The following is a 57671-nucleotide window of genomic DNA, read 5'->3' as shown; positions in this document are numbered from 1 at the left end:
CTGTCGATGATTTGCTGGAAGAGGGCTTTCAGGAGCGCGGGCGCAAAGCCATCCGCCTCTTCTCGCGGGCCATCGCGCAAGACCCCACCAGTGCAAAAGCCTATTGGCGTCGGGGGGACGAGTATTACCGCTTAAAAAAGTATCCCCTCGCCTTGGCTGATTTAAACAAGTCCTTGCAAGTAGACTCCACCTTTAGCTACGGACAGGTCACTTCCGACCGCGGGCAGGCGCACGAAATGATGGGCGATTACGCGGCCGCCATTCGCGATTTTACCCGGGCCATCGGGTACGCGGCCACAGACCCCGACGGGCCGCAAGGGTTGGAAGCGTACTATTATCATCGGGGCAGAACCAAACTCAAGGGCCGCGACACCACTTCCGCGCTCATTGACTTGGACAGCGCCTTGCGCCACTATCCGAAACATTATGACGCCCGAACGCTCCGCGCCCGGGTGTATTGCCGGCAAGGCCAGTACCAAGCGGCGTTGGCGGAGTACGCCTACCTGTTTGAGAAAGCCTACCCCGGGCTAGACTTTCGAGTGGAGCCCGAATCCGCAGCGGACTTTTACTACCGCGGCCGGGCGAAGCAGCAGGTCGGCGATAGCACTTGGCGTCGTGATTTAGCTATTGCCAAGCGATTTAGATACTATCCGGGCAAGTCCATTTACCACAAGGGGGGCACGGAGTACTAGCAAGGAAATAGATGACTTCGTACAGCGCAATTTGTACGCTTCTCTGCTGCTGATGCCCTTCATTCTGGGTTGTGCACACCAGTCGTCTTTCCTGGAGAACCAGAACGGCTAAAGTTTAGCCAAACGGTGATTATTAAGATTCGATAAACCATCGTTCCCCGCTTCCGCCTGGCTAGGCATCGCCCCCTGCGGGCCCAGCGGCGCGGCGGCCGGGGCCTAGGCTAGACGCCAGGGGGCGACGGAAGCGCCCGCCAGTACGTGACGTTGCCGGACTGTGGCCCGCCCCAATGGGGTTCGTTCCGAAAATGGGTAAAGGTGACGACCACAGGTTCTGCCCGACCTTCCACAGCCAGCAGGATAAGCTGGTTCTCCTGGGGAAGCCGTGCCTCCGGGCCAATCGGAACCCAGAAGGGTTCAGCAAGCAACCGGGGCATGGCTTCGCGGGCGGCGACCAGGAAGCGGGCGTCGGCCCCTGCCGTTTCTTCGTCCGAGCCGTCCAGGGTGCAGACGGTTGGGCCCGCGTCGCCGGGCCCGAGGGAGGCAATGCGCAGCAGCAGGTCCGGCCCGATGCCGGCCTTCCACGGCCCCGGCGACGCGTTTTCGGTGGCCTTGCGCCACTTCCTGGCTTTGAATTGGGTAATGCTCATGGGGGTAGGTGCGGGGAATGGCGGCGTGGCAAGGGCATAGGCGGCCGATTTGGCGGCGGGGCGGCAGGCCCCAGGCGAACGCCGGTGCGAGCAGGCGTTGCGTCAGGAAGGTAAGCAACGCGTCGGTGCCGTTGATGGGCTAGCGGTTCTTGCACCAGTCGCAAGGGAGGAGCACTTCGGGAGCCTGACCACGCGAGTGTGCCATAAGATAGAAGCGGCCAGCAGTACCGGTTCACGAAAACGGTAGCAATGTAAACGCGCTCCGTTTGATAAAACGAGCTTTTCACGTGGAGCGTGGCCCCTGAAGAGCGCGCGCCACCCGCACCGCCCCTAGGGCCGACCGGGCGCTGGTGGGTCGTTGCGCGGCACTACTACAGCCACGTTGTACAGCAACTGCCAGTTGCCCTCAGCGTCCGCGACCAGGGAGTTGTAGGATAAAAAATGGTTTTCCGCGCTTTCCAGCCGCAGCTTGACCATGGCCAAGCCGCCACTTACATCGACGTGCTCAATGGTCATGAGGCGGGGTACGCCGCCGAAAATGCCGGCCTCCACGTTTGCCAGGTACTGATGGCGGCTCAGGAGCGTGACTCCGGCGGTCCCGAGGAACCCGTGGCTGGCCACTTGAAAGTCGGGGTGAAACACCTGGTCCAAGAGGCCGGTGTCGCGGTGGTCACCCCCTCGAACGAAATTGGTGATGACGGCGATGATTTTTTCGACGTTGGTCTTGGCAAGGGGTGCAGGCATGGGGTGGTTGAGTGAAAGACGTTCCGAATAGGGCAAAACAGGACCGGCGCAGCTGCCGCGTTGAGCCACGCGAGCAGCGAGCAGCGAGCAGCGAGCAGCGAGCAGCGGGAAGAAACCAAGTCATGACGAGCCCAATTTAGGCCTTGATTGGTTTGTCCACTCACGTTTAGCAAAAGGGTCGTGGCTGTTGCAGAACTCCCTACCGGGCGCTCCGAGAGGAGGGTTATCCCTCAGTAATGGGCTGAAATGCGTGTAGGGCAGGCTTTCTGTTTACTATTTTGCCTGCGCAACCGCTTCCGGGCGCCAAGCACAGAGTTCTGCAACAACCACGGTCCGAGTAGCGAGTAGCAAAGGAGCGTGCATGCGTACATGGCGAATACCTAGTACTGGAACGCCTGCTGCAATTTCGTCGTGAGCTCGGCGCTGTCTGCATACAGAGTGCGTAACTCCTGATATAGGGCGACGTGTTTATCGGGCAGAAGCACCCGCTCTAAGGTTTCCAAGGCGGCAATCGAGGCGCCGCCGCGTTCGGCAAAGTGGACGTAGGCGATGAGCGTGGGTTGTAGCTGCTGCACGCAGTCGTCCTCCCAATAATCGACCACGCTCCATAGTATCCGCTCCATCCAATCTCCGTCGCGTGGGTCGGTCTGAAACACGTGTTGAATGGCAGGAATCGCGGCGGTGCCCATGGCCCGTACTACCTCCGCCACATCAGGGAATGCCGGCCAGTTGGAGTCTTGCAAATGCCCCAGCAGTGTCTCCGCATGGGGGATGAGTCGTTCCAGCGGCAGCGCGCGCAAGACAATGCCTGCTTGCCAACTCTTAATGTATTTGCCCGAAGCCAGTTCCGCAACGTGCGCATCGGAGAGGGCTTCGCCCCGTTGCAAGGCAAGCAGTAGTTGCGGGGCTGGCTGCCAAAAATCAATCGTTCTAAGCCAGTCATCGAGCGCGAGTAGGGAGTGCATAGCGACTCAAGTTACGGCTAGGCCTACTCAACGAATGCATCATGCCACCACGCACACCTTCGAAGCTCAGTAAAAGGGTCGATGATGCAGAGCGTGCCCAGGGGGCGCTGGTCGGACAGGCGCAGCAGGGACCCGGCGTAGAAGCGCAGCTCGTTGCCTTCGGCGACGTGCAGGGCCATAGAGCAGCATACCCGGCCTGCAAGGAGAGCTACTATGCCAAGCAGCTGTTGGGACCCCGTGAAGATGCGCATGGGGTAAAACGCCGAGGCGGCGTGGCACGTTATACCCCGAAACTCCCGTATAACTCCTTCCCATGCCGGCCCTCCTTGGCACCCTGCGCACTGGCACCAGCGGCATCGTAGTGCCCGGCCCGAAGGCCACCTTTCCAGAGGCCTACCAGGCCACGAGCCGCCTCACCTACTATGCTACCCTGTTTAACTCGGTGGAGATTAACAGCACCTTCTACCGCATCCCCCAGCCCAAAACGTTTGCGGCATGGGCCGCGGAAACCGGCCCGGCGTTTGACTTTACCATCAAGCTGTGGCGCGATATTACGCACACCAAAACGCTGGCCGATGACCTTTCCGGCATTGCCTGCTTTATGGATGCAGCACGGGAGTTGGGCACTAAAAAAGGGTGCCTGCTCATTCAGTTCCCGCCCAGCAACACCATTCGCCAGCTAAAGGCGGTCAGTGCCCTATTGACTGCGCTTGCAGCGGCAGACCCCGCCCACGAGTGGCGCAAAGCGGTGGAGTTTCGCCACCCCAGCTGGTATGAAGATGATGCTTTTGATATGCTGGACCGCCACGGCGCCAGCCTGGTGCTGCACGACAAAGGCCCCGCCCGAAACGGTCAACTCAACGAGGGCGCAGACTTTGTTTACATGCGCTTCCACGGCCCCAAGGGTAACTACCGGGAGTCCTACGAGCACGATTTTCTGCACGACCAGGCCGAGCAGATACACGACTACCTCCAAGAGGGGAAAGACGTGTATGCCTACTTCAACAATACCATGGGCGCCGCTTTTGAAAACGCCCAAGACCTGTACCGGCTGGTCGCGGAGCGGGCGTGAGCCGTACGACGCGCGTCCGGGGCAGGGTGACGCTGGTTTCCAGGGCCAGGTCGTGGTAAACCACGGCGCGGCCTTTTTCAATGGCCGTGGCACATCGGGCCTCCACGCGGGGCTGCCGGTCGTGGCCGGGCATGCCGTGGGAGACGGGGTAGCGCACCTCTTCCTCTTTGACGACGTTGAGGAGGGAGATGGGCAGGCTGAAGATTTGAGCGGTAACCAGGCCTCGTCGGCGGACACGACCCGCGACGGTCGCAAAATCTACCTGCGCCGCACCAGGTGGAAGCGCAGCAGCAGCTCCATCTGATGCTAGTCGAGGCCCCAGCCGGTGATGGAGGCCAGGCCCAGGCCGTGCTCCTGCAGCCGGGCCAACGCCTCGTTGGAAGGCACGAACACGGTGTACTGCTGCTTAGCCGAGCCGTTGAGAAGCGAATCGAGTTTGGCCACTTTCAAGCCGGCGTTAAAGCTGGAGGCCGAGCGAATCTGGGCCAGTGTCTGGGCCACGGTTTTGCCGGCGGGCGCTGGCACGGGCTTCACCGCCTGGGCGCAGGCAGCGCCTGAAAAAGCGGCCAGCAGCGGCACGAAACATAGGGCAAGCAGAAACTGGCGCATCAGGCAGGGTTTTCAGGCCAAGGCAAAGTAAAAAGGGGCCGGTTGGCAAGGGGTCGGTGGGCCTCTCGGAGCCCCCGTGCTTTTCGCCAAGTCTGCGGGGTGAGTAGTTGTACCAGCTCCCTCCTCCCCGGCAGCGTAGCCGAATCACAGGGAGCTTTTTACGCTTCTTCCTCAAAGCCCACTATCATTTTCAGGCCCGCAGCTGCGCGTTCGCGTACCGGTCGGCTTGGCTCCGGGCTCGGTGCGGGTAGTTGTGCAAACCAGCACCGCGTCGGTGGCGGCACCGGCCCAGCTGCGCGTTCGCTGAGCATCCAAAAAAGGCCCGGCTGCTACACTAGCAACCGGGCCTCTTCAATACAATAGCCAAAAAGCGTTAGCGGCGACGGCGCGGCTTTTCCTCCTCGTCTTCGTCGTCCTCATCCTCGCCAAAGGTGGGCATGGTGAACATCGACGACAGCAAATCCTTGAACTGCGCGCCGGCCGTGAGTCGGTTGCGCGAAATCAGACTGTGCTCGCTTAGGCCGTGAAGCAGGAATTCCATGAGGAAATAAGTATGCTCAGGCGTTTCCTTAGGGTGCAACTCGGTCACGATATCGCGCAGGCCGGGCACCTGGTCGAGGGCCTTCTTATAGTCCTCGGTGCTGGCGTCGTGCAGCAAATCGAGGGTGTTGCCGTTGCCGAACCACTCCTGCGTGGCCTTGTAGGGCGACACGCGGTTTTTGAGCTTCTTGCTCTTGTCGGGGTCGGGGAAGAAATTCAGGAACAGCGTGCGGATGGCCTTGCCCATGAGCTTCTCGGCCACAATGCCGGCGCCCTCCTGCTCGCCCTCGTACACCAGTTCCACCTTGCCCGTAATGGCCGGCACGGCCGAGATGAAGTCGCCTACGCGCACGTAGGTGTTGGCTTCACCGTTTACCAGGGCGCGCCGCTCGGCCCCGGCAATCACCTGCTCGTAGGCCGAGATGGTGAGGCGGGCCGACACCCCCGACTTGGCATCAACAAACTCGGAGCCGCGGGCCTCCACGGCCACCTGCTCCACGAGGTCGTGGATGACTTCGTTGCTGGTCACCATGCCCTTCTGCTCGTCCTTGATGCGGGCTTCCTGCTTGGTGATGCGCTTGCCGATTTCGGTGCTCTTGGGGTAATGCGTGATAATCTGGGCGTCAATCCGGTCCTTGAGCGGCGTAACAATACTGCCGCGGTTGGTATAGTCTTCCGGGTTGGCCGTGAAGATGAACTGGATATCGAGCGGCAGCCGCACCTTGAAGCCGCGAATCTGAATGTCGCCCTCCTGCAGAATATTAAACAGCGACACCTGAATGCGCGCCTGCAGGTCGGGCAGCTCGTTTATCACGAAAATGCCCCGGTGCGCCCGCGGAATCAGCCCGAAGTGAATCACCCGCTCATCCGAATACGGCAGCTTCAGCGTGGCGGCTTTGATGGGGTCGGCGTCGCCGATGAGGTCGGCCACCGACACGTCGGGCGTTGCGAGCTTCTCGGTGTAGCGGTCGTTGCGGTGCATCCAGGCCACGGGCGTTTCGTCGCCCTTCTCGGCAATCAGGTTTTTGGCGAACACCGACAGCGGCTGCAGCGGGTCGTCGTTCAGCTCGGAGCCGGCCACCACGGGCATGTATTCGTCGAGCAGGTTGACGAGCAGGCGCGCGATGCGGGTTTTGGCCTGGCCGCGCAAACCCAGCAGGTTGATGTGGTGCCCGGCCAGAATGGCGCGCTGCAACTCCGGAATCACGGTTTCGTCGTAGCCAAAAATGCCGGGGAATACTTCTTCTTTGTTTTTGAGCTTGCGAATGAGGTTTTCCCGCAGCTCCGCTTTCACGGTGCGGGGGGTATAGCCACTGGCGCGGAGTTGGCCCAGGGTACGGATGGTTTCGTGCTGCATAGAGAAAGATTGGCGGAAGGGGATTTCCGGTTTGTTTAACCGCGAAACCCGGGCTGAGGTTCAGCTTGTGTGTCGGGCAGCCGTCGGACAGCAGCCGGCTACGCTCAGCCCGGCACCCTTTCAAAAGCGGGCCCGCTGCGGTAACTTTCGCAGCTTACGCTATGGCAAACAATAATCGCCCGGCCTCCCTCCTGTTTCCTGACGCTGAATTTTCTATTCCATGACCGAGTTTGGCATTATTGGCCTGGCCATCCTGATTGTAACGCTGCTGGTTTCGTACCAGGGTTTCAAAAACCCGGAATACCTCGACCAATACGCGTTTCGGGTTAAGGACATCTTATATGGCCGGCAATACTACCGGCTGCTCACGTCGGGGTTGCTGCACACCGGCTGGCCGCACCTGCTGATGAACGTATTGACGTTCTACTACTTCAGCAGCGTGGTTGAGCTACTGGTGGGCTACCGCAACTACGCCATCATTTATTTCGCCAGCTTATTAGGCGGCAACCTGCTGTCGCTGCTGTTGCACCGGCGCGAGTCGGAATACACGGCAGTGGGCGCATCGGGCGCCATCAGCGGGCTCGTGTTTGCCGCTATCGCCCTGATGCCGGAAGTAGAAGTGGGGATTCCCGGCGTACTGATGGTTCCGGGCTGGCTCTATGGGCTGCTGTACGTGGTGTTCTGCGCTTATGGCATCACCAAACGGCTCGGCAACATTGGGCACGATGCCCACCTGGGCGGCGGACTGGTCGGCCTGCTCACGGTTGTGGCCATGCAGCCCGCGTTGCTGCGAATCAACTACCTGGCCATCGGGGCCATTATGCTGCCGGCCCTGGCCTTTTTTGCGCTGCTCATCAAAAAGCCCGGCGCGTTGGCGCTGGGCAACGTCTTCACGCCTGCTCCCGATTACCAAACCGTCGACGACCAGTACCAAACCCAGCTACGCCAGCAGGAAGACGACCTCGACAAGCTGCTCGACAAAATCAGCCACAAGGGCCTGGAAAGCCTCAGCGCCCGCGAGAAGAAACAGCTCGAACGACTGTCGAAATGAACTCTACAAAGGCAGTTACAACAAAACCGTCAGGCTGAGCGCAGGCAAAGCATTTCTACTGCGGAAGTAAATAATTACTTTAGCGGTAGAGATGCTTCGCCTGCGCTCAGCCTGACGGCATCTTTCTTTCTGTACTTGGTGCCCTACAGTGTCTTGCGGCGGTTCTTCTTGTAATCCTCAAAAACCAGGTGGCCCAGCCCCTTCAGGCCCGAATAGTAGGCCTTGCCTTGGTTTACCTCGGTGAATTCCTCCACGAATTTCTGCAGGTACGGGTCAGAGGTAATCATGAAGGTGGTGATGGGAATTTTGACGCGGCGGGCGGCAGCGGCCAGGTTCAGCGTCTTGTTCACCACTTTGCGGTCGAGGCCGAAACTGTTTTTGTAGTAACCGGTGCCCTCTTTTAGGCAAGTGGGCTTGCCGTCGGTAATCATGAAAATCTGCTTGTTGGGCGTTTTGCGCTTACGCAGCAGGTCCATGGCTAGCTCCAGTCCGGCCACGGTGTTGGTGTGGTAAGGCCCTACCTGCAGGTAGGGCAAATCCTTGATTTCAATCTGCCAGGCGTCGTTGCCGAACACGATGACGTCGAGGAAATCTTTGGGGTACTTCTGTTTCACGAGCTCGGCCAGGGCCATGGCCACCTTTTTGGCCGGCGTGATGCGGTCCTCGCCGTAGAGTATCATCGAGTGCGAGATGTCAATCATCAGCACCGTGCTGGTCTGGCTCTTGTGCTCGTTCTCGCGCACTTCGAGGTCGCCCTCGGTCAGCATAAACTCGCCGCTTTCCATGCCGTGGTTCAACTGCGCGTTGCGGATGGACTCCGTCATCTGAATCGACTCCATCGAGTCGCCGAAGCGGAACTCGCGTAGGTCGGTGCTTTGCTCGTCGCCCTGGCCGGTGTGGGGCGTGCGGTGGTTGCCGGTGCTGCTTTTTTTCAGCTTGCCGAAAATCTCCTCCAGCGCCGATTTACGGATGCCCTGCTCGGTTTTGGGCGTAATCTTGAATTCGCCCTTTTGCTGCTCGTTCTCATCAATGTAGCCCTTCTTTTTCAGGTCATCAATGAAATTGCCCATGCCGTAGTTGTCATCGGTAAGGCCGTATTGCTTGTCGAGCTCGTTGAGCCAGGACAGGGCCTCGCCCACGTCGCCACTCGTGATGGTAACGAGTTGCATGAACAGTTTAAATAGCGACTCGAAGCCCTTTTCGGGCTGGTCTTCGGGCACAAAATCGCGGAATCGGAAGCCAACAGCCATAATTTCTTCTTTCAGGATAGGGCTGCCAAAACAACCGGCGACGAGGCAATGTTCAAAAGTAGTGCGCAGCTTTTGCTGGGCCAAGTATGCGGCGTGCCCGCAACTCATCACTCCATTCTCGGCGCAGCAGCGGCTGCGTGCTACTTTATGAAAGCCATCTGGAACAACACCGTCATTGCCGAGAGTAATGAAACCGTCGTGGTCGAAAACAACCACTACTTCCCGGCCGACTCCATCAAAAAAGAGTTTTTTGAGGACAGCATTGCCCAAACCAGCTGCCCGTGGAAAGGCCGCGCCAGCTACTACTCGCTGAGCGTGAACGGCGAAAAAAACAAGGACGCCGCCTGGTACTATCCCGAGCCCAAGGATGCTGCCAAGGAAATTAAAGGCCGCGTGGCCTTTTGGAAAGGCGTAAAAGTGGAGCAGTAGGCTTTTGTGCTTTTTGTTAGGAACGTCATGTTGAGCGCAGCCGAAGCATCTTTACCGCGCAATGCATTCCATGCATTGCGCGGTAAAGATGCTTCGGCTGCGCTCAACATGACGTGCTTTTTTTACTTCTGACAACGCACCAAAAATTGCGCAAGAAACGGGTTTCCGCCGCTTCGGCCTCGTGCGACCTTTGTAGCCAATCAGCTCCACTAAGCCATGACTGACTACCAACGCATCGAAGCCGCCCTAATCTACGCCCAGGCCCATTTTCAGGCCCAGCCCGATTTGGACGAAATGGCCCGGCAGGCTCACTGGAGCCCGTTTCATTTTCAGCGCAAGTTTCAGGAATGGGCCGGCGTGTCGCCCAAGAAATTCCTGCAATTCCTGAGCCTGGGCCACGCCAAACAGCTGCTGCGCCAGCAAGCCTCGGTGGCCGACGCGGCGCATGAAACCGGCCTCTCCGGCACTGGCCGACTGCACGATTTATTTGTAACGTTGGAAGCCATGACGCCCGGTGAATACCGCCATGGTGGAGCTGCGCTGAATATTCAATACAGCTACGGCGAAAGTCTCTTCGGGCCGTACCTGGTGGGTTCCACCGATAAAGGCATCTGCAAGCTCGTGTTCTTCGACGACCCGGCGGCGGCCCTTGCTGAACTGCAGCAGGAATGGCCCCAGGCAACCATTACCGCAGAAGTAGCCCAATCGCATACCCAGGTAGCCCGGTTTTTTGCCCGTGAGTTCTCGGCTTCCGACCGGTTGCACCTGCACCTGAAAGGCACTCCGTTTCAGCTTAAAATATGGGAGTCCCTGCTGCGGATTCCCGAAGGCCAGCGCCGCACTTACACCCAGCTCGCCGAAGCTGCCGCGTGCGGTGCGGCCGTGCGGGCCACGGGCACGGCCATCGGGGCCAACCCAGTGGGCTACCTTATTCCCTGCCACCGCGTGATTCGCCAAACCGGCGAGTTGGGCCAGTACCGCTGGGGCAACCCGCGCAAAGCGGCGCTGCTGGGCTGGGAAGCCGCCCGTGGAGCGCCGGCGGGGTAGCACCCCCCTATTTTGGCTTTGGTTTTTTGGGTTTCGGTGGCGGCAGCTCCCGCACAGTCAGGCGTACCAATTCGCTCAGCCAAAGGCGGTCATCCAGGCCTTCTTCGATTAAGAAACATGGTTTTGCGCCCGGAAAGGGCGGCGCTTCCACCAGCGCGGTTTGCAGGTAGGCCTGGCCCGATGGAGTGGGCTTAATGAACAGCTTGTTGTCACACACCAAGGCAAAAAGCTTGGTATCCAGGTACAACCCGTATTCGCCGAACATTTTTTTGGCTTCAACTGAGCCGGAAGTACTCAGCTGGTCGAGGATATATGCGACAAATTTCTGGTCGGAAGCCATTGTGATGGGGTAGCAGAATTTTGCGCTACGGCGCTACGAAATCCACTTGAACTTGTACTCCAGCTTGGGCACGGGCATGCGGTCGGACACGCGGCGCAGGCGGTTGGGCAGGGCCATCAGGTAGTCGCGGGCTTTCTCGGCTTCGGCCGTGAGGCCACCAATGTGCTCGATGTCCCAGTCCTTGATGAGCGAGTCCAGGATGTCGGTGTAGTCGGCGCTGGTGTACACGCCCAAGCGCTGGGCGGCGTCGGTGAAGTGGCCGAAGGTTTTGCCCATGTCCACGCCCATTTCGCGCATGTAGTGGGCCGGCATCACAATTTTCTTGCGCATCATGTCCTCAAAGGCCAGCATCATTTCCGAGGCGTCGTACTTGAAAATCTCGGTCACGAAGGACTTGTACACGCGGGCGTGGCGGTTTTCGTCGCCGGCTATCATGCCACAGATTTTGGAAAGCTGGTCGTCGCCGGCGGTACGGGCCAGTTGGCCCACGCGGCGGTGCGAGATGTTGGTGGCCTGCTCCTGGTAGCTGGTGTAAATGAAAGCGCGGTATGGGTCGTTGGCCGTGCCGAGGTCGAAGGCGTCGTTGATGAGGTACTGAGTCGACACCTCGAACTCGCGCATGTTCACGCGGCCGCTGAGGTAGAGGTAGCGATTGAGCAGGTCGCCGTGGCGGTTTTCCTCGGCCGTCCAGCCCCGAATCCATTCGGCCCAGCCGTTGTTGCGGTCGCGGTTGATGTTGTCGAGCTCGTGGAACCAAGCCTCGTAGTTGGGCAGCGCTTCTTCGGTGATGGTGTCGCCGATGAGCACCGCCAGCAGGTCGTAGCTGAGGCTGCCGGCCTTTTCGCGCAGCTCTTTTACTTCGTCAAAAAACGTGTCGTTGCGCGAGTCGGGCAGGAAATCGGCGGGCTGCCAGCTCTCTTCCACGCTTTTGAGGAAGGTGCTCATGTTTTCCTTCAGATAGCCTTCCATCTGTTGCAGCACTTCGCCGCGGGTTATCGATATGGAGGTTTGCATAGAGATAGGACGAAAAGGCGTGAGGGGTTAATGAAGAGGAAACGCTTTTCGCGCAACAAAGGTCTGCCTGAACCGTAGGGGGGCGGGTATAAGATTATGGCATTAGCCCGTCTGGTGGGACTAAAATGGGCCTCGACAGCTTTAAAATCAGGGTTTGGGTACGCGCCGAACCCGGTACTCCCGAACAGTCCCCATGGGCCCGGGGCGCTGTGACGGCGCTTGAGGCACCAATTGCACCGGCGCCCCGCCAGAACCCAGCCGCCCATTAAGCCAAGCGACCGTTTCGGGTGTGAGGAACCACAGTGGCTCCAAATTGGGGCTGTGCTGCCGAGCCAGGCGGCGCAGGCATTCGGTTTGGTCGGCAGTACCCGTCAGAGCGCGGCGCAGGCGGGTCTGGGAGGTATCGTGCGCGGGCCAGCCCGTGAGCAGCAGCGCGGGACCCGGGCCCAGGGAATAAGTCCGGAAAGGCGTCAGGCTTTTCAACAAATCGTTGGTACCGGCCAGCACCCGCACCCGCCCTACATTGCGGCTGATGATGGTGAGAACTTCTTCGTGGCGTTGCCGCTCCTCTTGCAATACGTGGTGCCGGTGCCAGGTTTTGGCAGCGTAAAGACTGATAATTAGCAGCCCTGCAGCAGCACCGGCGTAGCGCAGTACTGGAGAGAATTTCGGCCACACATGCATCTCTTCCTGCCCCTCACCCGTGGATGAGGAGGCAATACGGCTGCTATTAGTTGCTGAAACCGCGGCCATTTCCTCGCACGCGTCCGCTGAAGTCTTGGCCGGATGCAGCCAGAAAACGAGGTTTGTAACTAACCAGCAGTCGAGCAGCGGCAGCGCCAGGCGCGGCGGCAGCTTGAGGATGCCGGCCAGCCCAATAAGGACCAGGGCAAAGCCTGCCTGCACCAGCCAGAAACCGCGCCTCCGATTCCGGCGCGTGTACCACACAGCCCCGGCCGTAGCCAGCAGCGCCAGCAGTACTGGGAAGTAATCGCGCAGCAATAGCCCGGCCCGCTGCGCCAGCTTGGCCGGCACCACGCGCCCCATAAAATCGGCCGCATCGAAGCGGTACACTTCACTGTGCAACACAGGGTCTACCACGCCAGAATCGCCCAGTAGCCAGAGGCTGATGGCCGCAGTGCCGAGGCTGTCGGCGGCAGTCCGCGGAAAGGAGCGCAGCTGTTCGTAGTCGAGAATGCGCGCCAGTTGGCCGTCACGGGCTTGCACCTGGGCGTCAGACGGAGTCTGCCCAAGTACAGCAACCCCAAAGGCCAGCCCCAGCAACAGGCCCGCGCTGAGCAGCAGCGGAACGGCACGGCGCCAACTGCCAGCCAAACCCACGGCTACTGGCACAGCCGCCGCCGCGCCCAACCCCGCCAGGCTGGGCCGAATAAGCCAGGCAGCCAGCAGCGCCCCCAGCCCCAGCAGCAGCGGCCAGCGGCGGCCGGGCCGTTGCGCGGCAAACATGAGGCCGCCAGCCGCCAGCAACAGGGCTACCCGCGCGTGGCTGAACCACAGCCAGTGCTCCAGCCAGGCCAGTCCGAAAAAGACGACCAACAACAGCATAAGGCAACCCGGCGGCACATGGGGCCGCAACAGGCGCTCCAGTACCGCAAACCAAAGCGCTGAGGTTAATGCTAGCAGCCCTCCAAGCAACAGCCCCAGCCAGGGTACTGCCGGTGCGGCCGTGTAGGCAGCTGCCAGCAGGTGCCCGTAGCCATGCATATAAAGAGGTACGGAAGCCACCGGCTGCCGGGCCAGCACACCCGAAAACATCCAGGCCAAACTGCCATCGTCGCTGGTCTCGAAGTAGCTGCCCAGGCCCAGTACCACACCCAGGGCCAGCAGCAGCGGCAGCAGCACGGTGCGGGCAACTATGGCAAGGCGAGCAGATGACAACACAGCGAGGAACAAAGAAAAGATGCTTACAGCAGCTTGGGCAGCACGAAGAAACAGCAGAAACCGGCGCATTAGCTCGTGGAAAGGGCCTCGCCCCTACCCGGCTCAGCCGCGCAGGCGGCTCCAGGTAGCCAGGGCCCAGTCGAGGGGGGTGCGGCGGGCTACCTGGCGCAGCAAAGCCAGCAGCGGCTGCACCTCGGCGTGTGGAGCGTGGCGGCGCACGGCCTGGCGCAGCTCGGAGCGCAGGCGTACGGCCAGGGCCGCATGCTCGGCGGGTGTACGGGCTAATACTAGGGCTTTAGCGCACACCCGGATGGTAGAAGCCAGGTAAGGGTCGTGGCGGCGATAGGCCCGGGAGCTCATGCTGAGCGGGTGCTTGCGCTTGCGGGTAGTCAGTACATCGAGGTATAGAAACTGCCAGCTGCGGCTGGCCCGCACCCAGAAATCGAAGTCCTCGTAGGCCAGGGTTTCGTCGTAGCCGCCCAGGCTGTCGAGGCAGGCCCGGCGCATCATCATGGTAGGCGTGCAGATGAAATAACGCCGCAGTACTTCGGCAAATACCCAGCCGCTGGCGGGTGCGGGTTTGGGCTGACCCGATGCGTCGGGCCGGTGGTGCAGGCCCAGGAATTGACTTCGCTCATCAATCAATTCTGCGTTGGAATACACTATGCCATAAGAGCTCTCCACCTTTTGAAAAGCAGCTATCTGTTGGCCTATGCGGTGGGGCATCAGCACATCATCGGTGGCGAAGTCAATTATGAATGCTCCTTTGCTTTGAAAGAAAGCCGCGTTGAAAGCCCGGCAATTACCCACGTTTTCTGTAAGTAGCAGCAGGTGCCAGGTAGGGTTGCGAATGGCGTATTCGCGCAGAATAGCTGGGCTGTCGTCGGTGCTGGCGTCATCCACAAGCCAGACTTCCAGGTGCGGATAAGTCTGAGCCAGGATGGAATCGAGGGCCTCGCGTAGAAAAGGCGCGTGGTTATGGCACAGCGCAATAATAGAGACTAGTTTCAAAATTGACAGCAATAAGGATGGCCGCTCGAATGGCAGAACCTATTTACGAGAGTTTGCCCAGTAGTGCATCCAACCGCAGCAGGCCAGCAGCAGGCCGTAGCGAGCGGCGTGGGCCAATACAGCCCCTTGCAAGCCGTAGCGCGGCAACAACCACCCCAGCAACCCGGCAAACACCACTGCCGAGGCTGCCTGCACGGCGATGTAGGCCCCGGTGCGGGCCCGAGCCGTCAGCTGAAAAATGAATAACCAGCTCAGCAGCTTGGCCCAGTCACCTAAGAGCTGTGGCCCCAGCAGGGCCTGCGCGCCCAGCAGCCGTGGCGCAAACAACAGGGGCAGCAGCCAGGCCCTGCACGCATAAATCAGCCCCAGCCCGGCGGCCAGCACCGGCGCCAGCAGCAGCAGCACGCCGCGCAGGTACTCGCGGGCCGCCCGGGGTTGCCCCGCCAACGCCGCCAGCCGGGGGTAAAACACGCTGCCCATTACCGCCGAAAAAACCATGGTGTAATTATCCGACAGCTTGGCCACGGCCTGCCACAAGTCGGTGCGGGCCGGCCCGAACGTAGCCAGCAGGTAATCGCGCAGCACGTAGTCGACGGCTTTGCCAAAAAGCAGCGTGCTCACGGCCATCAGCAGAAACTGGCCCAGCCGGCGTAGCGCCACCCGACTGATGGGAGCCCGCAACTGCAGTCCCTGTAGTAGGCCTGCCCGGGCGGCCAACACCAGTGCCGGGAGCAGCGTGAGACCCTGGGCCAGCAAGTAGGCCAGCAGCACCCGGGGCAACGGCCATTTAGCCCAAAGTGCCGCCGCCGTGGCAGCAGTACTCAGCGCGGCCAGCGCCACCGTCAGGCCTATGTAAGCGCGTAAGCGGCCCGCGGCCAGCAGCGAGCTGCCGAGCATTGCCTGCCCGGTAATCAGCCCGATGCCGACCATGAAGATGAGCAAGCTGCCCCAATCCAGCTGCCTGCGCAGGGCCAGCACCACGCCGCCCAGCAACAGGGCGGCGGCATTCAGTGCCGTAGCCGCGCCCAGCCAAGTGCGGTAGCGCGGGCTGCCGGGCCGCAAGGGAGCGAGGTACTTCACCAGGCCTACCTGCACGCCGTCATAAGGCAGCGTGGTGAGCAGGGCCATCAGGTTCTGGAACTGGGCCAGCAGGGTGAGTCCCCCGGCCGGGGCCAGGGTGGCCACCAGCTTGTTGACGACAAGCGAACCCGCTGCCCGCGCCAGCACCGCCACCCCCGTGCCCAGCGAGCCGCGCACAAAGTGGCGAACGGGGAACTTTGCAGGAGCGGGAGGTGCAGCAGCCATTCGGGCGCAAAGAACGGGCGGCGTCTGTTATTGCAGGTGGAGCACGGCCCGGGAACCAAAGTCCAGCCCAGCTAACCCTACTTTGCGATGCAGTAAGCAGCGAGATGTGCAAAGCGCTTACTCGGGGGCCTCGCAGCAAACGGAATCTACAACCCGTTAAGGCTCAGAAAAAGACCTTTAAGACGGTAGCTTTACAGGTTGCGAAAGGCTTTTACCAGGGGCAAAATACAGTCAAGCACTGTGTTTATTGCCTCTCAACCGAATGCCCTAAGGTTTACTATTCCTGAAGGGCATTCCTACCCTCTACTCATGGCTGATAGCATTCATTTCACGAATAATATTTGCTACTGGCCAGCCACTACCATTGTGCGCCGTATCCGCACTCAGGAAATAACAGTTGAAGGCGTGGTCCGGGCTTTTCTTCAGCAGATTAGCCAGCATAATGCACGCATCAATGCGATAACTGACCTGCGCACCGAGGCGGACCTGCTGCAGGAAGCGCGCGAGAAGGACTGCCAGGTGCGGGCCGGAGCCGTGCTGGGCCCCTTGCACGGGCTGCCGATGACCGTGAAAGACGGGTTCAGCGTCCGGGGCTTAATTAGCTCCAACGGGCACCCCGTTTATCGCCGCCACCGGGCAACCGAGGATGCCGAACTAGTGAAACGCTTGAAGCAAGCAGGTGCCATTATTATCGGCAAAACCAATTTGCCCCTCTTCTCCATCGACTGGCAAAGCACGAATTGGTGGTTCGGGCAAACGAATAATCCCTACGACGTGCGCTGCGTTGCGGGGGGCAGTTCGGGCGGGGCGGCGGCAGCGGTGGCAATGGGTTTTACGCCCGTCGAACTGGGCTCGGATGCCGGCGGCTCCATTCGAGTGCCCGCGCATTTCTGCGGCATCTGCGGCATTCGCACCACCGAGCAAGCGCTCTCGAATCGGGGGCAATTCAAGTTTCCGGGTCAGCCGCAGGGACACCGGTTGCTTACAGTGGCGGGGCCCATGGCCAAAAATGTGGCCGACTTGCTGCTGCTCATGCCGGTTCTGTGGGAGGGCGGCCACCTACTAGCCGAGATTCCGCCGGTGGCCTTTGGGTCCAGCTATTGGAACGGCGAGAAGCTGGCGATTGCCTATGCGCCGACGCTGGCCGGCACGGAGGTCGACGCCGAGTACCAGCAGATTTTCAGTGCCTTTCTGACGCGTCTGGCCCCCGCCGGCCACACCCTGGAACTTGGGAGCCCGGCGTATGTGGAAGCCGACGCATCCCCCTTGCACGGCCGGCTGCTGGGCAGGGAAATAGACGCCAGCTCGCCCGTGCCGACCTTTTTGAAAAAGGCAGCCATGTACCTGTTCATTTTACTAAAATACCGGGACAAGCACTGGGCCCGGGGCGTGTGGCAGGGCATTGGCATGTCGGCCACGCGCTACGCCACAACCTTATCACAGAAAGAAGTTTTGGCGGACAGCTACACGGAATTTTTCGGTCGTTTTGATATCTGGCTCACGCCGGTGGCCTCCATTAGTGCCTTTGCGCATCAGCCCGCCGGCAAGCCCTTTAGCGTCAACGGCCAGCGCGTGCCGTACACGGATGCCATGGGTCGTTTCAACTTCACGACGGCATTGGCTGGTCATCCCATTGTCGTCATCCCCATTGGCCAAACGGCAGCGGGCTTGCCAGTTGGGGTACAAATTCACGCGAAAAAATGGACTGACAAACGCCTGCTAGAAATCGCGCAGCACTTGGAAACCTTTACTAATGGCTTTCAATTGCCGGCTCAATAGGGATAACGCCGGAATGCCAAGAAATAGCCCCAGTAAAATATCCGATGGCGTTCGCGCAAAGCCGTTGAAAGGCCAATAACAGGCAGGTTTGCAGCAGCAATTCGGCATTGGCCCGGTCCGACCGCCCTAGGCGGTCCGACCGATTGAAGCACCACCGGTTTTGCCCCGACGACAACCGGTCGGACCGCCTAGGGCGGTCGGACCGAGCCGAGCGATTACCCAATTGCTTTTGCCCGGCTACTTAACAGGTAGGTTTGCAAAGCGAGCATAGCTGGCTAAAATACGGCCTTGCGCAGCCAACCTATTGACCTACAATTCCCGCTCCCAGCTCAGGCGCAGCCCGGCCACGCCGCCCAGGTGCCGCTTAAAGCGTAGCAACGAAGCATTGGGGCCACTATCCAGGGTTGAGGTGCCGAGGTCGAGCACCGTCAGGCCGCTGGCGCGGGCGAAGGCGTGTAGCCCCTCGTTCAGCAGCACCACCGGACTCAGGCTATTGCAACGCAGCGGGCTGGCGGGGTAGAAGTTGTAGAGCACCGTTGCGTTCACCTGAATGGCTACCGTAAGTGCCACCCACTCGCCGCTGGGCTGGCGCACCGAGAACAGGAAATGCTCGCGCGGAAACGCCCGAAACAGTGCCTGCACCCGTTCCAGGGACAAAGACAGCGCCTGGCCCCGCTCCTGCCGGCACTGCCGAATGAACTCGTAGGCCTGCGGCAGCAGGTAGGCCGGCTCCTGCTCGATGAAATAGCCCGCGCGGCGGCATTTGTGCAGCCGTCGGCGCTCGGACGGGTGCAGGTGCGTTTCGTAGGCGCGGGCGGGGTCGAGGTGATAGTTCTGCTCAGCCAGTGCTACGCGGTAACCGCGCTGGCGCAGGGCTTCGGCCAGGGTGGCGGCCCCGGCGGGGTCGTAGGCAAAAGGGTAGCCGCGCAGTGCCAGCCGGCGCAGCCCGAGGCGGCGCAGCTCGGCCTCGGCCGCATCGAGCAATTGGTGCACGGCACCCCGGCCCAGCCCCGGCGCCAGCTGCACCGCCCCAAAAGGGGCCTGCGCAGGGCTGCGGGCCAGGCCGGTGGCCGGGTCGTAGTTTAGGTGCAGCTGGGCCAGGGTGAGGCCGGCAGCCGGGTCTTCGAGGTAGGCGCTAAAACCCGGGCCGGGCTGCGGGGCCAGGGCCAGATGCGCCGGCCGCAAATACAGAAACGGCTCGAAGGCCAGCGGCAGCCGGGGTAGTGGCGGGGCCCCGGGCCCGTGTGGTACCAGCCACACAGTGGGGGGTTCGCTTGGCCCGCCGGCCAGTGGCGCAACGAAAGAATCAGTACTTTTCAAACTTGCTGGGCCTTCCTTTTCCGGCAAAGTACGGCACGAGGAAGTAGCCGACCGATGGGCCCGCACCCAATTGGCCCGAACATCTTCATCAGTCCGCCACCCGTAGGCAGCCATTATTGCCTCTTATTGTTCAATTTTGCCGCATGAATCCGCTTAGCTCCACCGCGCAGGCCGCCATCAACCGCTCCCCGACGCTGGCCGATATTGCCGGCTCTGTGCCCGTCACCATCACCGACCGCGAAGCCACCCGGCAGGCCCGCTTTCAGGAGGTGGGGCAGCGCCCGGGCACGCTCAACATACGTCCGGGCGCCCTGCGGCCGCGCCTGTTTTTGATGTCGTACGACGACACTACTTTCACCGAAAACGAATATACTGACCACTACGAAGACCTGATGGCCTTCCTGCACGAGCACCCCGAGCTCAAGCACTGGATTGACGTGCGCGGCTACGGCGACCTGGACCTGATTGAGCGCATGATGCAGGATTTCGGCCTGCACCCGCTGCAGATGGAGGACGTGCTGAACGATTACCAACGCGCCAAAGTGGAGGTGTTCGACGACAATCGCCTGTTTATGGTGTCGCGCATGACTGACTTCACCGCTGACTTTGAAATCGACGACGACCAGCTTTCCCTGTTCACCGGCCCTAACTACGTGCTCTCGTTTCAGGACGACTACAACGACTGCCTCGACTCGCTGCGCACCCGCATTCGCAGCAACTTTAGCACCCTGCGCCGCCACCCGGTGCTTTACCTGGCCTACGCCCTCACCGACGTGGTGCTCGACCACTACTACCCCACCATGGCCGCCATTGGCGACTACATTGAGGAGCTGGAGGAAGCCATATTTTCTCCCAACCGCCCGCGCCGGCTGCTCAACCGCATCCTGCGCATCAAAAAAGACGTGGTGCGCTTTCGCCGGCTGGTGTACCCGGAGCGCGACAAAATCGCGGAAATTCTGCGCATGCCCGAAGAAATCATGTCCGAAACGCTGAAACTCTTCTACCGCGATGCCTACGACCACGCCATTCAGGCCCTGGACCTGGCCGAGAGCTACCGCGACAACATTTCCTCCCTCACCGACCTCTACATGTCGGACCAGGGCAACCGCATGAACGAGGTCATGAAGGTGCTCACCATCATCAGCACCATTTTTATTCCGCTGAGCTTCGTGGTGGGCCTCTACGGCATGAACTTCCAGCGCGTGGACGAGCAAGGGCACTTGCTGCCCCACAACATGCCCGAGCTATACAGCCCCTGGGGCTACCCGGCCGTGCTAGTGGTGATGACCCTAGTCGTGGCGATGCAGCTCTTCTACTTCTACCGCAAGGGCTGGCTCACCAATCGGTAAACCTGCGCACATCGGAATCCACTGGTCGTGCATGATGATGCATCACCAGTGGATTTTTATTTATAAGCATTTTGTTGATATGTATACTATATTTGCATCAAATAAAATACTTATGCCTGCTAAACCACCTTCTAATTCGGTCCTCTACACGCTGGAACAAGCTATAAAGGGGTACCGAAAGCTTTGCCAGCAAAACATCGACAAGGTGATGGACAACCTCACGGTTGACCAGGGGCTGACCTTGCTCGTCATGGACAAACACCCGGACCTCAGCCAGCAACAGGTTGCAGACCTAACTTTTAAAGACAAGGCTTCCATCACCCGCATTATCGAGCTGCTGGTGCAAAAAGGCTTGGTTTCCCGGGCCATCCATCCCACCGACCGGCGCAAGTTCGACCTGCACCTCACGGAAGCGGGCCGAAGCACCTTGGCGCAGTTGGCAGACACCATTGCGCTCAACCAGCGCACGGCCCTGCAGGGCCTCAGCCAAGAGGAACTCGCGCAGTTTGAGGCTACGCTCCAGAAAATCATCGCCAACTGTACTGCCTGAAGCCCATGCGACTGACGTTATTTCTTGCACTAATCTGTCTGCTAGCCGGCCAGCCGGGCAGCAGTTCCGCCCAAACGGTAACGCAGCGGCTGGCTGCTTATATGGAAGGGCAACACGCCGTGAACCGTTTTGCGGGGATGGTGCTCGTGACCCGCCACGACTCGGTGCTACTCCGGCAGGCCTACGGGCTGGCCGATGCCGAATGGGCAGTGCCCAACAGCACGGATACCCGGTTTGCCCTGGCTTCCATCACCAAGCAATTCACGGCCATTGCCATTTTGCAGCTGGCCGAGCGAGGCCGGCTCCGGCTCACCGATAAGCTCAGCGCATTTGTGCCGGGCTTCCCAAATAGCGACGCGATTTCCGTGCATCAGCTGCTGACCCACACGGCCGGCCTGCCGCTGGATTTTGAGGAGATTTACCTCAATCATACGGCCGTTTCGCTGGATTCGGCCCTGGCATTTATGAAACGGCAGCCCGCAGCTTTTGCGCCGGGTGCCCGCGTGGGCTACAGCAACGTGGGCTATTTTCTGCTGGGGCGCATCATCGAAAAAGCCTCCGGGCAGCCGTATGGCGCGTACCTGCAGCAGCACATCTTCGAAGTAGCGGGCATGCCCAACACCGGCCTGAACAGCAACACCGCGCTGGTGCCTCGGCTGGCCCGGCTCTACTACCGCGAGGGCGACACGCTGGTAAAAAACCCGTACATCAACTGGAGCCTCAACGTGGGGCACGACGGGCTGTACTCGACGGCGGGCGACCTGGCTCAGTTGGACCGGGCGCTCCGGGGCACCACGCTCCTCTCCGACGCGTCGAAGGCCCTGATGAACACCCCGCACAACCGCCAATTTCCGGGCAACGGCTTTATGGACCGTTACGGTTACGGCGTGTTCATCAACCCCTACTACAACCACGGCCACTACCTGCTGACGCACAGCGGGGGCTACTTTGGGGCTATGACGACCCTGGACCGGTACCCGAAGGACGACGTTGTTATCATCGTGCTGTCAAACAACCAGGCCGAATCGCACTGGATTAGCTATGGGTTAGCGGGCATTCTGTTTGGCAAGACGGTGGAGGTACCGTACGTGCATCGGCCCGCCCCTTCGGCCCCGGCCGGGGTGTCGGCTTTCGCAGGAACGTATGGCGAAGTCAGCATTCTTTTCGCAAAGGGCCAGCTTTACCTGAAGGACCTGGAAAATCCGTTGGTACCCGAAACCGACCGCAAGTTTTTCAGCCGCAACAACCCCAACCGGACCGTGGAATTTCTGCTCACCAAAAGCGGCCACGTGCGCGCCCTCGAGCTCACCAAAGGCGGCGTGAAGGAAACCCTGCCGAAACAAGCCAAGCCGGCCCGCCCCTAGCACACTGGTTTTTGGTGAAGGAAGCAGCTAGGCAGTACCGAGGACCTCCCGCACCTGAGCCACCCGCTCGGCCACGGTGCCCTCCACCAGCGTGTACGGGATGCCGAAAAAATCCAGCTGCATCAGTATCATGCCGTGCTGGAAGCTGCGCAACGCCTCGGGACCGCGCCAGCCGTCTTGCTCGAAGGGCACAGTGGGTGCGCACACGAAGGTGTGGGCGTAACGCTGCCCGCACACCGCCGCCATGGCCCGCAGAATTGGGTCGCAGCGGTGGAAATAGTAGTAGGAATACAGCGCCGTGGTAGCCGCATTGGTATCGCAAAACAGCACGCCTTGCGCCTGGGTGGCAGCTTCATCCTCCAGCTCAGCGTGGCGGCGGGCAATGTAGAGCAGGTCTTCGAACTCCAGGTTGCCGTGCTTTTGCTCGTGCAGGGTGCGGCCGTACTCGGGCACCCACACCGTATGGCAGGCGTCGGCCAGCGCCGCGCACAGGGTTGACTTTCCGCTGCTCTCGGCCCCTAGGAACACCACGCGCGGCACCGGTGCGGGTGGCACCACGCCCAGCTGCGCGGCCACGAGTGGGTGCAGGTAACCAGCCACTTCCCGCGCCGCCGCCCGTATCAGTGTGCCCGAGATGGGTACCTGCGCCCGGGCATTATCCACGGCTACGTGCGGCACCCCCAGATGCCCGGCAAAGCCCGGCCCGTAGTCTTCGCTGCTGAACACCACATCGGCCCGCAGCCCTTGCCGTGCCAGCCACTGGCGCACAAACTCGCGCTGGGTGTAGTCATCGGCCGCATCGGGTGGCACGCCGTCGGCAGCCGCAAGGGCATAGATGCGCAGCGGCGTAGGACCAATACCGGGGCCTTCGGCTGCCTCATCGCCCCGGTACAGCTCGCGCAGCCATTGGGCACGCTCGGCCGCCGGGTGCGTGGGCGAGTCTGGGTTGGCATATACCAGCACCAGCAGCTCTGTAACCTGGGCGGCAGCCGTTTCGAGCAGCAGCTGGTGCCCCCGGTGCGGCGGCCAGAACTTGCCCACCACGAGGCCGGCACGAGGGGTTGAGGGCATTGCAGCGTTGAATGAGTGTTGGTGTGGTGGGTTAAAACAGGAACGTCATGCTGAGCTTGCCGAAACATCTTTACCGCGCAAGCACCTTTTTAAGTGCTCAAGCAAAAGTAACCGTCATGCAGAGCGCAGCGAAGCATCTCGCTCGCATCGTCAAACGATTAATTTACTGCGGCACGCGAGATGCTTCGCTGCGCTCTGCATGACGTGCTTGTACTCGTTTACTTTTGAATGAGTACTTACTATTGCAGTAAAGATGCTTCGCTGCGCTCGGCATAACGGGCTGAAAGAACTTTGCAGCCAGCAATCATAGCTCCAACTTCAGCTCGGTGCGGCGTAGCTCGCGGCCCACAATGCGAACCAGCTGGTAGCTGTCGGTGGTGGCATCGTAGGTCAGGCCCACGCCGGTGCCGGTGCTGGGCAGCGCCTCCCGCCCCAGCAGCCAGCCGCGCGCATTATAGAGGAACACCTGCCCCGGCCCGGTTTCGGTGATGGCAACCATGTGCCGCCCTCCGCCGAAATCGAACCACTGCACCCCCCGTTCACCCGAGGTCACAAACTTCTGAGTGAGCAGCGGGTCATTCAGGGTGGGCAGGTACAGGTCGAGCTGATTATTGTCTTCGCGCACCACGGCGAATGAGCGACCACGGGGGTCGGACACGAGGTGAAACCGGGCCGTGCGACTCCAGGTGGCCACCCGCTTGCGGCTCAGCACATCGCCCCCGAGCGTGAATGTTACCAGCTCGCCGTGCTGGTTCACCACGGTGAGGTGCGAGCGGCTAAGGGTACTCCCTGCATGCGCGAAGATGTCGCCTGCCAGCCGCGCCCCCACGCTCAGCGGGAAGCCGGGCAGCAGGTTACCCGCCCCGTCGAACGCGTACACGTAGCCATTTTGCAGCGGGGCCACCACCACGTCGCGTCCGTTCACGTTCAGCAGCGCCGGCCGGCCGGCCAGCGGGAAATCGAGGCGCTTAGGCTGCCAGCCGGGAAACTGGTGCCCTTTGGCATCGAGCAGCAGCAGGTGGCCGGCTGTGGTGGCCAGCAGCCGGGCAGGCTGTCCGGCTACCAGGCCCGCCAGCAGGCCGGTCACGCGCACGGTATCGGGCAGATGCAGCGGGAAGGGCAATACCGGCGCCCCATCGGCGGCCAGCAGGTGCAGCTGCGCACCCGCGCCCAGCAGCAGCCCACCCGGCACGCCGCCCCCCGCCGGCAGCAGGCTCAGGCCCACCGCCGGGCCAGTCAGGGTATCCGACCACAGCACGGCATTTTCGGCACTCACGTAGTGCAGCACCCGGGCCGAGTCCTGCACCACTACCGCCGGCATGCGCGTGCCCAGAGCAGGCAGCAGCGTGGGCAGGCCCATCAGCGTGCGCCGAAACGCCAGCACCCTTCCATTGGCCGCCGCGCCGCCCGCCTGGGTGGTAGCCGGGCCATTGTTGGGGTGGCGCAAGAGCAGTTGGGTGAAGTACTGGGCGTCCGGGCCATCCTCGTTTTCGGCGGGCAGCAGCTGAAAAGCCATTTGGGGGAAGCGCTTGAACAATGCCTCGTTGCGCAGCAGCCCGGCCCGGCGGTCTTCCGTGAGCACGCCCAGCAGGGCATTCCAGCTGTTGCGCGAGTCGATAAGCACGCTAAGCCGCGCGCGAGGCAGGGTTTCCTGTAGGAAAGCCACCTGCGACGGGACCTGCGCCCAGGTGTGCTCGGCGATAACGTCGGCTAAGTAAGCGTTCAAGGTTAACTCATCAGCCAGCACGAAGTACCCGTTCACCAAGGCTCCGGCACGGGCGGTTACCTCGGCCACACGCGGGGCGGCGGTGCCCAGCAGTGGCCCCAGCACGTCGGCTTCGGCAAAGCCCACCGGGTGTACTTCGAATTGCCCCACTCGGGTAAACGCCGGCGAGTTGCCATACAGCCGACGCAGGCGGGCCAGCCAGGTACTGGTTCGGGCGGGGTTAGAGCAGCGCACCAGCGCCAGCCGCCCAGGCCGGCTGCCCGGCGAAGCAGCGGTCAGATAAGCCACTGCTACTTCGCTTCCAAACCCGGCACGGAGGCTGTCGAGGGCCGCATTGCGGCCCAGGGAGTCGGGTCGGGCGTTGGCCGGAGCAGGCCAGGTACGGACCGGGCTGGCCGCCAGATGGATTAGCATTGCCGTGCGCATGCTCAGCACACTGCTCAGCCCCAGGGCTTGGGCGGACTGGCCGCGCAGGCGGGCCTGCAGGGTGCCATTGGCTGTTTCGGGGTTCGAAAATCCCTGAAACTGTGCCCGACTGCCCGCTAGCTTCACGCTGAGCAGCCCTTGGGACACCAAGCCGGCCAGCTGGTCGAACGTACCGTGGGCCTCGGGCCGAAACAGCACGTCGAAAAACTGCGGCAGGCGGCGGTAGTTCACCAGCAGCGTGGCATCGGTACCGGCCACGCGCAGCAGGTCGGTCGAGGGGAAGGCGGCCTGCACGGTGGGCGCTTCAGGGTGGGCCAGGCGGCGCACCACGGCTTCCACCAACCCGAAATTGGTGCTGATGACTAGGTGGTTGCGGTAGTTGAGTACCGTGAGGCTGTGCTCGGTGCGCTGCTCGGTAAGTACGGTCAGCTCCTGGCCTTCGTAGTCGCGGGTGCTAAGGCGGTAGCGCGGGTCGCGGCCGAGGGTTTCGAGCAGGCCGCGCACCTGCCGGTATTCGGCCACGCGGCTGAGCGGCACTTGGTACAGCACATCGAAGTCGCCTGGCCCGGTTACGTGCACCGAGGTTATAACCAGCTTATGACCCAGCAGATTGAGCAGGGCATTGCGGCGCCGGGCATTGCCGCCGGCCAAGCTGTCGGCCAGGGCCAGGTGCCCAGCTGCCTGCTGAAAATAGCGCACGGCCGTGAGGTTATCCCAGAGTTCGGTTTCCTGCAGGTGGCGCACCAGCGCCGGGTGGTCGTGGGTCGAGAGCACGAACACGGCATCGTCGGGCACCAGCGAGTAGGGGTCGACGGGTACAGCCGCCAGCGTGCGCCGGTAGTACACGTACGTGGCCAGGCTCAGGAGCAGCAGCAGCGCGGTGAGTAACGCCAGAAGCTTTCGGGACATGCGAGGGAGGAGCGGTGGACGGGTGGCGAAAGTACGAACGAACATAGCACGCAGCCTTTGCTGCGTCACCACATGCGTTGCTCATGTGTAATTGAATGGAATTGCTTTCACAGGTGCTCCCGTAGCGGGGCAAAGGCTCCGCATTACGTAACTTGCTGCGTGGCTGCTACTCCCCAAAAACTTCTTCTCCTGCTCCCGCTGCTGGCTTTATCGGCCTGCTTCCAGCTGCGCGAGCCCGAGCCCGCCGCCGCCGCCAGCGAGTGGGTTCAACCCACCCAGATTGATATTCTGCTGGCCAACTTTACCACTGCCGTGCAGCACGTGAACGTGGCCAACTACGAGCGCACCTTCAGCGGCCCCGACTACCGCTTCGTGCCCGACCCCACCAGCGCCGGCTCTTCGCCCGCCCTGTTTGCCAACTGGAGCGTGCCCGACGAAACCACCTACTTCAGCAGCCTGCGCCGCCGCACGCCCGCCAGCGCCAACAATACGCTCACCTTCAGCGGCCGGCGCGACCAGTTCTATACCACCGACTCGGCCGAAGTATCGGCGCTCTACCAGCTTCGCATCACGCAGCAGGACACGGCTTTCCACGCGGGTTTGCTCGAGGGCAACATCCGCCTCATTGTGCGCCGCCGCAACAACGAGTGGCGCATTGTGGCGTGGCGCGACCAGCGCACTTCCCCCGCCCTGTGCTGGACGGATTTGAAAAAGTATTTCATCTCGCACTAACGCCGTCGGCTTAATGAGGAATGAGGAATGAGGAATGAGGAATGAGGAATGAGGAATGAGGAATGAGGAATGAGGAATGAGGAATGAGGAATGAGGAATGAGGAAGTTCGGGCATATCAAACAGATTGCAAATTCCTCATTCTTAATTATTCATTCCTCATTAAGCGTAGCGTATATTTCGCCTTCTATGAAGCCGTTGACACGCCTTTCTTTTTCCACCCTGCTTGTGGCTGTCATTGGCCTGCTGCTGGTGGTGCCGGCCTGCAACCCCTTTGCCCCCGCCCTCGACGAAGTACCCGCCGACCAGAACGAGCTGCTGGGCAACCCGGTGTACGTGCGGGGTTTCTTCGACCGGTTTCGGGCCGCCTACCAGCTGCGCGATTCCACCCTCTACGGCCAGCTGCTGTCTCCGCGCTTTGTGTTTACCTACCGCGACTTCGCCGCCAACGTCGACCGCTCCTGGACGCGCGACGTGGATGCTAATACTACCTACCGCCTCTTCAAAGCCGCCCGCTCCACCAACCTGCAGTGGACGCAATACCTGCCCAGCTCCGATACCCTGACCTCAGACACCCTGGCTACCGTGGAGCGCTCCTTCCTGCTCACCATTGAGCAGCGCGACAACGAGCGTTATTCCGGCTCGGGCACGGCCCGGCTGGTGCTCGTGCGCAAGCACCGCACCGACCCCTGGCGCATGCGCAGCTGGTACGACCGCAGCGAGTTTTGAGCCGAAATATGACGCATTTTGCAAGGCCTGCCGTTCACGGCGGGCCTTTTCCGTTTCTTTGACAAAAATTCTCCCTATTGTATGACCGAACCCCAACCCGACCAGCCGCATTTTAAGCGGGCTATTAACCTTTTTGATGCCATTATGCTCGTCACCGGCAGCATGATTGGCTCGGGCATTTTTATCGTGTCGGGCAACATTGCCCGGCAGGTGGGCAGTGCCGGCTGGCTGCTGGTGGTGTGGCTGCTCACGGGCTTCATCACCATGGCCGGGGCCATTAGCTATGGCGAGCTGGCCAGCATGTTCCCCAAAGTGGGCGGACAATACGTGTACCTGCGCGAGGCCTTCGGTCGCCTCACCGCTTTCCTGTATGGCTGGACGCTGTTTCTCGTTATCCAGACCGGCGTAATTGCGGCCGTGGCCGTCGCCTTTGCCAAGTTTACCGGCGTGCTCCTTCCCTACTTCAGCGTGAAGAATGTGCTGTTTCATGCCGGCAGCTTCGAGTTCAGCAGCGTGCAGCTGCTCGCCATTGCCCTCATTATCGGCATCACGGCGCTCAATGCGCAGGGCGTGCGCACCGGCAAGCTCATTCAGAACGTACTGGGCAGCACCAAGCTGATTGCCCTGGCGCTGCTCATTATTTTTGGCGTAGCCCTGGGCATCAACCACGAGGCCATTGCGGCCAACTTCCACGATTTGTGGACGGCCACCCGGTACCCGGCTCCGGGTGTGAGCGCGGCCCCGGTGCCCATTAGCGGCGGGTCGCTGCTCATTGCCATTGGCATGGCCATGTCGGGCTCGCTGTTTTCCTCCGATTCGTGGAACAACATCGGCTTCGCGGGCGAGGAAATTCAGAACCCCGAGCGCACGCTGGTGCGCAGCATGGCTATTGGCACGGCCATCGTTACGGCGCTCTACATCCTCATCAACGTGGTGTACCTGCTGGTACTGCCCCTGCACGGCTCGCCCGAAGCAACCACGCTGGCCGGCCGCGGCATTCAGTACGCCACCGACGACCGCGTGGCCACCGCCGTCGCCGAATCGATGCTCGGCAAGGCCGGCGCCTACATCATGGCGGTGCTCATCATGCTCAGCACCTTCGGCGCCAACAACGGCATCATCCTCAGCGGGGCCCGCGCCTACTTCGCCATGGCGAAAGACGGCTTGTTTTTCTCTGGCCTGGCCCGCCTGAACGGGGCCGGCGTGCCCGGCCGTGCGCTGTGGGCCCAGTGCCTGTGGGCGTGCCTGCTGTGCCTCAGCGGCTCGTATGGGCAGCTGCTCGACTACGTGATGTTTGCCGTAATTCTGTTTTACGTGGTCACCATCATCGGCATTTTCGTGCTGCGCCGCACCCGGCCCGATGCGCACCGCCCGTACCGCGCCTGGGGCTACCCAGTGTTGCCGGGCCTCTACGTGCTGCTGGCCAGTGCCTTCTGCATCATCCTGCTGGTCGCACCCGACACGGCCGAGTTCTCGCGCCGGGGCCTGGGCCTCGTAGCGCTGGGCCTGCCGGTGTACTTCCTGTTCGGCAAACGCATGGGGCCAACAACTGAGGCAACAACATGACGAGGTAAAAACACCTGAAAGCAGAAGGGAGGCAAATGGCTGAATCAGCTCATTTGCCTCCCTTCTGCTTGTATAGGCAGGGTTAGCATGCCGTAGCCTGCATCGCCCCATCCTGTTTAGGTTAACCCTACTTCCGCTTGCGGCCAGCTTTGGCGCGGGGCGTCAAGGTTACGTTCACGGCTTTGCCGCCGCGGGCAGTTACGGTTTCATCGTCGTATCCGCCGTAGCCATAAGTGAGCACGTTGTCGCTGTTGGCAGGCACCTCAATGGAGTAGTTGCCGCTGGCGTCGGTGCTGGCAATCTTGTTGCTGCCTTTCAGGAAAACGGTGGCGCCGGCCAGAGCACGGCCATTTTCGTCTTCAATTTTACCAGCAAGAGTCGTGGTGGTTGGGGCGGCTGGCTCGGGGGCAGCGGCCACAGCAGGGGCAGGCGCGGCGGCCGGTGCTACCTCAGCTACTGGTGCGGCTGCGGCCGGGCTTGGTGCTGCGGTGGTCGGGGCGGGTTTGGCAGCTGCAACGGCGGGTTTGGTGGTAGCCGTAGCAGGCTCTGCATCGGCGGCAGCTTTATCGGCGGCAGCTTTATCGGCGGCGGCTTTGGCAGCGGCCGGGTCTTCGGCAGCCGGCACTGGGGCAGTTACCGCCGCGTCGCTGAGCATAAACGAAGGCGTGACCGCCGCCATGCCGCTGCCCGAGCCTTTGGGCAACGCCAAGTAGCCGGCTACCAGCGCAAAAATCACACCCAGCAAAATGTAGGTGAGGCGGTTGTTACCACCCGACAAGACGTCTTCGTCCTGGGCTTCCAGGTTGGGATTGTACTCGTCGTTGGGATTGGGAGGGGTATTGTTCGGGTCCATCGTGTAAGGAAAGGTGTGGGAAAAGAATTTAAGCGAAAGAAGAAAGGAATTAAAGCCTGGTACCCAATACACAGGCGCCTATTTAGCGCAAGTTATGAAGTTGCGTAGCCATTCCGCAATAATTCCATTCTCGCCAAGTCTTTTCAGCCCGCCACTGGCGTGAAAAACCCGTTGCAAGGCCCCGTATAACCGACAAAACCGGAAGCGCACCCCAATGGGAGCACTTCCGGTCGAACCGAAATCTTACAATAAAAGGCTTGTTTGAAGCGCTGGCCTTACGCAGCGACTACGCCACCTGGGCCTTATTCGTGGCCCGAGTCGTCGTTGGCAGACGTGGCTGGTCCGCTGGTGGTCGACTCGCCAAACAGCTGTTCGCGGGTGCGCAGCTTGTGGTCAAGCTCGACGCTGCCTTCTACTTCAAAGCCGGGGCCCTGCGACTGCTCGCCAATAGTATCGTGGTCGTTTCCGCCCTGGGGGCTGGTTTCCGAGCCTCCGATGTGCAGGTTTTCGAGCTGGTCTTTCTGGTTGCTGCGCTGGGTGTAGCCGTTGGCGCCGGTGTAGCGCGCCGCCGTGGGGTCGCCGCTGGCTTTGTTGTTGCTCTGGTCTTGCTGGTATTCTTTTTCTTTTTCGAGCTTCTCGTTTTTCGGAAAGCCTTTGTTCTCGGTAATATCAGCGTGCTCGCCCTCGTTGGGGTCGGTTCCATCGCCGGAAAAATCGTCAGGAATCATGGGCCGGAGGTTTAAGTAGTTTAAGAATGGAATTCTCTACAGGCGTACGCAGCCGCGCCGGTTCCGTTACGGCGGGCCACTGCCCGAAGGCATCCATCCCACCCATTTACGCAGGCAATAGCCAGCCTGACTTCCAAAAAGAAAGGCTTCTGGCCAGCGAAATGCATCGCCGGCCGGAAGCCTCCTTACTTTTGTAGTTGCTTATATTACTACTGTTTGCGGTCGTTCAAGGCCCAGTCGTAGGTGTAATACTCCACGGCATACGTAGCCGGAATTGCTTTGCTGTCGCGGAACTGATTGATGTAGGCCAGCCCAGTTTTGCCGCTGGCCTTAAATTCGGGCTCGAACCACTTGAATATCTCCGAAATCTGGACCTTCTTGGTGGCGTCGTTCACCCGGATAAACTTGGGGTCCTGCAGCACTTTGCGGGCCTGCACCGTGAGCTGGGCATCGACCTGGTTGCCCACGTAGGCCTGGCGATTGAGGCGCGGGCAGCCTTTGGCACCGCACACCAGCGCAAAATGAACGCGCGGGTCGTGGAAAGGCTCGCGCAGCTTTTTGGCTTCCAAATCGTTGAGGGTCATCTTCTCGCCAGCCACCGTCACCAGGTTCTTATCGAAGAAGCCGGGGATTTTCTGTACCGACTCGGCTGGGTAATGCGCGGCCACTTCGCTGATGACCATGACATTGTAGGCATTTAAGTAAAATGCTTCGCGGTCGGCATCCTTTAGCATCTTGGCATCGGTGGTTTCGTAGCGCTTCACCAGCGCTTTTATTTCGAGCGGGTTGCGCTTGATAGCACCGTAGTTGATGTTGCCATTCTCGTCGACAAACTTGGCATAGTAAGCGGTAGTTGCCTGGGGCAGCGCGGCCATGGGCGGGGCCGCTACGGCCGTGGCAGTAGCGCCGCTCAGCAGCACCGCGGCTGCTACCGCCAGCCGACGGGCTGTGCTTAGACGGGGAATGAAGGATTTCAGCATGGGAAATGGGGAAAACGAAGAATAAATGGTCCGCAGGTGTAAGGAACCGCCCGGCCACAGTCAATCATTGAGCCACAAACGTACGTATGGTCCCGCTTGGATTCGTGCACCGGGCCCGACCTACATTTGAGCACTGCCCAGCTTTTTTTAATTCAGTCCCTCCATGCACCTCGTCATCATCGGCAACGGCATTACCGGCGTTACCTGCGCGCTTACCGTGCGGCGCCTGCAACCCGCGGCCCGCATCACGCTGGTATCGGGCGAAAGCATCCACCACTACTCGCGCACGGCCCTGATGTACGTGTACATGGGCCACTTGCGCTACCAGGACACCAAGCCCTACGGCGACTGGTTCTGGGACGAAAACCGGCTGGGCCTCGTGCATGCCACCGCCACCGCCCTCAATACCAGCGAAAAGCTGCTGACCCTCGACAACGGCACCACGCTCGCCTACGACCAGCTGCTGCTCGCCACCGGCTCCGAAAGCAAGCGCTACGGCTGGCCCGGGCAGGACCTGGCCGGCGTGCAGGGCCTCTACAGCCTGCCCGATTTGGAAGCCATGGCCCGCGATACGCACGGCATCGGCCGGGGCGTGGTGGTGGGCGGCGGCCTTATTGGGGTCGAGCTGGCCGAGATGCTGCACACCCGCGGCATCGAGCCCGTGGTGCTGGTGCGCGATGCCCGTTACTGGGGCGCGGTGCTGCCGCCCGAAGAAGCCAACTTGGTGGACCGCCAGTTTCACGAGAACCACGTGCCGGTGCGTTACGGCACCGAATTGCGCGAAATATTGGGCGACGGCCGCGGCCGGGTGCGCGCCGTGGTCACGACGGCAGGCGAGGAAATCGAGTGCCAATGGGTGGGCTTGGCTACCGGCGTCACGCCCAACCTCGGGCTGGCCAAAACGTCGGAAGTTGAAACCGACAAGGGCATTCTGGTTGATGCGTTTTTGCGCACCAGCGTGCCCGGCGTTTTTGCGGCCGGCGACTGTGCCCAGCACCGCCAGCCCGGGGCCGGCGAGGTGCCCATCGAGCAGCTCTGGTACACCGGGCGCATGCAGGGCGAAACCGTGGCCCACACCATCTGCGGGCAGGCCACGGCCTACCGGCGTGGCATCTGGTTCAACTCGGCCAAGTTCTTCAACCTCGAATACCAGACCTACGGGCAGGCCCCGTCCGAGCCCACGCCCGGCCTGAGCAGCTTCTATTGGGAGCATGCCTCGGCGCGGGCCGCGCTGCGGGTTTATTTCCAGGCCGAAGCGCCGCATGCCGTTATGGGCTTCAATGCGTTGGGCCTGCGCCTACGCCACGCCGTGTGCGAGCAGTGGATTCGCGAGCAGGCCTCCGTGGGCACCGTACTGGCGCATCTGGGCGCGGCCAATTTCGACCCGGAGTTTGCCAGGCAGCACGAAAAAGCCATCGTGGCCGACTTCAACCGACAATTTCCCCAACTGGCCGTGACGCTGAAGCAACGCAAAGGCCTTCGCGCATTGTTGCGCGAAGCACAGGAAGGGTTTTCAAGCCCAAGGTAAACCATAAGGCTGCGGGCGAATGTTCTGCGCAGCAGCAAACGCCGCCTTGGGCTCCTTGCACCTCGTGTCTTTCCGCACTACATTTTTACTTTTTGCCCCGTGGATTTCTCCAAGCTATACCGTCCGTCGGCCCTCAACAGCTTTCAGTTCATTGCCCTCACCGGGCTGCTGATGAGCGCCGGCGCCCACCTCATTCTATACTTTTTTGTGGGGCACTTGCCCGAGGGCTTCAGCTGGCTCTATGTGTGCTGGATGGCCCTCTACCTGTTTGGCACGCTCAAAAACCTGTTTGGTAAGCCCGATGAGCCGCACCACCATCACCACCATTAAACGGGCTATGCCTTGTAAAAGGCCTTGCTAGAAACCGAATCAGAAGTTCTGCCAAAGCAACTCGCGCCACTGGTAATATACTGGTGCAACAAGCTTGGTTCTTGCTACTAGTTTGCCGTTTAGGCGGCACGCCGAGAAATCGTGTCATTCCTAACATTCGTCGCTATCCCCGCTATTCCTCCCCATGACTCCTACCCTCACCTCGCCCCCGCTGCCCGCTACTTCGCCCGCCGAAAAGCTGATGCTGGCTGGTGTAGCAGGCGGCCTGTTGGCCCTGCTGCTGGCCTGGGCCGATGCCGACCCGGGCCGCCGCAACACCTGGTTTTGGCTGGCCATTGGGCTGGTTAGCGCCGGCACGCTGGCTTGGAGCTGGCTGAAATTTGGGCGCCACCCAGCCGGCGTGCAGCAAAACAACCTCTGGCTGCGCAGCAGCACCGGACGCGGCGCGGTGGGATGGATTACCGGGCTGGTGCTCACCGGTTTTTACGTGGTGCTGTACTGGTTCAGCAACGGCGACAACCAAGGTAATTTTGGTCTGCTCAGCAACCTCATTCATCCACTCGATAGCTTTAGCCAGTGGCTGCGGGCCAAGCCCGCCGACCAGTGGTTTCTCTACGGCACCTTCTACACGCTGGCGGTACTGGTGATGGGCGGCCGCGCACTTTGGAAGTACCGGCACTCGCGCTACCAGGTTATCCGCACCCTTTCAGTCATGTTCTTCCAGCTGGGGTTTTCCTTTCTGATTCCCGGGCTGCTCCAGTTTTTTCAGAAACCCGAGTTCTACTTCAACTACTTCTGGCCGCTGCACTACCAGTACCTGTGGCCCAACGACGTGCACGACCTGCTGAAGAACGGGCAGGCGCTGGGCGTGTTCATGGTGTTTTGGGGCGCGGTGATGTCGTTTGTGGCCACGCCGGTCCTCACCTACTTCTACGGCAAGCGCTGGTACTGCTCGTGGGTGTGCGGCTGCGGCGGCTTGGCCGAAACGGCCGGCGACCCTTACCGCCAGCTTTCCGACAAAAGCCGGACTGCCTGGCGCTGGGAAGTGCGCATCGTCTACACCGTGCTGGGGCTGATAATTGCCATTACGGCCCTGCTGTGGGTGCATTTCGCTACCGGCGGTGCGCTGCTGGGCGAGGTCGGCAACGCAGCGGCCAAATGGTATGGTTTCGCCATTGGCTCGGTATTTTCCGGCGTAATTGGGGTGGGCTTCTACCCCATCATGGGCTCGCGGGTGTGGTGCCGGTTTGGCTGCCCCATGGCGGCCTACCTGGGCCTGCTACAGAAGCACTTTTCGCGCTTCCGCATCAGCACCAATGGGGCGCAGTGCATCTCGTGCGGCAACTGCTCCAACGTATGCGAAATGGGCATCGATGTGCAGCAGTACGCGCAGCGCGGCGCGCCCATCATCCGGGCTTCGTGCGTGGGCTGCGGCATGTGCAGCACCGCCTGCCCACGCGGCGTCCTCAACTTGGAGAACGGCCCGCGCGAGGGTCGCTACCAAGCATCACAGCTCATTCATGCCGATTCGTTGCGGATTTTGAGCTAGTATCATGCTCGATTTACAGCACGTTAGAAGACTGCGAAAGTTGGATGGCGCAAATATGCTCCGAGTCACCTTGCTCTTGAAGGCATTGTTGGTGGTAGGCCTTTCGGGCTGTTACACGCCACGGCCACCCTCAGGGGCTTTCCCAGGCCTGTATAGCGCTACCACCGGCCTCCTAAACCTTACGCGGGAATACGGAGCGAGCCGCGATATTTTCGATGACGACAAGGCCATCCGGTATAGCACTCCGGCCCGTTTCCCGGCCTGCGGAGCTGACACCAGTTTTGTGGTGAAGTTGGATTGGGCCGCATTCAAATCAGTACCCGGCGTGCTACCCATTGGAATGCCGGCAGCTATTGTATTAGCTAGAGATGGCCGAGGCATCGATGAGTCGGAAGTAGCCAATATTGAGTGGAAAAGGTACCGGCAGCAGCTTGAAGCCAATGGATTTGACCTACTCTATACCAACCCCACGGCAGAGGCGCTACCCGTAGCCGATTATTTTACCAACCCTTACTATGACTACTTCCCGGTGGTCGGCATTAGCTACGAACAGGCCAATGCTTTTTGCCTGTGGCGGGGCCACGTTATCGCCAACGCCTTAAATCGCGACAAGTTGGGCTCGCCCGATAGCATGGCTGCCGCACACGTGGTGGTAGAATGCCGCCTTCCAACTGAAGCCGAATGGGAGCAGGCTGCCCTGGCCAAACGTGGTTTACCCTATGGAAGCAAATGCCCCGAGATTCCTTTCGAAATAAACCCCGAGGCGGCCGCCTATTTCAAGAAGCGGTCAGGCAGCGTGGCCTCGGAGCAGCAGATTAGAGCCGATATCCGTGCATATAACCGGACGCGACCAGCACGCTTCCCTATCAACTGCGACCAATCCGGCCCTTATTTTCTGCACCTTGCCAGCCCGGCCTATGTCTATGACGGTCCTACCAATGACTACCGGCTTTACAACCTGCTGGGTAACGCGGCCGAAATGATTCAGGAGCGCGGCATTGCCAAAGGCGGAAGTTACCGCGACCCGTTGGCCGCCTGCACAGTTACATCACGGAGCACGTATTCTGGCCCATCGCCCACCGTGGGCTTTCGCTGTATTACCAAAGCCACCCAACCAAACCGCAAGTAGCTAAGGTCTCCCAAACGGCTTAATGCATCCGGTCATCGCGCACGGGCAGGTTGGTCACGATTTCGCCTTCGATTTCCAACAATTCCTGCAGGCGGGCATCCACCACGGCGGGGTCGCAGTACTCCTTGGCCAGGTCCACGTAGCTTACAAAATGGGCGGCTTCCGATACCATCAGCTCGTAGTAGAACTTGCTCAGCTCCTGGTCAGCAATGTTCTGCCAGAGCAGTTTGAACCGCTCGCAGCTGCGCGCTTCGATGAGGGCCGACACCAGTAACTGGTCCATTAGCTGGCGCTCGCGGGCGCCGCCCTTGCGCACGTGGGCCAGCAGCTGCACCACGTACTCGTCTTTGCGGGGCCGCCCCAGCGGGTAGCCGCGCTTGCGCAACTCCAGCAGCACCCGCTCGAAGTGGCTCCACTCCTCGGCCACCAGGTCGGTGAGCTCGGCCACCAGCCGGGTTTTCTCGGGGTAATGGATAATCATGCTGATGCCGGTGCTGGCCGCTTTTTGCTCGCACCAGGCGTGGTCGACGAGAATATCCTCGATGTTCTTTTCGGCAATGTTCACCCAGCGCGGGTCGGTGTTTAGCTTCAGCTTGAGGATGGTTTTCTCTTTCATGGGTTGATTTCGGTGTCAGCTGCTCGTTGTCAGTTGTCAATATTCAGTGGATGGCCTGAGAACTAACAACAAGCGGCGAACAACTGCACAGACGGCTTAATCGAAGAAATTCCAGCGCACCCCGAACTGGAAGCGGCGCGGGTAGCCCGAGTAGTAGGGCGTGGCAAAGTAGCCGTCGCGGCCCAGGTTCTGGTTCAAATAGGCGACCTTCAGGAACACCGACACGGTTTTGATGTCGGCCGAGAAAAACGCGTTGACAATCGGGTAAGCTCCGATGGTGAATTTATCCTGCTGGTAGAACTGCTGGGTGCTCGGGCTGTAGCCAAAGGCCCGGTAGGCCGACTGGTAATAAACCTCCAGGCCGGTTTGGCTGAACATGGCCTTGCGGAAAATGTAGGCTTCGTAGTAGGCCCGCGACTCCGTAACCAGCGCCGGAATGCGCAGGCCATTCACGTCGCCACCCTTGGTATAAGTTGCCTGGTTATCGATACCAAAGCGGCCCAACTGCGCTTTATGCCGTGCGGCCACGATAAGCAGCTGGTTAGCAACATCCAATTGAGCAGGCAAACCGGCGGCGTCGTAAAACACCAGGTTATTGATGTTCACAAGCGATGCGCTGGCCTCGAAGCGCTGCTGCCGCAGGGCCAGCACATTGGGCAGCTTCAGCTGCAGGCGGCCCGTGAGCTGCTGGGTGTTCGTATTGCTGAACTTGCCGTTCACAACTCCGGAAATGGGGTTCACCCGCTCACCAGCCCAATGGTTCCAGCGGTAATGGTTGCCGATGAACTCTTGTTGAGTGAGCGTGGGCGAATATGAATTGATAAGTGCCTCGGCCGACAGTGGCCCGGTGCGCACGCGCCCACGCAGCCAGTATTCGAGCGAATACGAATCGGGACTAAGCTGGTTAAGTGACAGCAGATACGCTTCACCAGCTGTTTCGACGGCATAAATCGTGCGGTAGTTGAATGCCGCCGTGCCGCCCACGAAGAACTGGTGAAAGCTGCGGGTGGGTGCCCCGGGGCCGAGCTTCAGGTCGGTGGCAGTTGCCACGTCGGTTAGCGTTTCGCTGGTGAGCGAAGCCACCCGGTCCCGGGCATACAGGCGGTACTCCACGGCCGAAGTGCGCCCCAGCACGCCCACCGTGTTTTCGACCTGGCTGAACTGCGAGCGGTCGATGGTAGCGCCCCGGCTGCCCAACACCCGCGGGTAAAAAAAGCCGGGGTCGGCAGTCGGTTTCAGCGCCAGGTCGGCGTAGCTGTTGTACTGGCGCTTGTAGTCGAAGGTGTGGTAAACCGTGAGGCCACGGCCCAGCAGCCGGTAGGTGTGGGTGAAATACAGCTCGTCGCGGTCTTCGTAGTTGATGGCCGTGGAGAGGTACACCTGCTGTTCGTTGTATTTAAACAGATTTGACAGAATGGGCACGCCCGCAGCGTCGACCTCGCTTCGGTCCACATCGATAGTGGTGCCATTGGCTTTATAGTTGATAATGGGCCGAATGCCGCCCTGCTCCACACCCCGGTGGCGGGCGTTGCTGATGTTAAATAGCAAGTGGTACCGCTCATTATCCGTCTGAAAGCGGCCAAACAGCAGCAGGTTGGAATGTTCCACCAAGGCATCGCGGCTGCCCCTGGTCGGGGCCAAAACCTTATTCGAGGCAATGCGCTCGTAGTCAACCCCAATGCTGAAGTTCTTCTTCAGGCTGCGGCTGTAGCTGATTTCGAACACCTGCTCACCCGCGCCCGACTGAATGAAGCGGAAAAACGAATACGGCGAGCGCGAATCGTAGTACGGCACCGTGCGCGCATCGTGAGCGTACCGGTCGAAAGCATTGCGCCCGTAGCGGGCCCCCAACTCCAGGTTGGGTTGATAAAGCAACGGACGCGAAGCCGTACCGACCGCTCCCAAATCCTGCTGAAAGGTGGTATCGTGTAGCCAAAACCGCTGTTGCGGCCAGTGCGTGAGCGTCGTATCGACCGGCGTGCCCTTGGTAGAGTCGCGCAGCACCTCGCTCTCGAAAATGACATGGGTTGTTTTTGGCCCGTACATCACCTTGGTAGAGTCGTCGACCACCTGCGCCCGGGCAGCAGCCGAAAGCAACACCAGCAGTACCAGCCCCAGCCAACGGCTCAGACCAGAAATAAGAACAGAATTTTGGGGCAAAGCCTTCAAACGGAAACAAATAAATGAGGTGCGGAACGCGGCCATCGCAACAGAAAGTCAGGACCGCTGGGTAGGCATTTCCGGCAGCAGCTGGCGCAACACCGCGCCGCCGTCGCCCAGAAACGCCACCCGCACCGGAATGGTATAGAACGGCAGCCCCGCCCGCGCGCCCTGCAAAGCGGGGTCGAGCAAACGCGTGGCGTCCTTTTCGGTGGTAAAAATAGGCCAGCCCGGCTGCCAACGCTCCCGCAAGCCCGCCAAATCGGCTTCGGCAAAGGCGTGATGGTCGGGAAATTCGGCATGAAATCTTATTTCATAGCCCTGTGCAGCAAGGTATTCGCGCAACGGCCCAGGCTGCGCAATGCCGGTGAGCAGCACCGCCGGGCCCGGGCCAGAAATCGCGCCAGGCCCCGATGCATCAGCCTCCGCAGCCTGCAGCGACTGCGGCTCTGCATAGGTATAAGTCGAAAACAGCACCGGCGCACCGGCCCGGGCGTAGCGCCGCACCTTTTGCACGGCAACCTCCTGTTTAGCCGCTGATAAGTTGGGCGGGCATTTCGTGACAATGATGACATCGGCCCGGGCAGCACCGGCCCGGCTCTCGCGCAACCGGCCGGCGGGCAGCACAAAGTCCTCGTAAAAAGGACGGGCCAGTTCGGTCAGCAGCACGTTCAGGGCCGGGCGCACTGCGCGGTGCTGGTAAGCGTCGTCGAGTACGACAACCGTAGTTTCGGGGTGCTCGCGTAGCAGCAGGGCCACGCCCAGGCGGCGGACTTCGGCGACGGCCACCGGCACCTGCTGCGGGGCAAACTGCCCGTAGTACTGCCAGGGCTCGTCGCCCACGGTGGCGGCCGAATCGGCCGGGCCGGCCAGGCGCGGGCCTCGGGTGCGGCGGCCGTAGCCGCGGCTGAGGATGGCCGGGCGATGACCCTGGCGCAGCAATTCTTCGACCAGCCACATCACGTGGGGCGTTTTGCCGGTGCCACCCACCCGCAGGTTACCCACGTTCAGCAAGGGCACAGCAAAGGTTTCGCTGCGCTTCCAGCCTATGTCGTACAACCAGTTACGCAGGGCCATTATGCCGGCATAAAGCCAGGCGAATGGCAACAATAAAAAGGCCATATTGGGCGGCATACGCGAGCTATTGCCGAAGCAACGGCCCCCAAAAGTACGGAGGCCACCAGTCTGGCCGCACAAATCTGTCCCGAAGCGGTTGCCTATCGCCGCTCCTTCACTAATTTCATTCACTTCATGCGCCTCCTATTCCTGCTTGGCTGCCTGCTCGCCTTGGCCCGGCCCATTCCCGCACGGGCGCAGGCCCGGCCCGATTCTGTGCTTCAGCAGCCCGCCGCTGGGGGTACATTGATGACATTCGCGGCTGAGCGCAACCGCCTCGACCAGCGCGGCCTGACGGTTTTGGGCGGCTGGGCGGTGAGCAACCTGCTTGGCAGTGGCATCGCGGCCAGCCAGACGGAAGGCTCGGCGCATTATTTTCATCAAATGAACCTGGGCTGGGGGGCGATAAACCTGGCACTGGCGGAGGCCGGCTACCTGGGGGCCCGCCGGGCTGCGCACGCTCCTACCCCGAACCGCGCCGATAACGTGCGCGCCCAGCTGCGCACCGAGAACATCTACCTGTTCAATGCCGGCCTCGACGTTGCCTACCTGGCCACCGGCGTCTACCTGCTCGAAAAAGGCCGCAACCCTACCGCCCCGGGCTCATCCGACCAGTGGCGGGGCTATGGCCATTCGCTGCTGCTTCAGGGCGGCTTTCTGCTGTTGTTCGACGGCTTCCAGTTTGCTACCCACCACCGGCACGGTACCCAGGCCCTCTATCCATTGCTGAGCCACGTCAGCATCGGTCCCGGCGCGGTGGCGCTGGTCCTGCCGCTGGGGGCTACTCGTCGGCACCCAATCCCGTCCCTTCCTCTGCAATAGCATCCTGAACTACTTAAGTATGCCCAAGCTGGCCGTTCAACTTCTGCATTTCCTGAGCTCATTTCCCCAGCCCAATACGTTGCCGCCGGGCATAGAGGCCCAAAACCCCTTCCGCGAACCGGCCGTGCAGGCATTGGCCCAACGCTTTGCCGACAAATTTTACGCCGACGACCAGCCCCGCGTGGCCCTGCTGGGCATCAACCCCGGCCGGTTGGGCATGGGCCGTACCGGCGTCGCCTTCACCGACCCTGTGGCGCTGAGCAAAATCTGTGGCATTGCCAACGAGTTGCCGCGCGGCCGGCCCGAGCTCTCCACGCAGTTCGTGTACCGCGTGGTTGGGGCGCTGGGCGGCCCGGCCGAGTTCTACCGTCACTTTTTTCTCAGCTCCATCTACCCGCTCGTGCTGCTGAACAACGGCCTGAACTATAATTACTACGACTCGCCTGCCCTCATCAAAACCCTGTGGCCCGACATGCAGCGCTCCCTACGCCAGCAAGCCACCGATTTTGGCCTGCGCCGCGACGTTGCCATAAGCCTGGGCAAGCGCAACGGCGAGTTTCTCAGAAAGCTGAACGACGAGCTCGGCTTATTCAAGCGCATCGTGGTGCTCGACCATCCGCGCTACCTTATGCAGTATCGCCGCCGCGACCTGGAGGCCAACGTGGCCAAGTATGTTGCGGTGCTGGGCGATTTGGTATAACGCTGAACAGGTACGCAATGCGCCTGCTTTTTAGCAACAAAGGCAGTCTAAATTCTGAATATTTGTCAGCGTGCATAGTGCGTATGCCGCACTTCCTTCCATCAAGGCCGCGTGTGCGGTTTTATACTTCGCTTCCTTATTTTCCAATCAATACGTTGTATTCCGTTGGAATTCTCACTCCCTTAAAATGATTTGTCAGTCCGTAAAAAATCAGTGGTGTCACACATATTCCGAAGCCAAATACTACTACTGACTGTCTGACTGGTGTTAAATTCAAAATATTGCGTTTCATTTTTTTATTATGGACGCAAGCTATGTGTCCAAAGAATGAAATAATTGCCAGACCGTAATAGGGAATAAAGAATAAGTTGAGTGGGAACGTATTCAGTCCGGCAACACCGAAGTAGAAGTTTGTGTCGAGGTGTAGTAAAAATCGTCCACTTAGAACGGCGCCCAAATGAATAATAAAGAAAATTGCTAAATAAAGCCCCGTCCAAATCTGCAGCTTGTCAAAGATTGAGGTTGCAGTCCTTCTGGATGAGTTGAAAAGTTTGAGGCCTGAGATTATTTGAACTATTACAGCGCTCAACAACACTGGTTCAATGAATCTACTGCGATAAAAAAGGCGCAAGGCAGTCATTACTTCAATGTGTTTGTCAGCACCATAAATACTGCAAACATGGTTAAGCAGGTGAAGCCCAACAAAGAGCATTATTGTAATTCCCGAGATGTAATGACCCCTTTTTGTCATCAACTTTTCTGTCTGTTATTGGCCCGCCTCATTAATTCTCACAACACAGTATCTCACGCAATTATGCGTTCCATACGGTAGCAGCAATCTGGCCGTACGAGTCTCTTGAATGGCGCAAACATAGTAGAATATAATTCATCGCATCCACAAGGAGAATCGATTCCTTACGGTTATACCAGCTAATTCGTATTCAAAATAGTCACCCGTATAATTGGGCAGTACTAGCGCTGTCTTCGCGAGCTACCTTAGTACCCAATTTCGTCACCTACCCAATGCCTACCGTTCAAGACCTAGCCCGCCTGCTCGAAGCGGCTGCGCCCCTCGCTTACCAGGAAAGCTACGACAACGCCGGCCTGCAATGCGGCAATCCGGCGGCCGAAATTACCGGCGTGCTCATCACCCTCGACTGCACGACCGCCGTGGTAGCCGAGGCCGTGCGGCGCGGCTGCAACGTGGTAGTGGCTCATCACCCGGTTATTTTCCGCCCGCTCAAACGGCTCACCGGGGCCAACGAAGTGGAGCAAACCATCATCGCCGCGCTCAAAAATGACGTGGCCATCTACGCGGCCCATACCAACCTCGACAACGTGCGCGGCGGCGTGAATGATAAACTGGCGGAAAAATTAGGCCTGCGCCAAACCCGTGTGCTGGCCCCGCAAAGCGGCACGCTGGCCCGCCTCATTACCTACGTCCCCAACCGCCCCGAAGACCAGCAAACCGACGTTGCCGGCCGCGTGCTGGCCGCCCTTTACGCCGCCGGAGCGGGCCAGATAGGGCAATATTCCGATTGCAGCTTCCGGGTAGCTGGCACCGGCACCTTCACCCCCGGCGCGGGCACCCAGCCGGTGATTGGGGCGCCCGGCCAGCCCGAAGCCGTGGCCGAAATGCGCCTTGAAGTGCTGCTGCCGCTGCATCGGCAAGCGGCCGTGCTGCGGGCCCTACGCGCCGCGCACCCTTACGAAGAAGTTGCCTACGAGCTGATTAAGCTGGAAAACGTGCACCAGGAAGTTGGCGCGGGCTTGGTGGGCGAGCTGCCCGAAGCACTGGCCCCGGCCGAGTTCCGGCAGCTGCTGAAGCGGCAGCTGCTGGTGCCCGTGGTGCGGCACACCGCCTTCGACAAACCCATCAAAACGGTGGCCATTTGCGGCGGTGCGGGCGCGTTTCTGATTGGCGCGGCGCGGGCCAGCGGAGCCGATGCGTATGTGACCGGCGATGTGAAGTACCACGAGTTTTTTGGGGCCGAGGGCCAGCTCATGCTCTGCGACGTGGGTCATTTTGAGAGCGAACAGTTCACCGGCGAGGTGTTCCGGGATTTGCTAACGGCCGGATTTGAACGTACTTTTGCGGTCTTAATCGCTGAAACCCCGACGAACCCCGTTCAATATGACTGCTAAAAATGCCGCCGTGGCTCCCGCCGACGTTCCCGTAGCCGCCAAGCTCGAAGCCCTGCTCACCCTGCAGCACCTCGACTCGCAGCTCGACGAAATCCGGCGCGTGCGGGGCGATTTGCCCGAGGAAGTGAGCGACCTCGAAGACGAGATTGCCGGCTACGAAGTGCGCGTGAAGAAGTTCGACGAAGAAATTCAGGGCCTCAACGACACCATCAAAGCCCGCAAGCAGGCCAGCAAGGATGCCGAGTCGCTCATCAAAAAGTACGACGAGCAGCAGCAGAACGTGCGCAACAACCGCGAGTTTGAAGCCATTGCCAAGGAAATTGAACTCCAGCGCCTAGAGATTCAGATTGCGGACAAAAAAATCAAAGAAGCACAGTACCAGATTGACGTGAAAAACGCCGAAATCAGCGGTACGAAGTCTAAACTGGATGAGCGTCGCAAAGACCTCGACAACAAAAAAGGCGAACTCGACACTATTGTGGCCGAGAACGAAGAAGAAGAGCGCGGCCTGATGGGCAAGCGCGACGAAGCCACCAAGCCGGTCGAAGACCGCCTGCTGACGGCCTACACGCGTATTCGCGGCAACGTGCGCAACGGCCTGGCCGTGGTGCTGGTGCGCCGCGACGCCTGCGGCGGCTGCTTCAACACGGTGCCGCCCCAGCGCCAGGCCGACATCATCTCGCATAAGAAAATTATTGTGTGCGAGCACTGCGGCCGCATTCTGGCCGACGTGGAAGCCCGCATCTCTTAAGCTCGGCTTTAAGCCAGGTCATCAATCTGATTGACTGACTTATCTCATAAAAAGGAACGGCCTCGGTCGTTCCTTTTTTGTTCCTATCCTGATGGCGTTAGCGGCATTTTTTTTGGAGGTAACAAATGGCGGTCGAATTCGGCGACGGGCCCTGCTGGACGTAGCGGCCCTGCTGAGCGGCTTGCTGCTGATGGGTGCTAAGCCGCCGCAAGCTGCCGCGCCCGAAACAGCGCCCGCGCCTACTGCCCTCGAGCCCCTCACACCCACCAGCCGCCGCGCCTATGCGGAGGTGCTGAAGCTGCGCCTCGACGCGGCCCGTAGCCTGCTCCGGTCCGAGCTGGCCGCTACGCCGAAGTCGCCCGCGCCGCTGCTGGTAGCCAACTGCGCCGATTTTGTGGAGTTGGTGGTTTCGCAGGACGCCAAGCGTTACGATGCCCTCACCGAGAGCCAGGAAGCACGGTTGGATGCCCTGGACGAGGCCCCGGCCAGTGCCTTGCGCGACTATGCCCGGGCCGAAATCACCCTGCACCTGGGCCTGAGCCAGCTGCTGTTCAAACATCTGGTAGCTGGCGGCTTCCACCTGCGCAGCGGCTACCACCAGATGCAGGATGTGGTGAAGCATTACCCCAATTTCACCCCAGCCCGTAAGACTCTGGGTGTGTGTGACTTTGCCGTGGGTGCCATGCCCGAGGGCTACCATTGGCTGCTGCGCCTGCTGGGCCTTACGCCTAGCGTGGAAGCGGGCCTGCGCAACCTGAGCCTCGCGGCCAGCCAGCCCTCCGATTTCCAGCTGGAAAGTCAGCTGCTGCAAGCCCTGATTCGGGAGAGCTACTACAAGCAACCTGCCGAAGCCGAGCGCCTGACGGCCCGCCTCACTGCCGAGCAGCCCGAGAACCTGCTTTTTGCCTACGTACGCATGAGCGTGGCCAAGCGCCAGCACCATGCCGATGCTGCCCTGGCCGCCTACCGCGCCCGGCCCACCGGCCCCGCCTACCTGCCCGTGCCCTACCTGCACCATATGGCCGCCGACCTACTGCTATACCGGGGCGACTACGCCGCTTCGGAGCGCGAAAACCTGGCGTTTCTGCACGAGTCACGCGGGCAGCACTACCACAAGGATGCGGTCTTCAAGCTCTACCTGGCGGCTTGGCTGGGCGGGCAGCCGGCTGCCGCCATTGCGCGCTACCGCTCCCTCATCAACCAGCCCGGCCCGGCTGATGTGGAGGAAGACACCTACGCCCAGCACTATTACGACGAAGCCCGGGCCCTAAACCCCATCCTGACCCGCGCCCGGCTGCAGTCCGACGGTGGCTACGACCGCGAGGCGCTGGCCACGCTGCGCAGCTTCCGTCCCACGGCCACCACGCTCTGGCGCGACCGCATTGAGGCGCCCTACCGACGCGCCCGGGCCTTCCAAGGGTTGGGCCAGCTCGATTCGGCCTGGTTTTACTTTGAGGCGACATTGAGCGAAGCAGGACCAAAAGCGCCTTATTACTATGCCCCACAAGCCGCTTTGCAGCAGGGCTACATGGCCCAGAGTGCGGGCAACAAGCCTGTTGCGCGCAAGTATTTCCTCAAAGCCCTGGCCTATCCCTGGCACGAGTATAAAAACAGCACCGATGCGAAGGCCAAGCTGGCCCTGCGCACGCTGAAATAACTGCAACTTAAGCAGCCTGACTGCCGATTTAGCCCGAACTTTGGGTTCCGGTCAGTCCGGGCCGGCTTCGTAGCCGGCTACGAGAAGGCTGGTTTTGTTGCTCCTGTGCCCGAAGATTCTGCTCTTGCATCCTGCCTTACCGTGCCGCTGGCCACACTACCGGCCGACTTCCGGGCGCGGGCGTTGCGCTGGGCGGCGGGTATCGCGCACTGTGCGTACTTCGAGCCCAACAACCTGGCCTATCCCGAGGGCCCTTTCGAGCACCTGCTGGCGGTTGCAGTTCACGCTACCGACGCTCCGCGCACGCTGGCGGAGCTGCAGCCCTGGCTCCTGCAGGCCGGAACGGCTCCGTGCTGCGGCTTCGTGACGTACGACGTCAAGAACGAAATTGAAGCACTGAGCAGCGCCAACCACGCTGGTTTTGCCTGGCCGCAACTGCACTTTTTTCGGGCCGAAATCTGGCTGCGCTGGCGCGGAGAGCAGCTCGAAATCCACGGAGCTGCTGACGGTGTGCTTGCCCAGATTCTGGCCACCAAAGTGCCTGGGTCTGGTCCGCCACGAGTATCTGGCCTGCGCCCCCGCCTGCCCAAAGTGGAGTACCTGCAGGCGGTGGAGGCTGTGCGCGAAGACATTCTCAACGGCGAAGTGTATGAGCTCAACCTCTGCCAGGAATTCTACGCGGAAGGCGTGGCCCTGGACCCGGCCGACGTATTCGAGCGACTGAACGCAACCTCGCCGGCGCCTTTTGCCGGATTTTTTCGCTGGCACGACCATTACCTGCTCTGCGCCTCGCCCGAACGGTTCGTGGCCCGGCGCGGCAACCAGCTTATTTCCCAGCCCATCAAAGGCACTGCTAGGCGCGGCGCTACGCCCGCTGCCGATGAGCAGCAGCGCCAGGCGTTATTCCACGACGAAAAGGAGCGCGCCGAAAACCTGATGATTGTGGACTTGGTGCGCAACGACCTGGCCCGCGTGGCCCGAACCGGCACCGTGCAGGTACCCGAGCTATTTGGCCTCTACCCTTTCCGCCACGTCTGGCAGATGATATCGACCGTAGCCGCCGAGCTTCGGCCGGGCACCGACCTCGTTGATGTGCTGCGCGCCGCCTTCCCGATGGGCTCGATGACCGGTGCGCCCAAAATCAGGGCTATGCAGCTGATTGAGCACTATGAGCGCAGCCAGCGCGGCCTATACAGTGGCAGCCTGGGCGTGGTGTGGCCGGGCGGCGACTTCGACTTCAACGTCGTCATCCGCTCGCTACAGTACCGGGCCGATACCGGCTACCTGAGCTTCCAGGTCGGCTCGGCTATCACCTACGACTCGGTACCCGAGCGTGAGTACCAGGAGTGTTTGCTGAAAGCTAGGGCCCTAATAGAAGTATTGGGAACACGTATTGAGTAGGGAGCGGGGCTTGCCCCCGCCCGCCGTTTCAACGATGCCGTTCAACGACGGGCGGGGGCAAGCCCCGCCCCTACATTATTCTGCCATTCTGTCATTTTAGCCTCTACCGGCGTATCTTTGTCCTCCGCCGAAAAGCGTTTAGAATATGGCCCAACCCCTGTTAACCCTTGATTTTTTAGATAAGGTTGCTCCCACCGCTGAGGCTACGCCTAGCGGTGACGTACGCGTGACGGCCGCAACCCGCACCGGTCGCCAGCGCAAGCTCTACATTGAGAGCTACGGCTGCCAGATGAATTTCTCGGATTCCGAAATTGTGTCGAGCATTCTCTTCAATGAAGGTTTCGACACCACCGACGACCTCGCCAACGCCGACCTTGTGCTGCTCAACACCTGCTCCATCCGCGAGAAGGCCGAGCAAACGGTGCGCATGCGCCTCAAGCAGATTAATGCGCACAAAAAGCGCAAGCCCGGCATGCTCGTGGGCGTACTCGGCTGCATGGCCGAGCGCCTGAAAAGCAAGTTTTTGGAGGAAGATAAAATTGTGGACCTCGTCGTCGGCCCCGATGCCTACCGCGACCTGCCCGGCCTCATCAGCCAGGTAGATGGCGGACAAAGAGGCGTGAATGTGTTGTTAAGCCGCGAAGAAACCTACGCCGACATCACCCCTGTGCGCCTGAACTCAAACGGCGTGTCGGCCTTCATCAGCATCATGCGCGGCTGCGACAACATGTGCTCGTTCTGCGTGGTACCCTTCACCCGCGGCCGCGAGCGCAGCCGAGATGCTCACAGCGTTATTCAGGAAGCCAGCGATTTGGTGGCGGCTGGCTACAAGGAAGTAACGCTGCTAGGCCAGAACGTGGACTCCTACAAATGGGCCTCGGCTGACGGTACCGAGCACGTCAACTTCGCCCAGCTGCTGGAGCGCGTGGCCCTCATCAGCCCCGAATTGCGCGTGCGCTTTTCGACCTCGCACCCCAAGGACATTACCGACGAGGTGCTGCACACCATGGCGCGCCACGAGAATATCTGCAAGTACATTCACCTGCCGGCCCAGAGCGGCAACTCGCGCGTGCTGGCCCTGATGAACCGCACCTACGACCGGACCTGGTACGAGGAGCGCGTGAACCGCATCCGCGAAATACTTGGTGACGACTGTGCCATCTCGACCGACATGATTGCCGGTTTCTGCTCCGAAACCGAGGAGGAGCACGAGGATACCAAGAGCCTGATGCACTTCGTGCAGTACGACATGGCGTATCAGTTCTTTTACTCGGAGCGGCCCGGTACGCTAGCCGCCCGCAAGCTGGCCGACGACGTTCCGCTCGAAACCAAGAAGCGCCGCCTGCAGGAATTGATTGACGTCCAGCAGGTATACAGCGCCAAGCGCAACGCCCGCTCCGTGGGCCAGGTGCACAAGGTGCTGGTCGAGAATTTCTCCAAACGCTCCAAAGACGACCTAAGCGGCCGCAACAGCCAGAACCAAGTCGTCATCTTCCCCAAAGGCAATTACAAGAAAGGCGACTACGTGAACGTGCTCGTGCACAGCAGCTCCGCAAGCACTTTGCTAGGTGAGGCGGTTGGATAGTTGTCAGTTGCTCGTTGTCAGTTGTTAGCTTGTTCTTAAGTAGTCGTCCAAAAGAAAATGGGTTGTCAGTTATCAGTTGTTCGTTGTTAGTGAGCCAATTATGCAGCGACTGACAACTGTCAACTAATGCCTAACACCTTAGTTTATGGAAAGGTCTTACACTGAGCTGAATGTTTGGCTGCAAAGTCGACAACTGACAAAACGAGTTTATGAGTTGACTAGACAGTTCCCAAAAGACGAATTGTTTGGTTTGACCAATCAATTGCGACGGGCGGCGGTTTCCATTCCTTCGAATATTGCGGAAGGCTGTGGCCGGCAGCATACCCGAGATACGCTTCAATTTTTATTTATTGCTCGCGGTTCATTATTCGAAGTCGAAACGCAACTCTACCTCGCTTTCGACCTGGCTTATTTGAACGAAGAAATACTCCAACAGCTACTGGAGGATATCATTAATTGCAAAAAGCTGTTGCAGGGTTTCATCCGCTACTATCGCTCGCTTTTGCCCCCATCCCAAGTTGCCGAAGATGCTCCCAGCTACATCCCTGACAACGGACAACTAACAACGGACAACTAACTTTGACTACGCAAGAAATTCAATCCATCAAGCTCCGGTTTGGCATCATCGGCAATGCGCCGGCGCTGAACTACGCCATTCAGGTAGCCGCGCAGGTTGCGCCAACCGACATGACGGTGCTCATTACCGGCGAAAGCGGGTCGGGCAAGGAGTCGTTTTCCAAGATTATCCACGCCTTGTCGCCGCGTAAGCACGGCCAGTTTATTGCTATCAACTGCGGCGCCATTCCGGAAGGCACAATTGATTCGGAGCTGTTTGGGCACGAAAAAGGCTCGTTTACGGGAGCGAATGAGGCGCGCAAGGGCTACTTCGAAGTAACCAACGGCGGCACCATTTTCCTGGATGAAATCGGTGAGATGCCGCTGGGCACCCAGGCCCGCCTGCTGCGCGTGCTGGAGAATGGCGAGTTTATCCGGGTGGGTTCGTCGAAAGTGCAGAAAACCGACGTGCGCGTGGTGGCCGCTACCAACGTGAACCTGCTCGACCGTGTGCAGGCCGGCACCTTCCGCGAAGACCTGTACTACCGCCTGAACACCGTGCCCATTACCGTACCGCCATTGCGCGAGCGCGGCGAGGATGTGTACCTGCTGTTCCGCAAGTTTGCTTCGGATGCGGCCGAGCGGTACCGCACGCGCCCCATCATCCTGCTGCCCGATGCGGTGCCGGTGCTCACGCGCTTCCGCTTTCCCGGCAACATTCGCCAGCTCAAGAACATCGCCGAGCAGATGTCGGTGCTCGAAACCGAGCGCGACGTGGATGCCCGCCGGCTCGCGCCTTACCTGCCGCAGGACCAGGTCAGCCGCCTGCCCATGCTGCTCGGGCCGGGCGCTTCCGATGGGGCAGCCGGTAATTATTCGGAGCGCGACCTGCTCTACAAGATTTTGTTCGACATGCGCCGCGACATGACGGACCTCAAAAAAATGGTGTTGGAGCTGGCTTCGGGCCAGCGGCCGCACGAGGCGCAGGAGCTGTTGCGTCAGAACAGCCACCTCTTCAGCAATACGAGCGCGACGACGACGTTTGAGGGCAATGGCAGCAATGAATACTTCCTGCCAGCCCCGGCGAACCCTTACCACAGCGAGCCAGCGGCCAGCTACGACGACGAAACTCCGGTGGAAGACATCCCGCACGAAACCGAGGAGGAAACCCTGTCGCTCGACGTAAAGGAGCGGGAAATGATACTCAAGGCCCTAAAAAAGCACAATAACAAGCGCAAGTACGCCGCCCACGACCTGGGCATTTCGGAGCGCACCCTCTACCGCAAACTCAAGCAGTATGACCTGGAGCAAGTTTAGAAATGCGCTACCCCCCTTAAGCAGCAAGCAGCAAGCGTTTCGCCCGTTGCACGCCTGGCGCTTGGTGCTGGCTTGCAGCATGTGGCTACTCGCTGGCAGTTTACTGACGGGCTGTGGCATCTACTCGTTCAACGGCACCAACATCGACCCCGCGGTGCGCACGATATCCATTGCCACCATTCAGAACAACTCACCGCAAGGCCCAGCGTTTCTGACCCAGCGCTTTACGGAGGATTTGAAGGACTACTTCCAGCGCAACACCAATCTGCGGCTGGTGCCGCGCGACGGCGACCTGCAATTCGACGGTAATATCATTGCCTACGACTTTGCACCGGCGTCCATTCAGCAGGTAGAGGGCGTGTCGCAGGCGGGCTCGAATCGGCTAACCATCCAAGTGAAAATCCGCTTTACCAACACCAAGGACGATAAGCAGAGCTTCGAACAGGTGTTCCAAAACTTCGACGACTACCCGGCCAGCCGCAACATCGCCACCATCAACAGCGACCCCGGTGCGGTGCGCACCACGACCGATAAAATCGTTACCGACATATTCAATAAGTCGGTTGCTAACTGGTAGAAGCATCGTGACGAGTCTGCGCGGCAATGAGCGGGCAATTTATTGTGGGTAACGGCCAACAGGTTAGCATAAAACGGCTTTTCTGTCTCGAAAAGGCTGCGGGCGTTTGTGTAAATTGGCGTAATGTTGCGCCCCGCTTCGTGGCCCAAGGGCGCATTGCGGATATAACGCCGTTTTTGTTTCTGCTTCTTTTTTCGCTGTTGTGACCCGCGCTACCCTCCTGCACGTTCTGGAACGCCCCACCGCCTTGGGGCCGGCCGAAGTGCGCGAACTCGAGCAGCTGGCCCAGGCTTTTCCCTATTGCCAGACGGCCCACCTGCTGTTGGCCAAAGCCGCCCACGACCAGGGCACCATGCTGGCCGGCCAGCGCCTGCGCCGCGCCGCTACGTATGCTGCCGACCGCACCCTGCTGCGCCGCCTGATTGAGGAAGTCGAGCCCCTGCCCGAACCAAGCTCTCCACTGGCCCCTCCCCATCCGCTCGACCTAGTGGACTGGCCCGATGAATACGTTGCGCCTACTGCATCGCAGTCCCTCGCGCCCATTACCGAAACACCGGCTGCAACGGCTCCTTTTGAGTTGGCGGTAGCACCGCCCCTGCCACAGTTACCTGTCGAGGTGCCGGTTGCAATTGCCCAGCCCCCTGTTGCGGTTGAGCTGCCTATAGTAACGCCGGCTCCAGTGGCACCGCAACCGCCCATTGCAGCGGTTCCAGAGCCTATTGTGCTCATCGAAGTGGTCAGGCCAGCAGTAGATGTTGAGGCTGCTCCACTGGTTGAGTTCAATTCCTCAGCCGTGGAAGCCGTCGCATCTGTATCCGATGCGCACACAGAACCCGTAGCAGCAAGCCCTACCACTGAAGCTCCAGTAGTATCAGAAGCGGCTGCGCATTCAGCACCTGAATATCAGGTGCTGCCCGCGGAAGTTGCCGTAGCTATTTCTGCACCTGTTCTCACGCCCCCGGTGGTAGAAGAGCTTACAGTTGCTCTCCCCGCGCCAATCGAGGTCGAGGCACCTACAGCAACCCAATTGTCTTCGGAGTTAGTTGTTCCGGAGGCAGCAGCTGCCGAGGAAGCTAATGTTGTAGCGGCAGTGCAGATGCTAGCAGTAACCGAGGCGTCACCAGCGACATCCGCTCCAGTTGCAGTAGTTCCAGACACGGTTGCTGAGGCCGAGCTGCCGGCTCAGGCGCCGGCCATTCGCCCGCCTGCCGAAGTAGGGGAAGCCCGCTTTGAATTTGGACTGGCAGAACCGGTACCCGTGCCGGCCGCACCAACGTACGAGCTGCCCGGGCTGGTTGACGAATGGGCTGCGTCCGCCGTTACGCTGAGCTTGGCTGGCCCGAAGTTGCGTGCCCAAGCCGTTGCTGCGGCACTCGCCCCGGTGCCAGTGCTCACGCCGGCTGCCTTTACCGGCGATACGGTGGTAGGCTATGCGTTCGGCGAAAGCAGCCGCCTGGGCCTGTCGATGCAACTGCTGGACTTGCTGACGGCCAAGGCGGAAACTGCCGAAAGCGCCACCGCCGTTGTGGCGGCGGCCCAACCACCGGCCAGCGCCTTGCCGCCCACTGGCACGTTCTTCGAGCCCGACCCACTGCTGCTCGACCACTGGGCCACTCACAAGCCCGCAGTCCCTGAGCTGCCTTCAACCGTGGACCTCATCAACAACTTTCTCAAGCGGCAGCCCCGCCTGACACGCGCGGCCATGCTGCCGCCCGCGCCCGGTGGCCAAACCGATTTGAGCGTGCGCAGTACCCGCGCCGAGCCCGACCTGGTGTCGGAAAATCTGGCCCGCATCTTCGTGCGGCAGGGCAAAACCGCCCGAGCCATTGAGATTTATGAAAAGCTCATGGTGAAACAGCCGGAAAAAATGGCGTACTTTGCGGCCCAAATACAATCCTTGCAACCTTCTGCGTAATCCGCAGCTTCTTTCAACCTTTCATGTACACCGCTCTCATCATCCTCATTCTTCTCGTGTGTTTCCTGCTGGCCCTGGTGGTGCTGGCCCAAAACCCGAAAGGGGGCGGAATCTCCAGCCAGTTCAGCGCTGGCGGCGCCGCCAGTATGATGGGTGTGAAGCGTACCGGCGACCTGCTGGAGAAGCTCACCTGGGGTTTCGCCATTGGCCTGGTAGTGCTGTCGCTCGGCTCGCACATGCTCACCTCGACCGGCGGTGGCCCGGTGCGCAGCGTGAACCAGGAGCGTGCCCTGCAAACCAAACTGCCCGCACCTACGGCTCCGAGTGGTCCTGCTACGGCCCCGGTTGGTGCGCCCGCCCCAGCACCTACAACTGCTCCGGCTACAACGCCTGCGCAAAAGCAGTAACCATCGCGCTTTAGGCGCTTTCAAATTATTTAAAAGCCGATGTTTCCCTTTGCGGAAGCGTCGGCTTTTTCGTTGGTTCCCGTCTCGCACAATCGAAGACTCGGTCGCCACCAAATCGGTAGCGTTCCTTGCTGCATCGGCCATTTCTGCCACTTGGCAGCGCCAGAATATGCCCATTTTGTCAGGTTTGGCGGGCTGGCACGGGAAGTGAGACAGGGCCGGGCACCAAGATTTTCCATCTAATTCAATCCAAATACACCCAAAATGGCACTTAGCATGAAACCGCTGGCCGACCGCGTAATTGTTCGCGCTGCCGCCGCCGAGGAAAAAACCAAATCCGGCATCATCATTCCCGATACGGCCAAGGAGAAGCCCCAGCGTGGCGAAGTAGTAGCCGTGGGCGAAGGCAAAACCGCTGACAGCGGCTCGCTCATCAAGCCCCAGGTTGCCGTGGGCGACCAAGTGCTCTACGGCAAGTACGCCGGCACCGAAATCACCGTCGACGGTGAGGACCTGCTCATCATGCGCGAGTCGGACATTTTCGCCGTGCTCTAAGCCCGCCGAAAATTCTTCATTCCTAATTCTTAATTCTTAATTCCCTCCAGAAGTGGCTAAGAACATCCAATTCGACACCGAAGGCCGCGCCCGCTTGCAGGCCGGTGTGAACAAACTGGCGAACGCCGTGAAAGTGACCCTCGGCCCTAAAGGCCGCAACGTCATCATCGACAAGAAATTTGGCGCTCCCTCGATTACCAAGGACGGCGTGACCGTGGCCAAGGAAATTGAGCTGCGCGACCCTATCGAGAACATGGGTGCTCAGCTCGTGAAAGAAGTGGCGTCGAAAACGGCCGACCAGGCTGGCGACGGCACCACCACGGCTACCGTACTGGCTCAGGCTATTTACACAGCCGGCTCGAAAAACGTGGCCGCCGGTGCCAACCCGATGGACTTGAAGCGCGGCATCGACAAGGCAGTTATTGCCGTGGTTGCTAACCTGAAGGCTCAGTCGAAGAAGATTGAGAACTCCGCTGAAATCGCTCAGGTGGGTGCTATCTCGGCCAACAACGACATGGAAATCGGCCAGATGATTGCCGATGCCATGGACAAAGTGGGCAAAGAAGGCGTCATCACGGTGGAAGAAGCCCGTGGCACCGAAACCGAAGTGAAGACGGTGGAAGGCATGCAGTTTGACCGCGGCTACCTCTCCCCTTACTTCGTGACCAACCCTGAGAAAATGGAGGTTGAGTTCGACTCGCCTTACGTGCTCATCTACGACAAGAAAGTGAGCACCATGAAGGAGCTGCTGCCCGTGTTGGAGCAGGTGCTGCAGACTGGCAAGCCCCTCGTTATCATCTCGGAAGATGTGGACGGCGAAGCCCTCGCTACGCTCGTAGTGAACAAGCTGCGCGGCTCGCTGAAAATCGCGGCCGTGAAAGCTCCTGGCTTCGGTGACCGCCGCAAGGCCATGCTGGAAGACATTGCTACCCTCACGGGCGGTACCGTTATCAGCGAAGAGCAGGGCTACAAGCTCGAAAACGCTACCCTGGAGTACCTCGGCACGGCTGAGAAAATCATCATCGACAAGGACAACACGACCATCGTGAACGGCAAGGGTGAGAAAACGGCTATCCAGAGCCGCATCGCCCAGATTAAGGCCCAGATGGAAACCACCACGTCGGACTACGACAAGGAGAAACTGCAGGAGCGCCTCGCCAAGCTGAGCGGTGGCGTAGCCATTCTCTACATCGGTGCTTCGACTGAAGTGGAAATGAAGGAGAAGAAGGACCGCGTGGACGATGCCCTGCACGCTACCCGCGCCGCCGTTGAGGAAGGCGTGGTACCCGGTGGTGGCGTGGCCTTGGTGCGTGCGCTGGAGTCGCTGGAAGCAGTGGACACCCGCAACGCCGATGAGCGCACTGGCGTGAACATCATCCGCACGGCCCTGGAGGCTCCCCTGCGCTGCATCGTGCAGAATGCGGGCGGCGAAGGCTCGGTAGTGGTGCAAAAAGTACGCGAAGGCAAAGGTGACTTCGGTTACAACGCCCGCGAGGACCGTTACGAGAACCTGGTGGCCGCTGGTATCATCGACCCCACCAAGGTAACCCGGCTGGCCCTCGAGAACGCTGCTTCTATCGCCGGCTTGCTGCTGACGACTGAGGCGGTGATTTCGGACGAGCCCGAGCCCAAAGATGCTGGCCATGGCCACGGCGATGGTGGCATGGGCGGCATGGGTAGCATGGGCGGCATGATGTAATCCATCTTTGCCGCAAGCTGTCAGCCACAAGCTACAAGCCTGAACGAGCCCCGCTGGCGTTGCCGGCGGGGCTTTTTTGTGCGGGCCAGGGCGTGCTGTCGAAGGCTACCTTTGCCCGATGATGGTCCTACTCTACGCGTGCGGAATCTACAACCTACTGTTTGCCGCTTTTCATGTGGCGTTCTGGCGGTTGTTTAGGTGGAAATCCGAGTTAGCCAAGCTGAATCCTGTTAATCGCGCCATTATGCAGGTGCTCAATCTGCGACTGATTTACGTGCTGCTGCTATTTGGCGCGCTGTACCTGCTGTTTCCGGAAGCGTTACGGACGACGGCGCTGGGGCATTTCTTGCTGGCTGGTACTGCCCTGTGCTGGCTGGGCCGGTTGGTGGAGCAACTCTTCTTTTTGCAGATTCGCAGTTGGCAGCTCCATTTCATGACGCTGGTATTTGTGCTGGGTACCGTGCTTCATGGCCTGGCTTTCTGGATGAGCAGGTAATAGCCCTTGGCGCTCGTGAACGGCCAGCAACCATAGGACACAAGCAACAATGGCCTAGGCGATGGCGGTAATGTTCTGCACAACATTACCAATAACCTGAACATTACCAACAAAGCGCCGGGCGGTACACCACCAGTTGGCTACGGAAATGCGACTTGGTCAGCCGAGCAAAGCTTGGTCACAGGCGTAGCCCCTTGGTCAGGGCATGCGAAGCACCGGATAGGGCGTGCGACGGCTTGGTTTCCTCAGGCAAAGCTTTGGTCGAGGCATACGACGCCCCGGGCGGTGTGTACAAAGCCTTGGCAAACCGATGCAAAGCTCCGCGCCCGCCGGACGCATACCCCCCAAAACTTGAAGCAACGAAAAGCCCCGTCAGTAGCTACTGTCGGGGCTTTTCGTTGTGCACTATCTAGTTCAGGGAACTCATGTACCTTGGGCATTTCGTAAACTTTGATTCGTAGACGAGTTTCTTAAACTCCTCCGGTCCTGAAGTGGCTCTCTGGCACTTGAAGCTGAGCAACTGCCACCAGTTCGCTTAAAGGAGCGATTGATTACCGCACGCTACCCTCATTGAGCCCCGCCGTGCGCATATTCGCTTGCAGGTGA

The 57671-nt window shown here is 60.3% G+C and carries 54 protein-coding genes (1 of these 54 running past the window's edge); 32 read left to right on the top strand and 22 right to left on the bottom strand.

Translation table 11 applies throughout. From position 1 onward, the window contains the following. A protein-coding gene (locus ABD837_RS14840) for a tetratricopeptide repeat protein (RefSeq protein WP_345055989.1) crosses the window boundary here: on the top strand, positions 1-692 show its 3' portion. It extends 61 nt beyond the left edge of the window; only the last 692 of its 753 coding nucleotides appear in the window; its start codon lies beyond the left edge, outside the window; the stop codon is at positions 690-692. 221 nt (positions 693-913) lie between these two features. Here ABD837_RS14840 and ABD837_RS14835 read toward each other — a convergent pair whose 3' ends face one another. The 4 genes from ABD837_RS14835 to ABD837_RS14820 form a co-directional block, all read right to left on the bottom strand. Next, positions 914-1339 (bottom strand): hypothetical protein, encoded by a 426-nt coding sequence (locus ABD837_RS14835; protein ID WP_345055987.1) that lies wholly within the window; start codon positions 1337-1339, stop codon positions 914-916. A 330-nt stretch (positions 1340-1669) separates the two neighbouring features. Then, complete coding sequence (locus ABD837_RS14830; RefSeq protein WP_345055985.1) at positions 1670-2083, bottom strand: nuclear transport factor 2 family protein; 414 nt, start codon at positions 2081-2083, stop codon at positions 1670-1672. A 380-nt stretch (positions 2084-2463) separates the two neighbouring features. Continuing rightward, a complete protein-coding gene (locus ABD837_RS14825; RefSeq protein ID WP_345055983.1) occupies positions 2464-3048 on the bottom strand; it encodes a DUF5071 domain-containing protein in 585 nt (194 codons plus the stop codon). A gap of 23 nt (positions 3049-3071) precedes the next feature. Beyond that, positions 3072-3227: a hypothetical protein gene (locus ABD837_RS14820; RefSeq protein ID WP_345055981.1), complete on the bottom strand. Its 156-nt coding sequence runs from the start codon at positions 3225-3227 to the stop codon at positions 3072-3074. 134 nt (positions 3228-3361) lie between these two features. On the opposite strand from ABD837_RS14820, the gene ABD837_RS14815 reads away from it, so the two are divergent. Next, entirely contained in the window at positions 3362-4120 is a 759-nt protein-coding gene (locus ABD837_RS14815; protein WP_345055980.1) for a DUF72 domain-containing protein, read from the top strand. A gap of 52 nt (positions 4121-4172) precedes the next feature. After that, complete coding sequence (locus tag ABD837_RS14810) at positions 4173-4424, top strand: hypothetical protein (protein ID WP_345055978.1); 252 nt, start codon at positions 4173-4175, stop codon at positions 4422-4424. A 2-nt stretch (positions 4425-4426) separates the two neighbouring features. On the opposite strand, the gene ABD837_RS14805 is transcribed toward ABD837_RS14810, so the two are convergent. Both ABD837_RS14805 and ABD837_RS14800 read right to left on the bottom strand, forming a co-directional pair. Then, a complete protein-coding gene (locus ABD837_RS14805) occupies positions 4427-4729 on the bottom strand; it encodes a fasciclin domain-containing protein (protein WP_345055976.1) in 303 nt (100 codons plus the stop codon). Positions 4730-5102: 373 nt separating this feature from the next. Next, positions 5103-6626, bottom strand: coding sequence for a sigma 54-interacting transcriptional regulator (locus tag ABD837_RS14800; RefSeq protein WP_345055974.1), 1524 nt, complete (start codon positions 6624-6626; stop codon positions 5103-5105). Positions 6627-6846: 220 nt separating this feature from the next. Between ABD837_RS14800 and ABD837_RS14795 the strand changes: the two genes are divergently transcribed. Beyond that, complete coding sequence (locus ABD837_RS14795; protein WP_345055972.1) at positions 6847-7677, top strand: rhomboid family intramembrane serine protease; 831 nt, start codon at positions 6847-6849, stop codon at positions 7675-7677. A gap of 143 nt (positions 7678-7820) precedes the next feature. On the opposite strand, the gene ABD837_RS14790 is transcribed toward ABD837_RS14795, so the two are convergent. Next, a complete protein-coding gene (locus tag ABD837_RS14790; RefSeq protein WP_345055970.1) occupies positions 7821-8927 on the bottom strand; it encodes a vWA domain-containing protein in 1107 nt (368 codons plus the stop codon). Positions 8928-9074: 147 nt separating this feature from the next. Between ABD837_RS14790 and ABD837_RS14785 the strand changes: the two genes are divergently transcribed. Continuing rightward, positions 9075-9356 carry a DUF427 domain-containing protein gene (locus ABD837_RS14785; protein ID WP_345055968.1) on the top strand — a complete coding sequence of 94 codons (282 nt, stop codon included), beginning with the start codon at positions 9075-9077 and terminating at the stop codon, positions 9354-9356. 216 nt (positions 9357-9572) lie between these two features. Next, positions 9573-10403, top strand: coding sequence for a methylated-DNA--[protein]-cysteine S-methyltransferase (locus ABD837_RS14780; protein WP_345055966.1), 831 nt, complete (start codon positions 9573-9575; stop codon positions 10401-10403). Positions 10404-10410: 7 nt separating this feature from the next. On the opposite strand, the gene ABD837_RS14775 is transcribed toward ABD837_RS14780, so the two are convergent. From ABD837_RS14775 to ABD837_RS14755, 5 genes are all read right to left on the bottom strand, one after another. Further along, positions 10411-10743, bottom strand: coding sequence for a TfoX/Sxy family protein (locus tag ABD837_RS14775; protein WP_345055964.1), 333 nt, complete (start codon positions 10741-10743; stop codon positions 10411-10413). 33 nt (positions 10744-10776) lie between these two features. Then, positions 10777-11757: an acyl-ACP desaturase gene (locus tag ABD837_RS14770; RefSeq protein ID WP_345055962.1), complete on the bottom strand. Its 981-nt coding sequence runs from the start codon at positions 11755-11757 to the stop codon at positions 10777-10779. A 147-nt stretch (positions 11758-11904) separates the two neighbouring features. After that, a complete protein-coding gene (locus ABD837_RS14765; RefSeq protein WP_345055960.1) occupies positions 11905-13659 on the bottom strand; it encodes a hypothetical protein in 1755 nt (584 codons plus the stop codon). 102 nt (positions 13660-13761) lie between these two features. After that, positions 13762-14670 (bottom strand): glycosyltransferase family 2 protein, encoded by a 909-nt coding sequence (locus tag ABD837_RS14760; RefSeq protein WP_345055958.1) that lies wholly within the window; start codon positions 14668-14670, stop codon positions 13762-13764. Between the two features lie 39 nt (positions 14671-14709). Then, on the bottom strand, positions 14710-15975 hold the full coding sequence (locus ABD837_RS14755) for an MATE family efflux transporter (protein ID WP_345055956.1): 1266 nt from the start codon (positions 15973-15975) through the stop codon (positions 14710-14712). A 309-nt stretch (positions 15976-16284) separates the two neighbouring features. On the opposite strand from ABD837_RS14755, the gene ABD837_RS14750 reads away from it, so the two are divergent. Beyond that, positions 16285-17754, top strand: a complete 1470-nt coding sequence (locus ABD837_RS14750; protein WP_345055954.1) for an amidase — start codon at positions 16285-16287, stop codon at positions 17752-17754. Between the two features lie 309 nt (positions 17755-18063). On the opposite strand, the gene ABD837_RS14745 is transcribed toward ABD837_RS14750, so the two are convergent. Then, a complete protein-coding gene (locus ABD837_RS14745; RefSeq protein ID WP_345055952.1) occupies positions 18064-19014 on the bottom strand; it encodes a hypothetical protein in 951 nt (316 codons plus the stop codon). Positions 19015-19217: 203 nt separating this feature from the next. On the opposite strand from ABD837_RS14745, the gene corA reads away from it, so the two are divergent. The 3 genes from corA (at position 19218) to ABD837_RS14730 (ending at position 22337) form a co-directional block, all read left to right on the top strand. Continuing rightward, the gene (gene corA, locus ABD837_RS14740) at positions 19218-20423 is read left to right on the top strand and encodes a magnesium/cobalt transporter CorA (RefSeq protein WP_345055950.1); all 1206 of its coding nucleotides are present in this window, start codon (positions 19218-19220) and stop codon (positions 20421-20423) included. A gap of 112 nt (positions 20424-20535) precedes the next feature. Further along, on the top strand, positions 20536-20973 hold the full coding sequence (locus ABD837_RS14735) for a MarR family winged helix-turn-helix transcriptional regulator (RefSeq protein WP_345055948.1): 438 nt from the start codon (positions 20536-20538) through the stop codon (positions 20971-20973). Between the two features lie 5 nt (positions 20974-20978). Beyond that, the gene (locus ABD837_RS14730) at positions 20979-22337 is read left to right on the top strand and encodes a serine hydrolase domain-containing protein (protein WP_345055946.1); all 1359 of its coding nucleotides are present in this window, start codon (positions 20979-20981) and stop codon (positions 22335-22337) included. A 27-nt stretch (positions 22338-22364) separates the two neighbouring features. Here the strand turns inward: ABD837_RS14730 and ABD837_RS14725 are convergent, their stop codons facing one another. Continuing rightward, complete coding sequence (locus ABD837_RS14725; protein ID WP_345055944.1) at positions 22365-23408, bottom strand: AAA family ATPase; 1044 nt, start codon at positions 23406-23408, stop codon at positions 22365-22367. Positions 23409-23712: 304 nt separating this feature from the next. Next, positions 23713-26469, bottom strand: a complete 2757-nt coding sequence (locus ABD837_RS14720; protein ID WP_345055942.1) for a hypothetical protein — start codon at positions 26467-26469, stop codon at positions 23713-23715. 159 nt (positions 26470-26628) lie between these two features. Here ABD837_RS14720 and ABD837_RS14715 point away from each other — a divergent pair, with 159 nt between their 5' ends. The 3 genes from ABD837_RS14715 (at position 26629) to ABD837_RS14705 (ending at position 29494) form a co-directional block, all read left to right on the top strand. Beyond that, positions 26629-27201: a hypothetical protein gene (locus ABD837_RS14715; protein WP_345055940.1), complete on the top strand. Its 573-nt coding sequence runs from the start codon at positions 26629-26631 to the stop codon at positions 27199-27201. 226 nt (positions 27202-27427) lie between these two features. Further along, positions 27428-27928 (top strand): hypothetical protein, encoded by a 501-nt coding sequence (locus ABD837_RS14710; protein WP_345055938.1) that lies wholly within the window; start codon positions 27428-27430, stop codon positions 27926-27928. A gap of 81 nt (positions 27929-28009) precedes the next feature. After that, on the top strand, positions 28010-29494 hold the full coding sequence (locus ABD837_RS14705; protein WP_345055936.1) for an APC family permease: 1485 nt from the start codon (positions 28010-28012) through the stop codon (positions 29492-29494). A gap of 127 nt (positions 29495-29621) precedes the next feature. Here the strand turns inward: ABD837_RS14705 and ABD837_RS14700 are convergent, their stop codons facing one another. From ABD837_RS14700 to ABD837_RS14690, 3 genes are all read right to left on the bottom strand, one after another. After that, positions 29622-30347 (bottom strand): carboxypeptidase-like regulatory domain-containing protein, encoded by a 726-nt coding sequence (locus tag ABD837_RS14700; protein ID WP_345055933.1) that lies wholly within the window; start codon positions 30345-30347, stop codon positions 29622-29624. Between the two features lie 302 nt (positions 30348-30649). Next, positions 30650-31075 (bottom strand): hypothetical protein, encoded by a 426-nt coding sequence (locus tag ABD837_RS14695; RefSeq protein WP_345055931.1) that lies wholly within the window; start codon positions 31073-31075, stop codon positions 30650-30652. 209 nt (positions 31076-31284) lie between these two features. After that, positions 31285-32055, bottom strand: coding sequence for a DUF547 domain-containing protein (locus ABD837_RS14690; protein ID WP_345055929.1), 771 nt, complete (start codon positions 32053-32055; stop codon positions 31285-31287). A gap of 163 nt (positions 32056-32218) precedes the next feature. Between ABD837_RS14690 and ABD837_RS14685 the strand changes: the two genes are divergently transcribed. The 4 genes from ABD837_RS14685 (at position 32219) to ABD837_RS14670 (ending at position 36591) form a co-directional block, all read left to right on the top strand. Beyond that, the gene (locus ABD837_RS14685) at positions 32219-33583 is read left to right on the top strand and encodes an NAD(P)/FAD-dependent oxidoreductase (RefSeq protein ID WP_345055927.1); all 1365 of its coding nucleotides are present in this window, start codon (positions 32219-32221) and stop codon (positions 33581-33583) included. Between the two features lie 99 nt (positions 33584-33682). After that, on the top strand, positions 33683-33913 hold the full coding sequence (locus ABD837_RS14680; protein ID WP_345055925.1) for a hypothetical protein: 231 nt from the start codon (positions 33683-33685) through the stop codon (positions 33911-33913). 184 nt (positions 33914-34097) lie between these two features. Beyond that, positions 34098-35462, top strand: coding sequence for a 4Fe-4S binding protein (locus ABD837_RS14675; RefSeq protein ID WP_345055923.1), 1365 nt, complete (start codon positions 34098-34100; stop codon positions 35460-35462). A 4-nt stretch (positions 35463-35466) separates the two neighbouring features. Continuing rightward, positions 35467-36591: a formylglycine-generating enzyme family protein gene (locus ABD837_RS14670; protein WP_345055920.1), complete on the top strand. Its 1125-nt coding sequence runs from the start codon at positions 35467-35469 to the stop codon at positions 36589-36591. 19 nt (positions 36592-36610) lie between these two features. Here ABD837_RS14670 and ABD837_RS14665 read toward each other — a convergent pair whose 3' ends face one another. From ABD837_RS14665 to lpxK, 3 genes are all read right to left on the bottom strand, one after another. Further along, positions 36611-37207, bottom strand: coding sequence for a MiaE family protein (locus tag ABD837_RS14665; protein WP_345055918.1), 597 nt, complete (start codon positions 37205-37207; stop codon positions 36611-36613). A 96-nt stretch (positions 37208-37303) separates the two neighbouring features. Next, positions 37304-39367 carry a putative porin gene (locus tag ABD837_RS14660; protein ID WP_345055916.1) on the bottom strand — a complete coding sequence of 688 codons (2064 nt, stop codon included), beginning with the start codon at positions 39365-39367 and terminating at the stop codon, positions 37304-37306. A 57-nt stretch (positions 39368-39424) separates the two neighbouring features. After that, positions 39425-40489: a tetraacyldisaccharide 4'-kinase gene (gene lpxK / locus ABD837_RS14655; protein ID WP_345055914.1), complete on the bottom strand. Its 1065-nt coding sequence runs from the start codon at positions 40487-40489 to the stop codon at positions 39425-39427. A 129-nt stretch (positions 40490-40618) separates the two neighbouring features. Between lpxK and ABD837_RS14650 the strand changes: the two genes are divergently transcribed. Both ABD837_RS14650 and ABD837_RS14645 read left to right on the top strand, forming a co-directional pair. Beyond that, the gene (locus ABD837_RS14650; protein WP_345055912.1) at positions 40619-41305 is read left to right on the top strand and encodes a DUF6992 family protein; all 687 of its coding nucleotides are present in this window, start codon (positions 40619-40621) and stop codon (positions 41303-41305) included. Positions 41306-41324: 19 nt separating this feature from the next. Then, positions 41325-42005, top strand: coding sequence for a uracil-DNA glycosylase family protein (locus ABD837_RS14645; RefSeq protein ID WP_345055910.1), 681 nt, complete (start codon positions 41325-41327; stop codon positions 42003-42005). Between the two features lie 136 nt (positions 42006-42141). On the opposite strand, the gene ABD837_RS14640 is transcribed toward ABD837_RS14645, so the two are convergent. After that, on the bottom strand, positions 42142-42717 hold the full coding sequence (locus tag ABD837_RS14640) for a succinate dehydrogenase/fumarate reductase transmembrane subunit (protein WP_345055908.1): 576 nt from the start codon (positions 42715-42717) through the stop codon (positions 42142-42144). A gap of 311 nt (positions 42718-43028) precedes the next feature. Between ABD837_RS14640 and ABD837_RS14635 the strand changes: the two genes are divergently transcribed. The 13 genes from ABD837_RS14635 (at position 43029) to ABD837_RS14575 (ending at position 57065) form a co-directional block, all read left to right on the top strand. Continuing rightward, entirely contained in the window at positions 43029-44150 is a 1122-nt protein-coding gene (locus ABD837_RS14635; protein ID WP_345055906.1) for a Nif3-like dinuclear metal center hexameric protein, read from the top strand. Beyond that, positions 44140-44901: a zinc ribbon domain-containing protein gene (locus ABD837_RS14630; RefSeq protein ID WP_345055904.1), complete on the top strand. Its 762-nt coding sequence runs from the start codon at positions 44140-44142 to the stop codon at positions 44899-44901. Before ABD837_RS14635 ends, ABD837_RS14630 begins: the two co-directional genes overlap by 11 nt. Before the next feature lie 91 nt (positions 44902-44992). Next, positions 44993-46558 (top strand): DUF3808 domain-containing protein, encoded by a 1566-nt coding sequence (locus ABD837_RS14625; RefSeq protein WP_345055902.1) that lies wholly within the window; start codon positions 44993-44995, stop codon positions 46556-46558. A gap of 105 nt (positions 46559-46663) precedes the next feature. Continuing rightward, the gene (locus tag ABD837_RS14620; protein WP_345055900.1) at positions 46664-47959 is read left to right on the top strand and encodes an anthranilate synthase component I family protein; all 1296 of its coding nucleotides are present in this window, start codon (positions 46664-46666) and stop codon (positions 47957-47959) included. A 145-nt stretch (positions 47960-48104) separates the two neighbouring features. Next, positions 48105-49544 (top strand): tRNA (N6-isopentenyl adenosine(37)-C2)-methylthiotransferase MiaB, encoded by a 1440-nt coding sequence (gene miaB, locus ABD837_RS14615; RefSeq protein ID WP_345055897.1) that lies wholly within the window; start codon positions 48105-48107, stop codon positions 49542-49544. Positions 49545-49689: 145 nt separating this feature from the next. Continuing rightward, the gene (locus ABD837_RS14610; RefSeq protein ID WP_345055895.1) at positions 49690-50121 is read left to right on the top strand and encodes a four helix bundle protein; all 432 of its coding nucleotides are present in this window, start codon (positions 49690-49692) and stop codon (positions 50119-50121) included. A 2-nt stretch (positions 50122-50123) separates the two neighbouring features. Further along, positions 50124-51416 carry a sigma-54 interaction domain-containing protein gene (locus ABD837_RS14605; protein ID WP_345055893.1) on the top strand — a complete coding sequence of 431 codons (1293 nt, stop codon included), beginning with the start codon at positions 50124-50126 and terminating at the stop codon, positions 51414-51416. A gap of 79 nt (positions 51417-51495) precedes the next feature. After that, positions 51496-51993 carry an LptE family protein gene (locus ABD837_RS14600; RefSeq protein ID WP_345055891.1) on the top strand — a complete coding sequence of 166 codons (498 nt, stop codon included), beginning with the start codon at positions 51496-51498 and terminating at the stop codon, positions 51991-51993. 202 nt (positions 51994-52195) lie between these two features. Next, on the top strand, positions 52196-53908 hold the full coding sequence (locus ABD837_RS14595; protein ID WP_345055889.1) for a hypothetical protein: 1713 nt from the start codon (positions 52196-52198) through the stop codon (positions 53906-53908). A 23-nt stretch (positions 53909-53931) separates the two neighbouring features. Then, a complete protein-coding gene (secG, locus tag ABD837_RS14590; RefSeq protein ID WP_345055887.1) occupies positions 53932-54315 on the top strand; it encodes a preprotein translocase subunit SecG in 384 nt (127 codons plus the stop codon). A gap of 264 nt (positions 54316-54579) precedes the next feature. Continuing rightward, a complete protein-coding gene (gene groES, locus ABD837_RS14585; protein ID WP_068232777.1) occupies positions 54580-54870 on the top strand; it encodes a co-chaperone GroES in 291 nt (96 codons plus the stop codon). A gap of 52 nt (positions 54871-54922) precedes the next feature. Next, positions 54923-56569 (top strand): chaperonin GroEL, encoded by a 1647-nt coding sequence (groL, locus tag ABD837_RS14580; protein ID WP_345055882.1) that lies wholly within the window; start codon positions 54923-54925, stop codon positions 56567-56569. 118 nt (positions 56570-56687) lie between these two features. Next, positions 56688-57065: a hypothetical protein gene (locus ABD837_RS14575; RefSeq protein ID WP_345055879.1), complete on the top strand. Its 378-nt coding sequence runs from the start codon at positions 56688-56690 to the stop codon at positions 57063-57065. Positions 57066-57671: the final 606 nt, after the last annotated feature.

The sequence above is a fragment of the Hymenobacter glaciei genome, from assembly GCF_039539585.1.
Taxonomy (GTDB): Bacteria; Bacteroidota; Bacteroidia; order Cytophagales; family Hymenobacteraceae; genus Hymenobacter; species Hymenobacter glaciei.
This window is presented reverse-complemented; position numbering and strand designations above follow the sequence as displayed.

Bases quoted from the DNA above. Each gene is read 5' to 3' on its own strand.
- corA (WP_345055950.1), top strand. From the start codon at position 19,218: ATGAATCCGCTTAGCTCCACCGCGCAGGCCGCCATCAACCGCTCCCCG.
- ABD837_RS14730 (WP_345055946.1), top strand. From the start codon at position 20,979: ATGCGACTGACGTTATTTCTTGCACTAATCTGTCTGCTAGCCGGCCAG.
- ABD837_RS14625 (WP_345055902.1), top strand. From the start codon at position 44,993: ATGGCGTTAGCGGCATTTTTTTTGGAGGTAACAAATGGCGGTCGAATT.
- ABD837_RS14640 (WP_345055908.1), bottom strand. From the start codon at position 42,717: ATGCTCTTTGTTGGGCTTCACCTGCTTAACCATGTTTGCAGTATTTAT.
- ABD837_RS14795 (WP_345055972.1), top strand. From the start codon at position 6,847: ATGACCGAGTTTGGCATTATTGGCCTGGCCATCCTGATTGTAACGCTG.
- ABD837_RS14645 (WP_345055910.1), top strand. From the start codon at position 41,325: ATGCCCAAGCTGGCCGTTCAACTTCTGCATTTCCTGAGCTCATTTCCC.
- ABD837_RS14750 (WP_345055954.1), top strand. From the start codon at position 16,285: ATGGCTGATAGCATTCATTTCACGAATAATATTTGCTACTGGCCAGCC.
- ABD837_RS14815 (WP_345055980.1), top strand. From the start codon at position 3,362: ATGCCGGCCCTCCTTGGCACCCTGCGCACTGGCACCAGCGGCATCGTA.
- ABD837_RS14610 (WP_345055895.1), top strand. From the start codon at position 49,690: ATGGAAAGGTCTTACACTGAGCTGAATGTTTGGCTGCAAAGTCGACAA.
- ABD837_RS14805 (WP_345055976.1), bottom strand. From the start codon at position 4,729: ATGCGCCAGTTTCTGCTTGCCCTATGTTTCGTGCCGCTGCTGGCCGCT.
- ABD837_RS14830 (WP_345055985.1), bottom strand. From the start codon at position 2,083: ATGCCTGCACCCCTTGCCAAGACCAACGTCGAAAAAATCATCGCCGTC.
- ABD837_RS14825 (WP_345055983.1), bottom strand. From the start codon at position 3,048: ATGCACTCCCTACTCGCGCTCGATGACTGGCTTAGAACGATTGATTTT.
- ABD837_RS14700 (WP_345055933.1), bottom strand. From the start codon at position 30,347: ATGGACCCGAACAATACCCCTCCCAATCCCAACGACGAGTACAATCCC.
- ABD837_RS14695 (WP_345055931.1), bottom strand. From the start codon at position 31,075: ATGATTCCTGACGATTTTTCCGGCGATGGAACCGACCCCAACGAGGGC.
- lpxK (WP_345055914.1), bottom strand. From the start codon at position 40,489: ATGGCCTTTTTATTGTTGCCATTCGCCTGGCTTTATGCCGGCATAATG.
- miaB (WP_345055897.1), top strand. From the start codon at position 48,105: ATGGCCCAACCCCTGTTAACCCTTGATTTTTTAGATAAGGTTGCTCCC.
- ABD837_RS14575 (WP_345055879.1), top strand. From the start codon at position 56,688: ATGATGGTCCTACTCTACGCGTGCGGAATCTACAACCTACTGTTTGCC.
- ABD837_RS14720 (WP_345055942.1), bottom strand. From the start codon at position 26,469: ATGTCCCGAAAGCTTCTGGCGTTACTCACCGCGCTGCTGCTGCTCCTG.
- secG (WP_345055887.1), top strand. From the start codon at position 53,932: ATGTACACCGCTCTCATCATCCTCATTCTTCTCGTGTGTTTCCTGCTG.
- ABD837_RS14780 (WP_345055966.1), top strand. From the start codon at position 9,573: ATGACTGACTACCAACGCATCGAAGCCGCCCTAATCTACGCCCAGGCC.
- ABD837_RS14685 (WP_345055927.1), top strand. From the start codon at position 32,219: ATGCACCTCGTCATCATCGGCAACGGCATTACCGGCGTTACCTGCGCG.
- ABD837_RS14790 (WP_345055970.1), bottom strand. From the start codon at position 8,927: ATGGCTGTTGGCTTCCGATTCCGCGATTTTGTGCCCGAAGACCAGCCC.
- ABD837_RS14670 (WP_345055920.1), top strand. From the start codon at position 35,467: ATGCTCGATTTACAGCACGTTAGAAGACTGCGAAAGTTGGATGGCGCA.
- ABD837_RS14785 (WP_345055968.1), top strand. From the start codon at position 9,075: ATGAAAGCCATCTGGAACAACACCGTCATTGCCGAGAGTAATGAAACC.
- ABD837_RS14665 (WP_345055918.1), bottom strand. From the start codon at position 37,207: ATGAAAGAGAAAACCATCCTCAAGCTGAAGCTAAACACCGACCCGCGC.
- groES (WP_068232777.1), top strand. From the start codon at position 54,580: ATGGCACTTAGCATGAAACCGCTGGCCGACCGCGTAATTGTTCGCGCT.
- ABD837_RS14725 (WP_345055944.1), bottom strand. From the start codon at position 23,408: ATGCCCTCAACCCCTCGTGCCGGCCTCGTGGTGGGCAAGTTCTGGCCG.
- ABD837_RS14775 (WP_345055964.1), bottom strand. From the start codon at position 10,743: ATGGCTTCCGACCAGAAATTTGTCGCATATATCCTCGACCAGCTGAGT.
- ABD837_RS14600 (WP_345055891.1), top strand. From the start codon at position 51,496: ATGTGGCTACTCGCTGGCAGTTTACTGACGGGCTGTGGCATCTACTCG.
- ABD837_RS14835 (WP_345055987.1), bottom strand. From the start codon at position 1,339: ATGAGCATTACCCAATTCAAAGCCAGGAAGTGGCGCAAGGCCACCGAA.
- ABD837_RS14800 (WP_345055974.1), bottom strand. From the start codon at position 6,626: ATGCAGCACGAAACCATCCGTACCCTGGGCCAACTCCGCGCCAGTGGC.
- ABD837_RS14650 (WP_345055912.1), top strand. From the start codon at position 40,619: ATGCGCCTCCTATTCCTGCTTGGCTGCCTGCTCGCCTTGGCCCGGCCC.
- ABD837_RS14755 (WP_345055956.1), bottom strand. From the start codon at position 15,975: ATGGCTGCTGCACCTCCCGCTCCTGCAAAGTTCCCCGTTCGCCACTTT.
- ABD837_RS14770 (WP_345055962.1), bottom strand. From the start codon at position 11,757: ATGCAAACCTCCATATCGATAACCCGCGGCGAAGTGCTGCAACAGATG.
- ABD837_RS14705 (WP_345055936.1), top strand. From the start codon at position 28,010: ATGACCGAACCCCAACCCGACCAGCCGCATTTTAAGCGGGCTATTAAC.
- ABD837_RS14820 (WP_345055981.1), bottom strand. From the start codon at position 3,227: ATGGCCCTGCACGTCGCCGAAGGCAACGAGCTGCGCTTCTACGCCGGG.
- ABD837_RS14735 (WP_345055948.1), top strand. From the start codon at position 20,536: ATGCCTGCTAAACCACCTTCTAATTCGGTCCTCTACACGCTGGAACAA.
- ABD837_RS14690 (WP_345055929.1), bottom strand. From the start codon at position 32,055: ATGCTGAAATCCTTCATTCCCCGTCTAAGCACAGCCCGTCGGCTGGCG.
- ABD837_RS14635 (WP_345055906.1), top strand. From the start codon at position 43,029: ATGCCTACCGTTCAAGACCTAGCCCGCCTGCTCGAAGCGGCTGCGCCC.
- ABD837_RS14675 (WP_345055923.1), top strand. From the start codon at position 34,098: ATGACTCCTACCCTCACCTCGCCCCCGCTGCCCGCTACTTCGCCCGCC.
- ABD837_RS14630 (WP_345055904.1), top strand. From the start codon at position 44,140: ATGACTGCTAAAAATGCCGCCGTGGCTCCCGCCGACGTTCCCGTAGCC.